At 48.8% G+C, this 42,946-nt stretch carries 36 protein-coding genes; 10 read left to right on the top strand and 26 right to left on the bottom strand.

From position 1 onward, the window contains the following. From EPO18_RS10665 to EPO18_RS10655, 3 genes are all read right to left on the bottom strand, one after another. The coding region (locus EPO18_RS10665; protein ID WP_292433350.1) for a TonB-dependent receptor plug domain-containing protein at window positions 1–964 on the bottom strand (964 nt) is incomplete at its 3' end. 579 nt (window positions 965–1,543) lie between these two features. Further along, complete coding sequence (locus EPO18_RS10660) at window positions 1,544–3,304, bottom strand: flagellar hook-length control protein FliK (RefSeq protein ID WP_292433349.1); 1,761 nt, start codon at window positions 3,302–3,304, stop codon at window positions 1,544–1,546. 16 nt (window positions 3,305–3,320) lie between these two features. Continuing rightward, window positions 3,321–4,202, bottom strand: a complete 882-nt coding sequence (locus EPO18_RS10655) for an HDOD domain-containing protein (RefSeq protein ID WP_292433348.1) — start codon at window positions 4,200–4,202, stop codon at window positions 3,321–3,323. Between the two features lie 184 nt (window positions 4,203–4,386). Here EPO18_RS10655 and prmB point away from each other — a divergent pair, with 184 nt between their 5' ends. From prmB to lpxK, 6 genes are all read left to right on the top strand, one after another. Further along, window positions 4,387–5,316 carry a 50S ribosomal protein L3 N(5)-glutamine methyltransferase gene (gene prmB, locus EPO18_RS10650; RefSeq protein ID WP_292433347.1) on the top strand — a complete coding sequence of 310 codons (930 nt, stop codon included), beginning with the start codon at window positions 4,387–4,389 and terminating at the stop codon, window positions 5,314–5,316. Window positions 5,317–5,318: 2 nt separating this feature from the next. Continuing rightward, window positions 5,319–6,407 (top strand): chorismate synthase, encoded by a 1,089-nt coding sequence (aroC, locus tag EPO18_RS10645; protein ID WP_292433346.1) that lies wholly within the window; start codon window positions 5,319–5,321, stop codon window positions 6,405–6,407. Between the two features lie 120 nt (window positions 6,408–6,527). After that, a complete protein-coding gene (locus tag EPO18_RS10640) occupies window positions 6,528–7,706 on the top strand; it encodes an MFS transporter (protein WP_292433345.1) in 1,179 nt (392 codons plus the stop codon). Window positions 7,707–7,771: 65 nt separating this feature from the next. Beyond that, entirely contained in the window at window positions 7,772–8,386 is a 615-nt protein-coding gene (locus EPO18_RS10635) for a MotA/TolQ/ExbB proton channel family protein (RefSeq protein ID WP_292433344.1), read from the top strand. Continuing rightward, window positions 8,386–8,817 carry an ExbD/TolR family protein gene (locus EPO18_RS10630; protein WP_292433343.1) on the top strand — a complete coding sequence of 144 codons (432 nt, stop codon included), beginning with the start codon at window positions 8,386–8,388 and terminating at the stop codon, window positions 8,815–8,817. Before EPO18_RS10635 ends, EPO18_RS10630 begins: the two co-directional genes overlap by 1 nt. A gap of 3 nt (window positions 8,818–8,820) precedes the next feature. After that, window positions 8,821–9,810 carry a tetraacyldisaccharide 4'-kinase gene (lpxK, locus tag EPO18_RS10625; RefSeq protein WP_292433342.1) on the top strand — a complete coding sequence of 330 codons (990 nt, stop codon included), beginning with the start codon at window positions 8,821–8,823 and terminating at the stop codon, window positions 9,808–9,810. Between the two features lie 189 nt (window positions 9,811–9,999). On the opposite strand, the gene EPO18_RS10620 is transcribed toward lpxK, so the two are convergent. From EPO18_RS10620 to EPO18_RS10555, 14 genes are all read right to left on the bottom strand, one after another. Beyond that, a complete protein-coding gene (locus EPO18_RS10620) occupies window positions 10,000–10,365 on the bottom strand; it encodes a response regulator (protein WP_292433341.1) in 366 nt (121 codons plus the stop codon). Window positions 10,366–10,389: 24 nt separating this feature from the next. Further along, entirely contained in the window at window positions 10,390–11,376 is a 987-nt protein-coding gene (locus EPO18_RS10615; RefSeq protein ID WP_292433340.1) for a chemotaxis protein CheX, read from the bottom strand. A gap of 24 nt (window positions 11,377–11,400) precedes the next feature. Next, on the bottom strand, window positions 11,401–11,952 hold the full coding sequence (locus EPO18_RS10610; protein WP_292433339.1) for a hypothetical protein: 552 nt from the start codon (window positions 11,950–11,952) through the stop codon (window positions 11,401–11,403). Further along, window positions 11,945–12,901 carry a methyl-accepting chemotaxis protein gene (locus tag EPO18_RS10605; RefSeq protein WP_292433338.1) on the bottom strand — a complete coding sequence of 319 codons (957 nt, stop codon included), beginning with the start codon at window positions 12,899–12,901 and terminating at the stop codon, window positions 11,945–11,947. The genes EPO18_RS10610 and EPO18_RS10605 overlap by 8 nt, the downstream gene beginning before the upstream one ends. A 247-nt stretch (window positions 12,902–13,148) precedes the next feature. Next, window positions 13,149–15,848: an Hpt domain-containing protein gene (locus tag EPO18_RS10600; protein WP_292433337.1), complete on the bottom strand. Its 2,700-nt coding sequence runs from the start codon at window positions 15,846–15,848 to the stop codon at window positions 13,149–13,151. 511 nt (window positions 15,849–16,359) lie between these two features. Further along, entirely contained in the window at window positions 16,360–16,788 is a 429-nt protein-coding gene (locus EPO18_RS10595; protein ID WP_292433336.1) for a DUF2721 domain-containing protein, read from the bottom strand. Beyond that, window positions 16,789–17,964 (bottom strand): NnrS family protein, encoded by a 1,176-nt coding sequence (locus EPO18_RS10590; protein WP_292433335.1) that lies wholly within the window; start codon window positions 17,962–17,964, stop codon window positions 16,789–16,791. Between the two features lie 46 nt (window positions 17,965–18,010). After that, window positions 18,011–18,697: a hypothetical protein gene (locus EPO18_RS10585; RefSeq protein ID WP_292433334.1), complete on the bottom strand. Its 687-nt coding sequence runs from the start codon at window positions 18,695–18,697 to the stop codon at window positions 18,011–18,013. 39 nt (window positions 18,698–18,736) lie between these two features. Beyond that, window positions 18,737–18,907 carry a rubredoxin gene (locus EPO18_RS10580; RefSeq protein ID WP_292433333.1) on the bottom strand — a complete coding sequence of 57 codons (171 nt, stop codon included), beginning with the start codon at window positions 18,905–18,907 and terminating at the stop codon, window positions 18,737–18,739. Window positions 18,908–18,962: 55 nt separating this feature from the next. After that, window positions 18,963–19,319, bottom strand: coding sequence for a hypothetical protein (locus tag EPO18_RS20805; RefSeq protein WP_472850890.1), 357 nt, complete (start codon window positions 19,317–19,319; stop codon window positions 18,963–18,965). A gap of 413 nt (window positions 19,320–19,732) precedes the next feature. Beyond that, entirely contained in the window at window positions 19,733–21,403 is a 1,671-nt protein-coding gene (locus EPO18_RS10570; protein ID WP_292433332.1) for a ShlB/FhaC/HecB family hemolysin secretion/activation protein, read from the bottom strand. Between the two features lie 269 nt (window positions 21,404–21,672). Next, window positions 21,673–26,262 carry a two-partner secretion domain-containing protein gene (locus tag EPO18_RS10565; protein ID WP_292433331.1) on the bottom strand — a complete coding sequence of 1,530 codons (4,590 nt, stop codon included), beginning with the start codon at window positions 26,260–26,262 and terminating at the stop codon, window positions 21,673–21,675. A 419-nt stretch (window positions 26,263–26,681) separates the two neighbouring features. Beyond that, window positions 26,682–27,626 (bottom strand): 30S ribosomal protein S6--L-glutamate ligase, encoded by a 945-nt coding sequence (gene rimK / locus EPO18_RS10560; RefSeq protein ID WP_292433330.1) that lies wholly within the window; start codon window positions 27,624–27,626, stop codon window positions 26,682–26,684. Window positions 27,627–27,828: 202 nt separating this feature from the next. Beyond that, a complete protein-coding gene (locus EPO18_RS10555) occupies window positions 27,829–28,482 on the bottom strand; it encodes a TetR/AcrR family transcriptional regulator (RefSeq protein ID WP_292433329.1) in 654 nt (217 codons plus the stop codon). 105 nt (window positions 28,483–28,587) lie between these two features. On the opposite strand from EPO18_RS10555, the gene EPO18_RS10550 reads away from it, so the two are divergent. The 3 genes from EPO18_RS10550 to EPO18_RS10540 all read left to right on the top strand — a co-directional run bounded on the left by EPO18_RS10550 (window position 28,588) and on the right by EPO18_RS10540 (window position 34,875). Further along, window positions 28,588–29,847, top strand: a complete 1,260-nt coding sequence (locus tag EPO18_RS10550) for an efflux RND transporter periplasmic adaptor subunit (RefSeq protein WP_472850889.1) — start codon at window positions 28,588–28,590, stop codon at window positions 29,845–29,847. 197 nt (window positions 29,848–30,044) lie between these two features. Continuing rightward, window positions 30,045–33,233 carry an efflux RND transporter permease subunit gene (locus tag EPO18_RS10545; protein ID WP_292433328.1) on the top strand — a complete coding sequence of 1,063 codons (3,189 nt, stop codon included), beginning with the start codon at window positions 30,045–30,047 and terminating at the stop codon, window positions 33,231–33,233. A 169-nt stretch (window positions 33,234–33,402) separates the two neighbouring features. Beyond that, a complete protein-coding gene (locus EPO18_RS10540; RefSeq protein ID WP_472850891.1) occupies window positions 33,403–34,875 on the top strand; it encodes an efflux transporter outer membrane subunit in 1,473 nt (490 codons plus the stop codon). Window positions 34,876–34,909: 34 nt separating this feature from the next. Here the strand turns inward: EPO18_RS10540 and EPO18_RS10535 are convergent, their stop codons facing one another. The 9 genes from EPO18_RS10535 to nifE form a co-directional block, all read right to left on the bottom strand. Next, window positions 34,910–35,860 (bottom strand): DUF364 domain-containing protein, encoded by a 951-nt coding sequence (locus EPO18_RS10535; RefSeq protein WP_292433326.1) that lies wholly within the window; start codon window positions 35,858–35,860, stop codon window positions 34,910–34,912. Between the two features lie 5 nt (window positions 35,861–35,865). Beyond that, window positions 35,866–36,240: a hypothetical protein gene (locus EPO18_RS10530; RefSeq protein ID WP_292433325.1), complete on the bottom strand. Its 375-nt coding sequence runs from the start codon at window positions 36,238–36,240 to the stop codon at window positions 35,866–35,868. A gap of 14 nt (window positions 36,241–36,254) precedes the next feature. Further along, a complete protein-coding gene (locus tag EPO18_RS10525) occupies window positions 36,255–36,578 on the bottom strand; it encodes a (2Fe-2S) ferredoxin domain-containing protein (RefSeq protein ID WP_292433324.1) in 324 nt (107 codons plus the stop codon). Between the two features lie 188 nt (window positions 36,579–36,766). Further along, window positions 36,767–37,084: a ferredoxin III, nif-specific gene (gene fdxB, locus EPO18_RS10520; protein WP_292433323.1), complete on the bottom strand. Its 318-nt coding sequence runs from the start codon at window positions 37,082–37,084 to the stop codon at window positions 36,767–36,769. A gap of 14 nt (window positions 37,085–37,098) precedes the next feature. Continuing rightward, window positions 37,099–37,311, bottom strand: coding sequence for a CCE_0567 family metalloprotein (locus tag EPO18_RS10515; RefSeq protein ID WP_292433322.1), 213 nt, complete (start codon window positions 37,309–37,311; stop codon window positions 37,099–37,101). A 10-nt stretch (window positions 37,312–37,321) separates the two neighbouring features. Continuing rightward, window positions 37,322–37,795 (bottom strand): NifX-associated nitrogen fixation protein, encoded by a 474-nt coding sequence (locus EPO18_RS10510; RefSeq protein WP_292433321.1) that lies wholly within the window; start codon window positions 37,793–37,795, stop codon window positions 37,322–37,324. A 175-nt stretch (window positions 37,796–37,970) separates the two neighbouring features. Beyond that, window positions 37,971–38,402 (bottom strand): nitrogen fixation protein NifX, encoded by a 432-nt coding sequence (gene nifX / locus EPO18_RS10505; protein ID WP_292433320.1) that lies wholly within the window; start codon window positions 38,400–38,402, stop codon window positions 37,971–37,973. Between the two features lie 44 nt (window positions 38,403–38,446). Further along, a complete protein-coding gene (gene nifN / locus EPO18_RS10500) occupies window positions 38,447–39,844 on the bottom strand; it encodes a nitrogenase iron-molybdenum cofactor biosynthesis protein NifN (protein ID WP_292433319.1) in 1,398 nt (465 codons plus the stop codon). After that, a complete protein-coding gene (gene nifE / locus EPO18_RS10495) occupies window positions 39,837–41,273 on the bottom strand; it encodes a nitrogenase iron-molybdenum cofactor biosynthesis protein NifE (protein WP_292433318.1) in 1,437 nt (478 codons plus the stop codon). The genes nifN and nifE overlap by 8 nt, the downstream gene beginning before the upstream one ends. Before the next feature lie 285 nt (window positions 41,274–41,558). Here nifE and EPO18_RS10490 point away from each other — a divergent pair. Continuing rightward, window positions 41,559–42,946, top strand: a 1,388-nt coding sequence (locus EPO18_RS10490; protein ID WP_292433317.1) for a Fic family protein, incomplete at its 3' end; no start/stop codon positions are given.

Genomic DNA, 42,946 nt, shown 5'->3' with positions numbered 1-42,946 from the left:
GTTTATTATTAACATACCGGTACTGGAGACCCCAGGCTATTTCCTGGTTAGACAGCCAAGCAAAGTGACGCTGGAAATCCAAATCGGCAATATTGACTTCCTGGTTGCCTAAAACACTGTCTTCTCTGCTCGTGTGATCATAGTAGGCTTGTAAGGCCCAGTTTTTATGGCCGTATTCTTGATCAGTCCAACGCGCTAATATATTTTCACCACTTAGCCTGACATTATCATTAATAAAACGTGTGAAAGTTGGTGAGCTTAACTCAGGTACATTACCAGACTGCCCCATTTTACCGTCATAGGCACCACCGGTAATCAATAAACTCTGGTTTTCCGTAAGGTTTGAGTCGATATGGATGCCACCGCTATTCATGGATGAATCATCGTGGGCAGGTTGTTGGTTAAAGATACCCCCGTCATCCCTTTTGTAATGTTTGCCGTATATTCGGTAATGCGTTTTTTCTCCCAATGCACCGCCATATCGTAGAGAACCGAAACCATTCTCCTCAGTTCCGTATCCTGCGGTTGTTTCGATGCCTTGAGTTTCTTTAGCCGAATAGGTAATAACATTTATCACTCCATTTACCGCATTCGAACCCCATAAAGCAGTACCTGAGCCTCTGACAACTTCGATACGTTTCACGTTTTCCAGCAGGATATCCTGTGCATCCCAATAAACCCCGGAAAACAGTGGCGAATAAACAGAACGGCCATCGATCAACACTAATAATTTATTTGAAAAACGTTCATTAAATCCGTGAATACTGATAGCCCATTGATTTGCACTGATACGCGCAACATGCACACCGGGCGCTAAACGTAGTGCTTCAGGCAGGGATGTCACTCCAGAGCGGGTAATATCTTCTTGAGTAATAACATAAGTTGAAGCAGATTCGTTGAATTGTTTTTTCTTTTGTTTTGACGAGGTCTCTATTGTTAAATCCATTACCTCCTCTAAAGACATTGCTTTAATCTCATCAAGGGCTATATCTGCTAGGCATGTCGTTGAAATAAGACAAGAAAGGGAGAAACACACGATTTGCAAGTAATATTTCATAACATAAAATATTTATTTCTACGACAGAATAAAATTTCAAACAGCAAAACTAGTTGAGAAATCAAACTCATATTAAACAGTAATGCTGTTAATATGTAAATCAACGCCACTCGCTTTCCAGCTATCAACACAAATCTTTTCAAGCAAGAAGTTATAAGATATTGATATGGACGGAAACAATTTTATTACCTGTAAAGTTTTCAAATTTGATTTTCCTGATTCTCAGGTAAGTCTTGCATGATAATTAATATCTATATTAAGTCAGCGTCTGAGATAGTCGCAAAAAAACCGCTAAAGCATAGGTATTTAGATAATAAAGACTGCTAGTAAATTCTGAGGCTTTTTTTCTGGCAAAACTGCCAACTTTTCCATGGTTTTTGACAGTTCTGGCGCTGAAACCTGGGTTCATCCCCACGGGTGTGGGGATGAACCTTAGCTATGATAGCAGTTAGGCTGTCTACTGTTTGGTAGCCCAACTTAATAAGCCTATGCTTTATCATCAAACAATTTTTTTCCGGTCAATTGATGTGGATGCACTGGTTGCGTTTTTTGAGCTTCAACGCGAGCATCTATGTGTCCTGTTTTTAAACCCGATTCTTCAAGTTGCTTTTTCAAATAATCAAGGTTGTGTTTAATGAGTTCAGTCGTTTGAATGTTTTGGCTTTTGAAAAAGGTGTTGATAACATCGTTCCGGTAGGAAACTATGCAATGAATAGTACCTAGTCCCGGAGGTGTAATGGTGATATTAACCGACCAGTCGCCGTTATCGGATTGTCGTTTGTTTTCCTTGTCCCGCTGCACTTCAATTCTGATCGATTCAGCCTGTTGTCTGTCTACGAAAGGAATGTCGATAATCCATAACTGCTTTAGGTTGTCCTCTTTAGGTAGGGACATCAATTGATCCAGAACTAGCTTGGCTACGGTGTTTTCAGTTTTATGTTGCAGGTTCTTGAGCAGGTCAAGATCGATTGGAAGGGAGTGCTGCTCGCTTTGATGAGTGATTTCTTGCTTTAAAGCTTGAATAAATTTAAGTAAATTGGCTTTAAAATCCCCGGTAATGAGTTCGACATCGCCAAAAGCGCCTGCTTTGGGTATGTTCCCTTCTGCATTCATAGCGGTGTCTGTTGAGGGTGAAAATACTAGGGACTCATAAATAGGCTTCGAATTAGTCCCCGAGCCATTAAGCAATGGCTCTTTTTGCGTCAGGTTCTGTAATATTTCAGCGGCAATACGTTGCAATGATTGAGGCACGCTTTCATTTTTTATTAGTTGCGGTAGTTCTTTAATTAATTCAGCTTGAGCCATTGCAGGCAGCTTGGCTTCAAAAAACAACCCTGAATTCGCAATTGCCAGCTTAAGTCCTTGGCTGGTGATCAACTGTTCTTTTGGCGGCAGGTTTTGGACTATTTTTACGGCAATATCTTTTAGAGCTTGGGGAACGCTTCTATTTTTCAATAGTTCCGGCAAATCTTTTATTAACTGATTTAAGAAAATGGGTGAAGCTTCATGTCTCGGTAGAAATTGTTTTATAAATTCGGCTATTTTTGCTTCAGGAATGATATTAGCAGTAGGAATAATCTTAAATTCCGGTGTAGCTCCTGTTTTTAAGATTTCCAGATTTAGATTTTGCCCAACTTTTAAATCAGAAGACGCGTTAGTTAGTTGAGTTCGGTCAATAGTAATCGGTACGGTTTGCTTGTTGCCTGATTGCGCTGTTGGTGGAGTATCGGTCAAAACCAGTAACTGGATTTTATCGTTGATGATGCCGGTTATTTTTACGTTTAATAGCAGTTTTACGGGCGATGAAGCATATTCATCAACTGTTGGTCGCATCGGTTCCTTACCGTTTGCGATACTTTCGCCATCCCTGGCGGTCGATCGCGCCGGTTCCCTACCGGCTGCGATACTTCCACCATCCCTGGCGGTCGAAATTAGTTTTAAGCGTAATTCAACGTCTTGGCTTTTTAGTTTGAGTAATGGATCGAGAACTGTAAATTCGATGACAGGGGCGACTTGAGTAACCTGGATTTTTAGCTCCTGTCCAATATTTAGCTTAATAGGCTGACTGCTTTGCACAGTAATATTTTTATCGCCTAACGATAAAGTAATAGCGTTTTTCGCTGCTTGTATATCGGCATTGATTATTTTTGCGTCAAGCTGTTGCCCAACTTTCAGGTTTAAACTGTTCTCTATCAGTCTGTTAGGGGTTAACAGGGTTTGAGTGTTTATTAGCGAGTTAATATCCATTTAGCAGTGCATTGCTTCAAGCCAACATTTGTCGAATATGCTCGATTTCATCTTTGGCGGCATCAAGTATATTAATGCTGTCGTCTGCATCCAACTGAACTGCCAGTTTTTTATAAGCGGGCAGGTCGTTTATTTTAGGTATTTTTTTTATATCAATTTTGCCGATAAAACTGTGCAACTGCGAAATCATCACGATATCTGCATAACTCGATGGCTTATTGTCATTACGAAACCAATTTTCGGCATTGCTCACCACGTCTTCAAAATCTTCCGGGAAATCCCATCGACGTATAATCTGCACACCAATATCGGCGCGTAATTCCCTCACTGTTTCTACCAGGTCTTTAGGGTTGGCAATAATATCGGGATGATTATCGGCATAAGTCAAAATAGGCACGATACCGATATCGTGAATCAGTCCGGCCAACATTGCCCGGTCCGGGTCAAAGCCTGGAATTTTATGAGCTAAGACGGCGCTGATCGATGCAATATAACTACTATGCGTCCATAATTCCGCCATTTTTTTACGAATAACCGGCGATTTGGCGTTGAATACCGACTTTAGTGCAAACGAGGTAATAATGTCCTGAGCTGCTTTCAAACCCAGTCGGGTTAATGCCTCGGGACAGCTTTCAATTTTTTTTCGGCCTACATATAAAGGGCTGTTGGCAATTTGTATCAGTCGAGCCGTAATTGACGGATCAATTTGCACTACACGCGCTATTGAAGAGATGTTGGATTTTTCATCATTAATGGCGCGACGAATCTTAAAAGATACATCCGGGATAGTGGGCAACACCAGGTCATCGGATTGCATATGCCGATAGCAATCCATTAGTAGGTTGTTTTTAGCCAAACTTGCAGGGGTATTGCTAAAGTTGTTATTGGTGTGGCTCATATTGGGCTTTTATGAATTTACCTGTTGTTAATGAGAAGTTACCCAAATCCGTGCTATATCTGCATTCTGTTTTTCTATATGCCGAACAATCACGTTTATTTAATATTCAAACAAGCCCGTAAAGTTTAGTTTAAAATCTACCTCTTCGTCGAACCGGATTGCATCTATCTTACCTTGCTCAGCAATGAAAACAACACCCTCCGAAGTTTTAACAACTTTATCAACCATTCGCGATTATATCCGTTGGGCCGCCAGCCGCTTTACCGAGGCCGAACTGTGTTTCGGCCATGGTTCTGCAACTGCGCTGGATGAAGCGGCGGCTTTGGTTTTACATACCGTTCGCCAGCCTTATAACTTGGCCGATGCGTATCTACAGAGCGTTTTAACGCTGACTGAGCGCCAGGCTGTAATCGATATGATCGACAGACGCATTAACGAACGCATACCGGTCGCCTATCTGACGCATGAAGCCATTTTTGCAGGCCTGTCGTTTTATGTTGACGAGCGGGTGCTGGTACCGAGATCGCCTATTGCCGAATTAATCGAACAGCGTTTTGCGCCTTGGGTTGATGAAGAGCAGGTCGAACGCATTCTGGATTTGTGTACCGGCAGCGCCTGCATCGCCATAGCCTGTGCCTATGCGTTTCCGGACGCCGATATCGATGCGGTGGATTTATCGGCCGATGCGCTAGCCGTGGCGGAGATGAATGTTGCGAAACATCAGTTGGACGATGCGCTGACACTTTACCAATCGGATTTGTTTAAAGAGTTGCCGGAATTCCGCTATGACATCATCGTCAGCAATCCGCCTTATGTATGTCTTGAAGAATGGGAGCAATTACCCGCAGAATTTCGCGCCGAGCCTGACATGGGTTTTAAAGGCGGACACACGGGACTGGATATTGTGTTGCGCATCCTGGTCGATGCCGACCGGTATCTGGCAGAGCAGGGGATTTTGATTGTGGAAGTGGGCAGTAGTGCGGAAACATTGCAGAGCGCTTTTCCCGATGTGCCTTTTTACTGGCTGGATTTTGAGCGCGGCGGCGATGGCGTATTCTTGCTGACGGCTGAACAGATCAGTCAATATAACGAATTATTTTTAGCGGCTTTATAGATATGTCTGGAAACTCAATAGGAAAATTATTTACCGTTACCTCGTTCGGCGAAAGCCACGGCCCTGCGATAGGCTGCATTGTTGACGGTTGCCCTCCGGGCATGGCCTTGACCGAAGCCGATTTGCAGGAAGACCTGGATCGCAGGAAGCCCGGCACCTCGCGGCACACTACTCAACGGCGTGAAGCCGATGAGGTCAAAATCCTGTCCGGCGTGTTTGAAGGCAAAACCACCGGCACACCGATTGGACTATTAATCGAAAATACCGATCAACGCTCCAAGGATTATTCCAATATCGCCGATACTTTCAGGCCCGGCCATGCCGACTATACCTATCAGCACAAATACGGCACTAGGGATTATCGCGGAGGAGGGCGCTCATCGGCTCGTGAAACGGCGATGCGTGTTGCGGCAGGCGGCATCGCCAAAAAATACATCAAGGAACAAGCCGGAATAGAAATACGCGGTTATTTATCGCAGCTGGGGCCGATAAAAATCGAGACAGTCGATTGGGCGATTATCGACAGCAATCCTTTTTTCTGTCCGGATGCCGATAAAGTTGCTGAAATGGAAGCGTATATGGATGCGTTGCGCAAAGAAGGCGAGTCCATCGGCGCCAGGATTGAAGTGGTCGCAACCAATGTGCCGCCGGGTTTAGGCGAGCCTATTTTTGATCGTCTTGATGCCGATCTGGCCCATGCCTTGATGAGCATTAATGCGGTAAAAGGCGTGGAAATAGGTGACGGTTTTGATTGTATCAACAGCAAAGGCACACAGTTTCGCGATGAAATCACTCCCGATGGCTTTTTAAGCAATCATGCAGGCGGTATTTTGGGCGGCATTTCCAGCGGCCAGAATATTACAGCCAGTATCGCCTTAAAACCGACCTCAAGCCTACGGCTGCCGGGTAGAAGCATCAATCTGCAAGGCGAGGCTATTGAAGTGGTCACCGAAGGCCGTCATGACCCCTGCGTGGGCATCCGTGCAACGCCGATTGCCGAGGCGATGATGGCTATAGTGCTTATGGATCATTTGTTGCGGCATCGGGCGCAAAACATTAACGTGCAATCGGGATTGCCTGTTTTAAGATAAGTCCGGCTTTGAACTTCCGGAAATTTGGACTCCAGAACTCAAAGGAAACAGACACACCCAACCGTTACGCAAAACCTTCCAGGTTTTTAAAACCTGGAAGGTTTCACTTACACCGTTTAGATGAATAATCCAACTTCAATCCCTTACTGGCGGCTGTCCGGTTTTTACTTTTTTTATTTCGCAACATTAGGTACTTTTCTCCCTTATTGGAGCCTTTATTTAAAAGACAGCGGTTTTAACCCTGTCCAAATCGGCGAACTATTTGCGCTGTTGGGCGGCACAAGGATTGTTGCTCCGATGCTATGCGGCTGGATTGCAGATTATACCGGAAGACATTTGCGGATTATCCGCATAACCTCTTTTTTGACCGCTTTGCTGTTTGCCGCTTTTTTATATGCAAAAGGCTATTTTTGGTTTGCCTGGATAACGATCGCTTTCGGCATGTTTTGGAATTCCACCTTGCCGCAATTTGAAGCTGTGACCTTGTATCATTTAAAAGATCAAGCGCATCGTTACAGCCGGATAAGATTGTGGGGGTCTATAGGTTTTATCGTTGCGGTTTTGGGCGTAGGCCAACTGTTGGATTACCAGCCCCACGTCATAATCCCGATAGCGGTCACCCTGTCGATGACGCTGATATGGCTGGTCAGTTTAATGACACCGGCAATTCAGGCCCCGCAGCAAGAAACAGCTACTGTCGATATTATGCAAATTATGAAAAGCGCTGAACTATGGGCTTTCCTGATTGTTTATTTGCTGCTCCAGCTTGCCCATTCGCCTTACTATGTGTTTTATTCGATTTATCTTAAGCATTATCAATACAGCGCAAGCTTGACTGGATTCTTGTGGGCGTTGGCTGTCTTTGCCGAAATTGTTTTATTCATCTACATGCGCCGGGTGTTGAAGCGTTTTTCCCTGCGGGCGATTTTATTGGCTAGTATACTGCTGTCGGTTGTGCGTTGGTTGGTAATCGGTTGGGGTGTCGATTATTTTTGGCTTCTGCTGTTTGCCCAGTTATTACATGCCGCGACATTTGGCGGGGCGCATGTCGCAGCGATTCACTTGGTTCATTTGTATTTCGGGGCTCGACATCAGGGTAAAGGCCAAGCACTATACGCCAGCCTGACTTTTGGTTTGGGCGGAATGATAGGTAGCTACTATAGCGGCCAATATTGGGAGTCACTCGGAGCTGAGTTCGTCTATTCAATGGCGGCAGTTTTTTGTAGTATTGCTTTTATGATTGCCTATATCTGGGTTGGGCGTAAAAATTCTCAAAACAGAGCTGTCTCTAGTCCCTAATGTGGGTATAGGTTAAAATAGCACCGGGTTACGTTAACCTGATTTGTAATTTTTTGGGAAATAATGTGTTTGAAATTATAAAAAGCGGTGGTTGGATGATGCTGCCGATCGTACTGTGTTCCATTACTGCCATGGGCATTATTGCGGAACGTTTTTGGTCCTTACGTAGAAAAAGGATTTTGCCGCCAGAGCTTGTTGCGCAGGTATGGCGATTATCCCGTGAAAAAAAGCTGGATGATATTACCTTACGGCATTTGAAAAGCAGCTCGCCGCTCGGTTGTATTTTGGCTGCCGGCCTTACCAATAGCCATCACGGCAGAAAATTCATGAAAGAATGTATTGAAGAAGCCGGTCGCAGGGTCGTGCATGATCTGGAACGTTTCCTCAATACCTTGGGTACCATTGCCGCCGTCAGCCCGTTGCTGGGACTATTGGGTACCGTATTCGGCATGATTGATATTTTTGCCTCGCTTTTGCAGCACGGCGCCGGTAACCCGGCGGTCTTGGCGGGCGGTATTTCGGTGGCATTGATTACTACAGCAGCAGGTTTGACAGTCGCCATCCCCAGCCTGATTTTCCACCGCTATTTTGAAAGGCTGGTCGACGAATATGTGGTCACCATGGAAGAGGAAGCGCTAAAGCTGGTCGATATTTTGCACGATGACCGGAAAGCCTCCTGATGAAGTTCCAACGTAAGAAAAGAGAAAATGTCGATATTGCGTTGATCTCAATGATCGACGTACTTTTTGTTCTGTTGCTATTCTTCATGGTTTCTACAAGCTTTACTCAGCATACGGAAGTCAATATCAAGCTTCCCGAAGCGGAAGGAGCAGCGGCTGATGAACACCCTAAAACAGTTTCCTTGGTGATTGATGCAGACGGTGTCTACTCACTTGTAGGCGATGACGGCTTGCCTCATCAATTAATCAACCAAAACAGGGCCGGTTTAAAACAGGAATTGAGCAAATTGGCAGAACAGGCCAGGGACATTCCTTTTGTGATCAATGCCGATGACAAAACACCTAACAAAGCGGTAATGACTGCGCTGGATATTGCCGGTCAAGTGGGATTCAGTCACATCACTTTTGCAACCTTGCATCCAACTGACTAAGCCATGAAAAAAACTTTATCCCGATGGCTGGTGGACATCTGGTACAAAGATCCTTTTATCGGCGTGTTCTTGATGCCGTTAGGTTTTTTATTCAGCGATTTCGTTAAATTCAGGAAATTCTTGTACCGCATCGGTGTGTTGAAAAGATTTACCTTGCCGGTTCCGGTTATCGTGATAGGCAATATTACGGTTGGCGGTACAGGCAAAACGCCGTTGATTATATGGTTGGCCAAGCTGCTTAAAAGCGAAGGCTTTAAGCCCGGCATAATCAGTAGAGGCTACGGTGGACAAGCCGAATCATGGCCGCAATGGGTTGATGCAAACAGCAATGCGGAAACCGTCGGCGATGAAGCAATGTTGATAGCCAAACAAACCGGCTGTGCTATGGCCGTAAGTCCTCAGCGCGCAGAGGCCGCCCAACTACTGCTTGAAAAATCGGACTGTAACGTCATTTTATCCGACGACGGTCTGCAACATTACGCGTTGAATAGGGATATTGAGATTGCCGTGATCGACGGGGAAAGACGTTTCGGCAACGGTTATTGCCTACCGGCAGGGCCGCTTCGCGAACCGAGAGAAAGATTGCAAAGCGTCGATTTTATCGTCGTGAACGGAGAAAAATCGGAAGATAACGAGTTTTCGATGCAAATCACCGGAAATATCGCGGTCAATTTGGTCACCGAAGAGCAAAAGCCATTACAGGAGTTTATTGCAACCGGCTGTCATGCCTTGGCTGGCATAGGCAACCCCGACCGTTTTTTTAAACTGCTTGAGTCAGCCGGTTTGACCTGTAAAACGCACAGTTTTCCGGATCATTATAAATTTCAGCGGAGCGACATCTCGTTCCCTGATTTCTGGCCGGTATTAATGACCGAGAAAGATGCGGTAAAGTGCATGACGTTTGCAGGCGAACAGCATTGGTATATTCCGGTACAAGCCGTTCCTGAAGTTGGCTTTGCCGAGCAATTATTGGAGCAGCTGCGAAAGAAATAAAATTTAAGTTTGGTTGTCTGTGAAACACAACATATTAAGTAATAATGACAGACTGACATCCTGCTGTCGGCAGGAATCACAGACTGCCGTACCCGCGCATATCGATCGAGTACGGCGTATCAAAATATGTATGGATGCTTTATACGTCAAGTGGAATGCTTAACACTCTGCATGACGATCTCGCATAATTTATGCTGACAGCTTCCTAAACGTCTCAAGGACGCTCTCACCCTTAAATGGCTTAACGATCCAACCTTTGACCCCAGCTGCTTTTCCTCGCTCTTTCATACTCGGATTGCTCTCTGTCGTTAGCATAATCACATTTACTGCGTTGTTTCCCAACTCACTACGAATTTTTTCAACCATAGTTAACCCATCCATATTGGGCATATTCACGTCGCTCACTATAAGTTTGATACCAGGATCAGCTTTAAGTTTGTTAAGACCATCCTTTCCATCAACTGCAGTAATTACTTCCAAGCCATTTTTTGTCAAGAACCCTCCCACCTCATCTCTGACAGTGTTTGAATCATCAACGAGTAAAATTTTCGCCATAAATTAACGCTCCACAAATAGTTATTAAAATAATTCCAATTCACCCGAATCAACAAAATCATCAACAGATGCATAAATTTCTTTGAAATCCTCAGGCGACCAATATAGATTGAATGCAAACCATTGATAAACTGGAATAAAGTGGCTATTGTTCTCATCCGTTAGTATATATTTGAAACAGAGATGGGGATTTTCAGAACCAAACGAAATGTATTTATGTTGATGATTGATGACAATAGGCACTTCTGACGCAAAACCGGGACCTGGATCGTCAGCTGCAATAAAATGTGTCTTGAAAGCTCCCCAAAGAAGATTAGTTAGTTCAGCCAAAATATTATTTACTGTCCTGAATGCCGCAGGGCCTTCGTTCATCGTTAATTCATTGTACCCAAGCACATCAAGGATGCCGCCTTCTTCCGTTTGCAACATCATATACCCCCGGCACCAGCTGCTTTCCAGCGGAATCAGGCTGCATACCTCACCGAAGATTATCCGGTCCCTGACAATATAAGGCGTTTCAGTAATCACTTTGATATGCTTAAAACGATTCTCTAAAGTGCTTAGATTTTCCAAAGTGCTTACTGTAAGCTCAGAAATTCCTCTGACCAATGCATTGGGATAAACGAGGCTAAAAATATATTCATCGATAACTTTCCGAAGCGGTGACATGTTATCAATCGTATAAGTGGCGCAAAACAGTTTCCGTTGTTTTTCCGGCAGATCATCAAAATTGGATGTTGATGTTTTGCGCAGTACGATAGGTAATTCGGGTCTTGCTCTATGTATTTGTTGCGCTAAATCCAGCGTATCAGCCTGCGACTCACAATAATTGTCCGACAACAAAATCGCGCCCAAGTCAACGTAAGCGCTCAAAATGGCCATGATATTGGTAGAAGTGACCTTCAAACCGATAAGCCCGTTTTGATCGCAAAATTGCTTAATTTGTATAAAACATTCCGGAGAGTTATCCAAAACCAAAACCTTACTTACTAATTGCATTTCATCACTCATGCTTAAATCCTATAGTGTCCGCTGTTAAAAAAGTTCTAGTTCTCCGGTACTGTCTTCATCTGCACTGGTATTCACTGTAAAATCCACAATGTCATAGTCACAAATGCATAAAGTAGCGTGTAGCACTAACGAGTGATTAATAGTGATTTTGTAATGTTTGACATACCCAGGGTTAAGAGCTGAGACGAAGGGTACGCACTGTCTTAATAAAATATAGGGCGTTGACATCCCCAAGAAAAGATAGCTTTTGTGCAGCTCTCTGTTCATCACACCGCAACAAATATTACAAACCTCTTGAAAAGCGTCGAGAAACGCGCTGTTGTCTTCTACCTCAAGGTTAGAATTTCTTAAGAAATAATTTTTTGTGGCATCATCATCGCTATCAAAATGAAAAAGTGTCAAGAATCGAAAAAAAGCCGATGAAATCGTCAGAACAACGAATTCATTTTCATTAACTTCTTCCAAGTCATCAACGGGTTCTATTTCACAGTTATCGTCGGCAGAGGATGAAATATTTCCCAGCACCGCTTTTTTAAAAATGTGATCAAAGCCACTTTGCGCCTGCTCACTAATCATTTTCGATGGTCTCAGTTATTTTTATACTATTCATCAGATTCTTACAGGCCACATCAATACCAACCAAAGCCGATGTAATCATCTTTCCTCCTGCCTGTATGTCCTGGAATGTCGCTGTAGTTATCCAGTCATTCTTATATAGATTCTTGCCATAATCCTTAGAAAGTTTTTCCGAATCTGTGGCAAGTTTACGGACTTCAGCGGCCACTACGGCAAATCCGCGACCACTTTCGCCCGCTCGGGCCGCTTCGATCGCAGCGTTAAACGATAAGATGACAATATCTTGAACGATCATGGAAAACTTGGCGTTTTGCAAATGCATTTCCGTATTTTGAATCATCAATGAATTCATGTCGGTATGCCAACGTTCGAAGACTTCGGCAAATTTAGCAACTTGACTTATCTCATTTGCCAGATAATTCATTTTTTCAAGTAAATCTCGCTTCTCATCCTTTCCTTGCTCTTCCAAGCGGCTAAGCTCCGTGCCATGTTTTTGCTGAAGCTGGTCAATCTGGTCAAAAAGCTCGGCTTTTTCTTGTGCCAGGAACTTCGATTGCTCAAATTGGCGATTCAATTCCTCACTTTTTAGTTCCAACGCCTGCTCGTAAGAACTCAGTTTGTTTTTGATCTCTTTTTCCAAAAGACCAAGCTTCAATTCATGATTTTGCTGAAGTTGGCTCACTTGGGCAGATAGTTTATGTTTTTCTTGCTCCATGAGCTTGAACTGCTCTAATTGGTAGTTCATGTCTGCAATTTTTAATTGCAGTTCTTGTTCATATCGATTTACTTTTTCTTCGGCTGTAACGAGTTGCTCTGTCAAACTTGCAGCAGCAGTCTGCTGTGTAACTGTCACATCTATAAGCGTTTTTTTACTGATACGCCGCAAAGCTATACTCAGGCCGGACGCGAATAAAAAACCCAATGCAGCAGTTAGAATTGTATTTTCCATAGTGATCTACTTATTGATCTCAGAAGTAAACAGACAGTCTATTTGGTTCGAAAATTCTTCAAAGACTGCGCTGATAAAGCGTAAATTTTCGCGCTGTCAGGATTGTTCAAAACGATGTGCTTAAACGAATTCTTGAGCGCTTCGAAAAATTAATTATTGAACACGATTTGTCGATGGCAGGCGACGGTTTGTACTGAATGATGTCGTCATTGGGAATAAAACAGCCAATCGCATGCTCGTCCATTGTTCATGTTGCCGCCATTAGCTGTTCTTCGATGCTCACCGCGTAATTTGCAGGAAAATAGACAGCCGTTTCAAATGCTCGATGGTCAAAACCTTCCTTGTTGTCCAGGAAATTAATTTTGACATGCCCGCCTTCTTTTCTGGCGAAGCCAATAACTGCATCCATGCCAACACCACGCCCTGAGATGTCGGTAAGTTTGTCAGCTGTTGAAAACCCTGGAAGGAAAATCAGCGCAGCGATTCTCTCATCGTTCAGATTTTCATTTTCCTGCATCAAGCCATTGGCCAATGCTTTTTGACGGATTTTGTTCAGGGCAAGACCGCAGCCGTCGTCTTTTATGGATATTTTGAGCTGGTCGTCTTCTATTTCCATGGCTACAGCAATACGCCCTTGCGCTGGCTTGCCATTGGCCAAACGATCGGCAGGCATTTCCAATCCATGGTCGACGCAATTTCTGAACAGATGCGTAAAAATGTCTTTGATCACGCCAACGCCTTGGCTTTTCAGCTGTAGATCCCCGTTGTTTATTGAAACTTCGGGTTCCTGCTTACCCAAGCTTTGCGCCAACGCCGGCAACGATTCAACAATCGAAGCGAACACGGTATCAAGGGGTTCCGTTCCAAGTAGCCTTAGCGTTCTTCGCACAACTCTTTTGGCTTCGATCAAATCGTGAATGTTGGAATGATTGATCTTTTCCAGTAAATTGATTGCTTCCTGAATTTTCTCATGCTCAACCATAAGGTATTTCTCGACGTCGCCTCTGCGGCCGGGGCCTTTGCGGCCAAGACTGACTTCATTGGTGTTGGCGTAATGATCAACCAAGTGACGTAATTTCGTCAGATCATCCAGCAAGCGAGTTTGATCCCATTCAACAGTAGAATTGGGTTGGCGCATTTCAGCATAAATCGATTCAATGCTATGAACCAGATCGGTTAAATTCTTCAAGCCAAAAGTCCTGGCATTTCCTTTGATGGTGTGCATATTTCTAAACATAGCGTTAATTGCATCCAAACCGCCGTTCGGATTATCACGAATTATGTTTTCAATTTCTGCCTTGTAGTTTTTAGTTGAAGTGATGAACTGGTGAAATTTTTCCTGGCTGACGGCCAAAATCTCCCCGATAATTTCTAGTTGACGTTTTTGCTCGGCAGATTCAGCGCTCAATTCGCGCAACTCAGTCACATCTCGTAAACACAGTAGTATTTGCTCCACCACATCAATCTCATTAACCACCGGCGCCCAATTCAAATCAAGGGCTTTCTTCAAGCCGCCCGGCATTTCTTTCTCGATTTCAGTAACAAGCAAATGCTGGTTGAACTCGAAATTCATGGCGTCCTCTCCCACACAAGCGCCAGCAACGGCTGCAATTTGCGAAATTGCGTCCGAACCTAAGTTAGAGTCTGCAAAAATTAAATTGATTAAGTCATTTCCAGCGATCTGATCGGTCTCCAGTATTTTTTCCAAATGAGCCGAATATTCCGGGTTGATCTTGTTTAGAGCATCAAAACTTAGCAAACCTTGCGGCATATTTTGCAGCATTGTTTGAATGTCATTGATCTTCTGTTTGAGAAGCTTCGATGACTCTTGCAGTTGCTCAACCATCGAATTGAAGGATTGCGCCATACTACCGATTTCATCATTATGCAAAGCCTCAGCTCGCAGAGATAAATCTTGGGTATGCGCAATGTTTGACATGGTCGACTCCAGGCCCGACACCCTGCGCAAAATACGCGCTCCACCGAAAATACAGAACAATACCGCTGAAATTATCAATAATAAACATACACCTATAATAATGAGTGTTAAGCGCTCATAGTGTAGGTAATCACTGGTGAGTTCAGCTTCCAGCGTTAGCAACCGCTGCTGTAGATTGCTGAGTTGCTGATTGACCTTTGCCTGACCTGTGACTTTATCCTGAGCGATTCTCAAGGCTAACTCCATATCCTTACTATAGTGTTGCAGCAATGACGGAATTTCGCTGATCGGTTCAATCGCTTTGTCTTCGGACTGTTTTGTTTCCGCTTCACCGAAACTCAAAACATCACTGGCTGCTGATTCTTGTTTCATAACGCCGAGCAAAGGCAAGTTCTTTAATTCGCCAGCCAAAGCAATCAGCTCTTGTAAGGGGCGGTTAATATTATCCGGCGACATTTGTTTGCGAGAGGTAAAAAAACTTTGCCGTGCTCTTGCTAGGTTTATTAGTGCAGCCTGAGAGTCACCCACTAACTTCAAATAAAGCTGTTTCTTCGATTGAGAAGCGCCTTGCGCTTCTTTAACATATAACAATAGTTTTTGCAGATGCTGTGACAACTGTTTCTCATTATTTATCAGCAGCACTTGCGGGTCAGCCAGCTTACCTGCGGCGGTAAGCTCCGCCAAAGTCGTTTGTTGCAACTCATCGATAAGTCCAACAAAAGGTGCTTGTAATGAAGCTGATAGGTTGGTATGTCCTTCAACTTCAGTTTTGATTTGATTGGCAGCTCGTTCAACTTCACCGAGTACGGTAGCTTCGCCTGTGAGTAAATAGCTGAAAATCGGCTGACTGATCTGGGTAAAGATTTTATCTTTTTGCTGGCCAAAAAATTCGACCGATGCAAAAGCTTGGTTTAATTGATTTAACGACCAACTGACAGCAACCGCGAAACCAATAATAATAATGGCAAGTGTCAAACTGACTAACTTCGATATTTGTTTAATTGTCATATTAGGTTATAGAAGGATTTACAGTAATTTCAATCTAAGTAAATAATTGCTATCGAAGTATAGGGTGGACTTGTTACGGGAATATTAAAATGCAAAAAATGGTCTGAAGCTGAGGCTGAGACTGAGGTATCCAAGAAAATGATTTTATAAAACAACAAACTATTTGATATTTTATGCAACCAATATATGCAACATAACCGGAAAGTCGTCATACTGGCAGGGACGCCGGTATCCAGTCACAAGGGTGTGAAACTTTAGAATTGTAAGCAATGCAGATATTGTATTAACGCTATGGATGGCGTGTAGTAGAGCACCAACAGTAGGCGCTTTAGGTGACGTAGGAGCAAATATCTGTCCTTGCAGTCGTGGATTCGCTACGCGCTCTAACGAGTCCGGCATAAATCTGTTTAGAACAGATTTGCATTAACCCGAAAGGCTTCAGGCAGGATAGTCTGAAGCGAATTCTTGGCGATATATGTTTATAGGTGTTACAGCCTAACTTAAAAAAACTTTATTTCACTCTTTCAATATGAATCATAGTCGCTCTTAAAGAAGCCAACACATCGATAAACAAGCAAACCATTGAGCTGAAAATAAACAACACGCTGAACACGACAAATATAATCAAAACTTCAGCGCTGATTTGATCGGTAAATCGCGAAGAGATTGAGCCCAGCATAAATACACCGCTGCTGATCGCGCTGCACAACAGCAAGCCGAAACTCCATTTGAGCACGTGGCACCGGTACACCATCGCATTGAGCTCTTTTTCCAGCTTTTCCGGTTTTGGGCTGGCTTTCATCTCAGTGTAGATGTCTCTGAGCCGGCTGATTGCATGGGTATAACGGGCATTCAAGGTCAGTACAAAAATGCCGATACTGGAAAATAAAACCAGGGAACTGGTTACCAGTTCAACAATGCCATCCAGCCTCGACAGCATTTAACCTTCCTGACCGTCAATTCTGGCACTGGTTAATATCGGCGCATAAACAAACACAAACAGGGAAAACGCCGCCAACCAGCTTAGTGTCGATACATAGATCAAGTTTTCGTACCAACCTGGCATCGCTATCGGCAGTAAAACCCGAAACAATGCGGCGACATTAATTAAAACAAATGCGATAGCAATTGTGTTGGAAGCTTTAAGAGCACGGCCGGTATGGCCTAATGAAACCCTGGACATCATGCCTAGGGTCAGTACGCCGATTCCTCCCAATGTAAAGGCATGCAGCGCTAACGACGGCAATATCACGGAATAGGCCGATAATACGGTCAGCATAAATCCTAGAATTATCCAGCCGTAACCGGCATAAAGTACCCATAGTAACGGCACATATAAGATGCGTTTTACATACCAGCCGGATAGTCTGGCGATATTGACAGCAACCGCAGCAATCGCGGCCAAAGCTAGCAATGTTCCGGAAACGCCGAAAAGTTGCAGGGCAAACACGATAACGGCTGAGGCTACCGACAAATTATCCAGCAACGGATTCCTGATGATTAACGTCCCCGGTATTCCCCGTTCGGTGAAAAAAGGAAATACGCGTCCGGCAATGATCAAAATCAAAACGATAATAGTCGCTACGGTCAGCTGGATTCCAGCTGCAGCGGTGTTTTCCTGTAAGCCAAGCATTTCAACATGAATTAAACCATTGCCCAGGGCCAATAGCAGTAATAGTCCTATAAAAAACATATTCCTGTACTGCTTTACCTGAATGATAGGTTTGCTGACTTGATAAGCCAATGCCGGCAAAAATGAAAAATCCACCAGTGCAATCAACGCGTCAGGTAACTCTTCGGCATAAAACGGCAGGATGCGCCCATAGAGCCATAACAGACACAGGTATGCCAGCGGGTCGCCGGTCACAGTCGGTTTGCCGGTCCAGTTTTTAACAGCCGTTAACAAAAATCCTGAAATGACGGCTACCGCATAACCGAACAGCATTTCATGCGCATGCCAGTAGTTATTGGGAAAGTAATGCTCAGATGTTAACGTGCCGTTGAACAGGGCATTCCAAAAGACAATCAGGATTAGCGCCGCCAATCCGGCCAAGGCGAAAAAGGCTCTAAATCCCAGGGCAAAAAGTGGATAATCAAAAATAGGTTGCGATTTCATTGTGATGTTTCCAGCAGTCAGCGTTCGATAATGTCGGCGATTATACTCATTTCTCTATTAAAAGAGCCTTTTGTGTTTCCGTGATAATTTGTTTTATTTTACTCAGAACCTGCTGTTGCTGCTCTGGAGGCAGTTTGCCAAACTCTTGTTCGAATTGGCTTAAGCTATAAGCAGATTCTCCTGCTGCGCTACCGGATAAGTTAAGCCCACAATCGGTAACAACGTGTTTAATGGGTTCAGAGGCATTTTCTAGCGGCATTGCGGCGGACAGAACCTCGCGTATCATGGTATTGACGCGGATAAAAATGGATTGCCCGGTCAATATGTCATCGACGATGCGTTTGGCGTATTCCTCTGTATAGCCTTTGCGCTTTGAGTCTTTAAAGGTTTTCATTTGGAGCGTAACGGCGGGTTTTTTGTCGATTTGATATTCAAAATCAAAAGCGCTGTCTTGCGAGGCGATTAAGTCGTCGGCATCGATAATCACTTGCAAGACATTGTCCTTACAGGCGATTTCCAGTCTGATGTTGTCATAAAGACCTCGAGGCGGCAGAGGCGATAAGGCAAAGCTATAGGTTCGATTGGTTAACCGGTCGCTTTCTTGATGATAACTCCAACTATTGTCAGCGAATACGTTAAACGGACAAGAAAACAGCAGCGCCAAAATGAGTTTTTGAGCAGTTTTGCCGGATAGAGCGATGTATGGAGTAATTGTCGGAAATTTACGTTTCATTTTTGACGTCCCCACTTTCAAAAGCGCTAAACAGTCGGATTATTCAAGCAATTTGAAAAAACTTTTTGGCGCTCCGCATATCGGGCAATTCCAGCTGTCGGGAATATCTTCCCAGCGGGTTCCGGGAGCAATGCCGCTATCGGGGTCTCCTTTGGCTTCATCATAAATATGTTCACATTCCAAACAGTGGTATTTTTTATAATCTGACATGATTTGCCTTCCTAATATATAAAGTTTACGTGTGTTAAAAAAATTGGGCGCGCGGTCAACCTTTACCGCGAGTACGGGTTCTTGTGTTGGTACCGACAGCGGATTTGTCTTTGGAGATTTCCAATGGCTCAATGCGTTTTTCAATAAATTGAATGATTAAATCGGCAATATCCTTGCTGCTGGCAACTTCGATGCCTTTTCTGGCAAGTAGTTGCGTTGACCTTAATTTGTCTCTTGACCGTGATATTGCTACCAACTTGTTCAAAGAAAAAACCTTCATCATTTCAAATTGTCTTAAAACCGCAGCCCCGTAAAAAGTGACCGAAGCGACGATTCTAGGAATAACGGCATCGAATTCTGTTAAATCTTCACCCCGGTAATGGATGGAGGGATTATGCGAAGTGATATTCATATAGCAACGCAACACATCCAAAACCCGTATCGTATAGCCCCCGCTTCCGCGGCTTTAACTAGCCGAGAGGTCGAATACAGTTTGGGATTGTGGGACAAGATAGCAGTTTTCATACAAACTTAAGTTCTCGATCTAATACATTTAAGATAAGAACATATTTTGACACGAAATAAGAAAGGATGCTTTAGAAATAGGGAACTGAGGGTGAGCGGAATAGGGTATATCCAATGGTGCTTATTAGGGAAAACGGGCATGGGCTAAAGAGACAGACACAATGCTAGTGTTTCAGGCTTAAGAAGGGAGTGCAGGCTTCGCCTGCCATTGCGATAGTGTTAAGCTTCGTCAAGCTTGTAAGCCGGTTATTCGATCAACCACTATGGGGTTGATTAAAACGGCAACCACTTAACCCCAACTCAAAACCTCATGCCCATTTCCAGCCAAGCCCGCACGTCGTCGGTCTTGCCGACCAGTTCCGGCACCGGGCCGACCGGGGTGGCGACGAAAGCCCGTGCATTCAATTGGCTGGCGCCAACCCAGTGGAGCTTGGGGCCTAGCCAGTTAAGTCCGGCACCGGCGCCGCTGAGCGTGGCCCGGTTGGTGCCCCCGGTCCAGGGATTCTGGTTGATGGTTACCTGCGCGCTGTCGATGAAGCCGACCACCTGGAATTGCCCGAACGGGCCTGAACTGAGATCGTGCCGAAGTTCGGCAGTGCCGATATAGCCGCTGTCGCCGGAAACCGCGCCCATGTCGTAGCCGCGCACGGTGTACGGGCCGCCGACAATCATTTTCTTCGACGAGTCCAGGTTATCCTGCGCCCATTGCCCGGCGAAGGCCAGATACAAGCCGTCCTTCTGGCTCAGGCTTTGCAGCCGCGACAAATTTGCGTTCCATTTCGAGAATAGGCCTTGAGTTTTTGCGGTCGCTCTATCGGCAAATTGCGCCTCATCGTTGTCGAAGGCAACATGCCCGCCAGTCCAACCAAAAATCCAGGTATTGATGCCGCCGGACAGCAGGCTGTCCCTGGCATCGCCGGACACGCTGATTGTGCCGTTATCGAGATGGCGGTAGGTCTTGATGTCGCTGGCGTCAACACGGTCGCGCAGCTCCATCCGGTCGTACCCGATCTGTCCGTATAGGTTGAAATCCCGGCTGCGCACCAGCGGATGCAGGCCCCAAACACTGCCGACCTGGGCGGTGCCGCGCGCCTCCAGCGCCGACAGCGATCCGCTCAGCGTGTAGTCGAGCGCCGAATAAGCCGCGCCCAAGCGGGTGCCAAGGCCGTTGACCAGTGATTCGTAGGCCAGCCGCCCGTAGTTCATGTCGCTGCCGGACGTCAAGCCGCTTAAGCTCAGTACATCGCCGTGGTGCAGCGGGTTGATCCAGTTCACTATGCCGCCGGCCCTTGGCCTTCCGGTATAGCGGTTACCATAGTCGTCGAGGACCAGATTGCCGGTAACCGCCGGGGCGGCGCTGGCGTCCACGACCAGGTCGGAGGTGCCGACGGCCGCGCCCGGCTTCAAGGTCGAGGTGGCGGTAACGCCAGGGATGTCGGACAACAGCAACAGGGCATGATCAAGCCCGGACTGGCCGATGGTCAGCCCACTGTGCAACGTGGCCAAGGCGTCGTTCAGCAGCGCATCGTCAACGCCGCTACGGTTGTCGAGCTGGATTTGGCCGTACTTCGCTTCCATGACCTCGATGCGCACAATGCCGGACTGGATGGTCTGAGCCGGGATGTAGGCCCGAGCCAGCGGATAGCCGTGGTCGTAGTAATAGGCGGTGATGCGGTCGGCCAGCTCGCCCAGTTGCGGCAGGGTGATGCTTTGGCCTTCGGTGTCCGCGACCAGCGTGTGCAGGGTTTGAACATCGATCATGGCGTTGCCGGTGATTTGGATGGACTTGACTGCAAACGGTGCGCTCTCAGGCAGCTTACCGGCGCTGGAGCCTTGGATGGTCAGGCCGGTGCCGGTAGGCGACGGCGGGGGCGGCGTGACCGGCTTGATCTGTTGCAGCATCGAGCCGGAATTGGGTGCGACGGGCTCGGCCTGTACCGCCAGCGGAGCCAGCGCGAGCAGGGACGCCAACAATGGGTTCAGGACGTGCTCACTACCACGGGCAGGCTGTGGGGGCGACTTCAGTCGCTCTGCCAAGATAGTCGATGGGTGGCTGAAGCCGCTTCCGCTACTCAGGAGCCGGCTCCCGACTGAAGCACGGGGGAATAAGGATGATTGCTTGGTTTGAGGTCGGGTATCAAATGTCATGGTATTGTTTTAGTGTCCGGTATTCGCGCTAACATCGGGCAGAGTCAGCGGTGTCCCGCTTGGCCTGATGATGTTTTTTGTTCAGGTTGCCTTTAATTATTGTCCGGTAGCTTCACGCCGTCATCCACGATATTGATGATCATGTCACTGCCACCGATGGTTATCGTGTTATTTTGCGTTAATCCGCTATTGGACTTAGGCGAGGATGAGCTCTCTTCAAAGTTCTGGCCGGAACCTTGCGTCTCTTTATTCAAAAAAGAAGACTTGTAGAGGATGGCTGGCTGACTGTTTGTTGTGGTCGATGTAAGATTCGCCGTCAGCAGGGCTGTCACATTAGTCACCGATTCAGGCGGTTTGTTGGGTTCGTGCGTCGGCTCGGGAGCCGGTGCAGGCGACGTTGATGTTGATGTTGATGTTGATGTTGATAGAGATGTGACTACCGGCATAGAATAAAGAAAACTACTGCTGCTGCCAGAAGGCGTTGTGGTGTCATAGGTGGCGCTGTACTGGGTAAAGTTTGCTGTCAAGCCGCCTAGCGTGTTATTGGCAGGGTTCGCGGACCATACCAGCCAACGGCCGTTCGGAGTAGAGAGGGCATTCGCGCCGGCGTTGTTGGTGAAACTGAGACCGGATAATTGCAGGGCATCGCCGGTGGCGGTGGAGGTGATGCCGGCATTCAACGTCATCGCGTTGCCTGCAACCAGATTCAAGCGCCCCGCGACGTTGATTGCGCTATTGACCGAAATATTATTACTCGCTTGCAGCGTCACGGTGCTGCCGGTAACCGCCGCGCCGGCAATGGCGGTTGGGCTGAGGCTGGTGTTGCCAATAGAATTGTTGACCATCGTTGCCAGATTGGAAGGATCAGCGACAAGCCAGACTGCGCCGGCATTGAAAGCAGCGCCATTGTCCCAAAGAATACTCCTCACCAGATAATTGCCGTTGCTGAGCGCGGTAATGCCGCCATAGCCCACCCGATCATTGGCACTGCTGCCGACCAGCGAGTTGGCGCTGGACACTACGCCGGTGGTGCCGGTGAGGCCATTGCCCCAGGTCACTGCGCCGGCGTTCATGATTGCGCCGTTGGACCAGTTGTAACTACTTACCACGTAGTTGCCGTTGCTGAGCGCGGTATTGCCGTGGTACATCGGCGTGTTAACATCATTGCCCACTTGATCACCGGCCGTAGTGCCGACCAGCGAGTTGGCGCTGGATACCGCACCGGTGGTGCCGCCGGCGCCATTGCCCCAAGTCACCGCACCGGCATCAATGACCGCGCCGTTGTCCCAGTTGTAACTATTTACCACATAATTGCCGTTGCTCAGCGCGGTAATGCCGCCAAGGCCTACCTGATCACTGGCCGTAGTGCCGACCAGCGAGTTGGCGCTGGATACTGCGCCGGTGGTGCCGCCGGCGCCATTGCCCCAAGTCACCGCACCGGCGTCAATGACCGCGCCGTTGTCCCAGTTGGAGCTACTCACCATATAATTGCCGTTGCTCAGCTCGGTAATGCCGCCAATGTCGCCCACCTGATCATTGGCCGTAGTGCCGACCAGCGAGTTGGCGCTGGATACTGCGCCGGTGGTGCCGCCGGCGCCATTGCCCCAGGTCACCGCGCCGGCATCAGTGGCCGCGCCGTTGTCCCAGTTGTAACTACTCACCACATAGTTGCCGTTGCTCAGCGCGGTAATGCCCCAATAGCCCACCTGATCCTGGGCCGTGCTGCCGACCAGCGAGTTGGCGCTGGATACAGCGCCGGTGGTGCCGCCGGCACCATTACCCCAAGTTACCGCACCGGCTTCAGTGGTTGCGCCGTTGTCCCAGTTGTAACTACTCACCACATAGTTGCCGTTGCTGAGCGCGGTAATGCCGCCAAGGCCCACCCGATCCTGGGCCGTGCTGCCAACCAGTGAGTTGGCGCTGGATACCGCGCCGGTGGTGCCGCCGGCACCATTACCCCAAGTTACCGCACCGGCATCTGTGGCTGCGCCGTTGTCCCAGCTGGAGCTGCTTACCACGTAGTTGCCGTTGCTCAGCGCGGTAATGCCAAGGCCCACCTGATCACCGGCCGTAGTGCCGACCAGAGAGTTGGCGCTGGATACCGCACCGGTGGTGCCGGTGAGGCCATTGCCCCAGGTCGCCGCGCCGGCATCAGTGACCGCGCCGTTGTCCCATCTGGAGCTGCTTACCACGTAGTTGCCGTTACTGAGCGCGGTAATGCCTGCAAAGCCCACAGGATCACCGGCCGTAGTGCCAACCAACGAGTTGGCGCTGGATACCGCACCGGTGGTGCCGGTGAGGCCATTGCCCCAGGTCACCGCGCCGGCATCAGTGACCGCGCCGTTGTCCCATCTGGAGCTGCTTACCACGTAGTTGCCGTTACTCAGCGCGATAATGGGGCGAAAGCCATCGCCCACCTGATCATTGGCCGTAGTACCGACCAGCGAGTTGGCGCTGGATATTGCGCCGGTGGTGCCGCCGGCGCCATTGCCCCAGGTCACCGCGCCGGCATTAGTGACCGCGCCGTTGTCCCAGCTGGAGCTATGAACCACGTAGTTACCGTTGTTGAGCGCGGTAATGCCGTCAAGACTCACCAAATCATTGGCCGTGCTGCCGACCAGCGAGTTGGCGCTGGATACCGCGCCGGTAGTGCCGGTGAGGCCGTTACCCCAGGTCACCGCGCCGGCATCAGTGGCCGCGCCGTTGCTCCAGTAGGTGCTGCTTACCACATAATTGCCGTTACTGAGCGAGGTAATGCCATGGCCCACCTGATCATTGGCCGTAGTACCGACCAGTGAGTTGGCGCTGGATACCACGCCGGTGGTGCCGATAAGGCCGTTGCCCCAGGTCGCCGCGCCGACGTTCATAATTGCGCCGTTGGACCAGTGGTAGCTTCTCACCACGTAGTTGCCGTTGCTGAGCGCGGTAATACCGCCATTGCCCACCAAATCACCGGACGCACTTCCGACCAGCGTCGAAATCAGTGCACCGGTGCTACCATTATATAAATACACCGCACCAGCATCTGTTCCGCCAAAGCTGTCGTTCTGCGATGCCACCACGATATTGCCGGAGCTAAGACTCATCACACCGCCGTTACCATGCTTCTCATTGGCGGCCGGGTTGGGGTTGGCCAGATCAAGATAGAACAGGCTGGGAGCGCTGGCGGTGATATTCAGGTTAGTCGGGTCGAACAGCACGTTACCATTCATGCCAGCATTGGCCTGTCCGCCGTAATTAAGTGTCTGCTTGCCGGAGACTTCGATAAAACCTTCGGGGCCGGTTTTGGCGCTACCAAAGAAATCGGTGACGTCGTCGGCCCAGACGACCACTTTGCCCTGACGTCCTTGGGCGCTGAGCGTCGTGAAAGAATTAACGCTGGTGTGGTCGGCATTCGCTATATCTGGGTTGGCGCCGTGAGCGTCGCCGCCTACCAGCACGGCGCCGCCTTGATTCCGGCCGTCGGCGCTGAGTTTGGCGGCGGCAAGGGTCAGTTGCGGTGCGGTGGCGGTAACGTGGCCTCCGCTGTCGCCATTGGCGGATACTTTGCCGGATAAAAAGGCGGAGCTGCCGCCGGTGAGCGCGATATTGCCGCCCGTGCCGCCGCCGTTCGCGGTGATCTCGCCGGCATCGGTCTGGATCAGCGCGCCGCCGGCATTGAGTTTGATCTCGCCGCCGTTGCCGCTATTGCCGTCGGCATGGATCGCGCCGCCTTGCAACAGGCTGCGGCCGCTAATCTCGACAGTGCCGCCGCTGTTGCCTGAAGCGTTCAGGGAGCCGGTATTGACGACCATATCGCCGCCCAGAATAATCACGCCGCCATGATTCTCGACGGTGCGCGCTTCGATGACGCCGGTGTTATTGACGACACTGGCTAGCAGGGCGCTTCGGGCACCTGCGGACATGATAACCTGCCCACCTTCGGCCTGGATCAGTTGGCTATTTTCAGCCAAGCTGTTCAGTACGCTTTGGTCGATTTGCATCTTCACCAGGTTATTGCCATTAAAGGTCAGCGTCGCGGCGCTGCCGGCGCCCAATGCTACGGTGCCGAGCTGAGCGGTGATCGTGCCCTGATTGCTGACAGTGTTGCCAAGCAGCGCGACTGAGCCGCCATTGGCCGCAGTGATGGTACCTTTATTGATGACGCTGCCGGTGCCGGAACCTGAGAAAGTCCTTTCGTTGCTGTTCAGGGCGGAGTCGCTCATATCCAACGTGGAGGCGACCAGGCCGCCGACGTTGACCTGCGCGCCCTGACCGAACAGGATGCCGTTCGGGTTGATCAGGTAGACTTGGCCGTTGGCGTTCAGGTGGCCGAGAATTTGCGTGCCGTTGGTATCGGCAATGCGGTTGACCGCGATGGCGCTAGTCGAAGGCTGCTGGAAGTTGACCGTTTCCTGCGGGGCGATGTTGAAGCTCTGCCAGTTGACAGACAGGTTCTGGCTGGCCTGGTTAATGGTGGTGGTAGTGCCCGACTGTTCGATGCTGCCGGAACCCGAAACGACTTGCCCGCCGATCGGTTCGGCCTGGGCGACGGCGGCGGTCAGCGACAAAGCTGCCGCGAACAATTTGCGGCTGGAGCCTTTGGTTCGTCCCCGCGAGGTTTCCGCTACAGGAATCCAAATTTTATGGACGTGGCTCCAGACAAGCCGATAGACGCGATTCATGGATGCATGGCGTTTCATACTGAGTTCCTTGTTTATTAATGCAGCCTTTTATATAGATAGAAGTACTTAGTTATATTGGTGAAACTACATACTGCACTGACTATACCAGACTCAGAACAATGTTAAATAGCTAAAATTAGCCAATATGGCTATTTTCCTCACGAATTCAGGGGAGGAGAATCTTCAATAAAGCGAAGTTTAACGTGCAAATACGCTAACGAGGGCTGCTGCTAGAGTTAATAATAATCGCCCGCGATATTGTTTGATTAAAACGAGTTTTGGTGCTTCGACTCGGTAAGCCTGCTAAACCAACTGGTTAGTTGCAAAACTGGATAATCACTTACTGTCTAGGAGTCTGTCGGACTTTTTTTAAAAACGGACATGGTTTTTGCCTTCTATTAAGATAAATCGATGTGTATTGAGGGCTGATTGTACGATTAGCCTTTACCGCGAGTACGGGTTCTTGTGTTGGTACCGACAGCGGATTTGTCTTTGGAGATTTCCAATGTCTCAAAGCGTTTTTCAATAAATTGAATGATTAAATCCGCAATATCCTTGCCGCTGGCTACTTCGATACCTTGCAAACCGGGAGATGAATTAACTTCCATAATAACCGGGCCATGATTAGAACGCAGCATGTCTACGCCGCATACATTCAGGCCCATGATTTTTGCGGCTCGCACAGCGGTAGACCGTTCTTCGGGGGTTAGTCGTACTAAAGCCGCGGACCCGCCACGGTGTAAGTTCGAACGAAACTCCCCAGGCACTGCTTGCCGTTTCATCGCGGCGACGACTTTGTCGCCTACTACAAAACAGCGAATATCGCTGCCACTGGCTTCCTTGATATATTCCTGTACCATGATATTGGCTTTAAGTCCCATGAACGCCTGAATAACGCTTTCCGCGGCGTTATGAGTTTCGGCCAAGACCACGCCGATACCTTGCGTGCCTTCCAGCAATTTAATCACCAGCGGGGCGCCGCCTACTTGAGCAATCAAGTCTTCGATATCGTCAGGATTATTGGCAAAGCCGGTTACCGGCAAACCTATGCCTTTCCTGGCTAGCAGTTGCGTTGACCTTAACTTGTCGCGTGATCTCGATATAGCTACCGACTCGTTCAAAGGAAAAACATTCATCATTTCAAATTGTCTTAATACCGCAGTCCCGTAAAAAGTGACTGAAGCACCAATCCGAGGAATAACGGCGTCAAATCCGGTTAAGTCTTCACCCCGATAATGAATAGATGGATTGTGGGAAGTAATATTCATATAACAGCGCAATACATCCAGCACCCGTACTTTGTGGCCCCGTGCTTCTGCGGCTTTGACCAGCCGAGTGGTCGAATACAGTTTGGGGTTGCGGGACAGAATAGCTATTTTCATAAAGACTTAAAATTCTCGATTCAATATATGAGTGTAAACTTATATTTTGACACGAAATAAGGCTGGATGCTTTATAAATGGGGAGCCAGCAAGGTGTGTACTTTTAAAAGCACTTTAAAAACAGGAAAGTAACTATCTGAGTTGTAGTTTTAGGAGATATTGGCTTAACTGTCGATGCGCCTAAGCAGACGCGGAAGATTGGTCATGAATGTTCATTACTAATGTTCCGCCTGTTTTTCAGGCTACCGTAAAGGAACAAGTCAACGGCTTGACGTACCCAAATATCGATTTCCGCTTCATCCGGCGTTGGTTCCAAACCGAGCTGTAGTTTTAATATTCGCTCACTGCGCAATCCGCTCAAGAATTGTTCAGCGAGAAAATGCGTATCTATTTCGGCAAAATAGCCTGCTTGCTGCTGCCGTGCGAAAAACTGTGCCAGATAATCAAGAGTACGCTGAGGCCCTTGTTCATAAAATTGCGTGGCTAGATCGGGAAAGCGTGGCGATTCGCCAATCAGTATGGCGCGTATACGCACCACGTCCGGCCGTGTGATGCGGTACAGAAACTGTTTAGCAAAAGAGATCAGCGCTTCCTCTGGAGAACTCTCCAAAACGTGTTCTTCTGTCAGACTGGTCACGAACTGATCGCTGCAACGCCTTATCACAGCGCCGAATAACCCAACCTTACCGCCGAACTGGCTATAAATGGTTCGCATTGACACGCGCGCATCCCGAGCGATAGTTTCCAGGCTGAGGTTGCCGTAGCCGTTTTCAAGGAAAAGGTTGAAAGCAGTGTCCAGTAATCGATCACGACTTTGAAGTTCCTCTCCTTTGCGAGGTCGTCCGCATTTAATCATAGCGTAGTACTCACGAAATTAATTTGACGCAAACAATAGCATACTTTAAATTAAATGGTAATATATCTTACCGTTTTTGCCATTAAAGTTCAGGATGTAAAAAGGATGAAAAAAGAAACACATAGGTTGGCTGTCATCCATCGCTTAAGGTTACAGGGGAGGGCGTTATCTACTGTATGGCACGAAAGCTTTTCTTTGAGTGCAAGGTTATCCAACGGTCTGCTGGCCGTTTTCACTTTGATGGTAATAGCCGGTTGCGGAAACCATGACAAGTCGGGCTCTCAGCCGGGCCATGGCCAATTGCCCACTGTCAAAATTGCACAGCCGCTGTCGCAACAAGTGACTGAATGGGACGAATACACCGGACGCATCGAGGCAGTCAACTCGGTAGACGTGCGCGCCCGGGTGAGCGGTTACCTGGAGAAAGTGAACTTCAAGGCTGGAGACAAGGTACATAAAGGCGATCTTTTATTCCAGATCGACCCGAAACCATTCGCCGCCCAACTGAACTACGCCGAAGCCGAATTGGAGCGGGCTAAATCTCGGCACGAGCTGGCAAAAAACGACTTATCCCGAGCCGAGCGCTTATTTCGCGCCAAAGCCATTTCCGAAGAGGAACATGACTCTCGCAGCAAGGGACTACGGGAAGCAGTTGCGGCAGTTCAGTCTGCACAAGCCAATGTCAATACGGCTCGGTTGAATTTGGAGTATACCCAAATACGCTCCCCTATAGACGGCCGTATCGGTCGTGAACTGATCACTGCCGGTAATGTGGTCAACGGTGGCGGAGGCGATGCAACTTTATTGACTTTTATCGTCTCCACCGACCCGGTCTATATTTACGTGGATGCGGACGAGCGTTCGGTACTGAAATATCGGCGTCAGGCACAGAAAGATGGGCGCGGCAGTCTAGGTGATGAACAAACGCCAGTGGAATTGGCTGTGGCTGATGAGGTTAGTTTTCCTCACCAGGGCCATCTCGACTATATATCGCCGCGTGAAGATGCGGCTACGGGGACTCTGACATTGCGGGGGGTGTTTGCTAACCCGGACGAATTGTTAAGTCCCGGCTTTTTTGCCCGTATGCGGGTTCGCGGTAGTGCGCCGTACCCAGCCATCTTGATTCCCGATCGAGCTATCGGTACGGATCAAGCGCAACGGTTTGTATGGGTGGTGAATCAGGAAAATCAGGTGGAATACCGCAAGGTGGAGCTTGGCGCTCATATCGGTCAGTCTCGTGTAATCACTCAAGGGCTTAAACCTGAAGACTGGATAGTTATCGAAGGCATACAAAAGCTCAGACCGGGCATTAAGGTGAGTCCTGAACGCAGCACAGTGGCTAACGGACGCGATGGAAAGATATGAACTATGGTAATGCTGACTTCATTAGAACACGGATTTAGACGGGTATAAACGGATCTGATTTTCTTTTTATTCGTGAATGTTTTCCCTTACAAAATTATTTATATCTTGATGAAAAAGAAATTCATTTTATCTGAGCTTATCAGTCAAATCCGTGCCATCAGTGCTCTATTTTTCCAACGGTTAACTTAGAACAAATCATGAACCGATTCACTCGCTTTTTTATCGACCGCCCGATTTTTGCGTCGGTATTATCCATCGTCATTGTCATCGTCGGCGGGCTGGCGCTGATTGGCCTGCCTATTGCCCAATATCCCGAGATCGCTCCCCCTACCGTGCAAGTGAGTGCGGCCTACCCCGGCGCCAACGCCCAAGTAGTGGCCGAAACCGTAGCGACGCCTATCGAGCAGGAAGTGAACGGTGTCGAGGATATGCTGTACATGACTTCTCAGTCCACCAATAGCGGCAACATGGCGCTGACCATTACGTTCAAACCGGGCACTAATCTGGACAAGGCTCAGGTACTGGTGCAAAACCGGGTGGCTTTGGCCGAGCCCAAGCTGCCACAGGAAGTGGGCCGGCAAGGCATCAGCGTCAAAAAACGCAGCCCGGACTTGAGTTTGGTTGTTAACCTAATCTCCCCGGACAAGCGCTATGACAGCGTTTATTTGAGCAATTACGCGCTGCTGCAACTTAAAGATACCCTGGCGCGGCTGCCCGGCGTCGGAGATATCGCGATTTTCGGCGCCCGCGACTATAGCATGCGCCTCTGGCTGAACCCTGAGAAAATTGCCGCTCTCAATCTGACCGCTAGCGATGTGATTAACGCAATCCGCGAACAAAATGTGCAAGTCGCCGCAGGCGCAGTCGGCCAGCAGCCCAGCAAGGAAAATACCGATTTTCAATACACTGTCACTACCATGGGACGGCTGATGGAGGCTGATCAGTTCTCCGAAATCGTTATTAAGAAAGGTGATGATGGACAAGTGACCCGTCTAAAGGACGTGGCTCGTATCGAACTAGGCGCCAAGGATTATAACTCGGGTCTGTTCCTGGATGGCGAACCCAGCGTGGGCCTTGCCATTTTCCAGCTGCCCGGCTCCAACGCTCTGGAAACCAGAAAAGCAGTGTTGGAGACTATGGAGAAGCTTAAGCCGCGCTTCCCCGAAGGTCTTGACTACACGCTTGTTTATGACACTATCGTGTTTGTGCAGCAGTCCATCGACGCGGTGGCGAAAACCCTGTTCGAAGCCATCCTGCTGGTGGTGCTGGTGGTTGTAATATTCTTGCAGAACTGGCGCGCCACTATCATTCCGCTGCTTGCCGTACCGGTTTCTTTGATCGGCACCTTCGCGATAATGTCGGCGCTGGGCTTGTCGCTTAACACCTTATCCTTATTCGGCTTGGTGCTGGCTATCGGTATTGTCGTAGATGACGCCATCGTGGTGGTAGAGAATGTGGAACGCCACATGGCCTTAGGCTTGACGGCCCGCGAGGCCACCCGGAAGGCTATGGGTGAAGTCGTCGGCCCCATCATTGCTACAGCGTTGGTTCTGGTCGCTGTGTTCGTGCCCACCGCCTTTATTACCGGTGTCTCGGGCGCTTTCTATAAGCAATTTGCATTGACCATCGCGGTTTCCACAGCAATATCGGCGTTCAATTCATTGACCCTGAGCCCAGCCCTGTGTGCGTTACTGCTGGATCGGGCGCATGGCGACAAGGACTGGCTCACACGGCTGTTCGATCGCCTGTTCGGCTGGTTCTTCACCGGCTTCAACCGCTTCTTCGATTTGTTCAGTGAAGGCTATTCCCGGCTGGTCGGCAGACTGATCCGTATGACGGCGGTGGTGCTGGTGCTTTATGTAGGGCTCAATGGGCTCAATTTGCTGGCTTTCGAAAAAGTACCGACAGGCTTCATCCCTCAGCAAGACCAAGGATACCTTATTTTGTACGCGCAGTTGCCCGACGCAGCCTCGTTGGCCCGCACCCAGGACGTGGTTCAGCAGGCCACCCGCATTATTATGAAAACGGAAGGGGTCAAGCATGTAATTGCCTATGCCGGCTTTTCGTTTTTGGCCGGCTCCAACCAATCCAATGTCGCGACGATGTTTGCCAGACTGGATGACTTCGATCGGCGCGCCGGTCATCCAGAGCTTCATGCCGACGCTGTGGTCAAAAAACTTACGCAGAATCTTGCCCAAATTGAGGGGGCTTACATTGCCGCATTTCCGCCGCCTCCGATTCGGGGCATGAGCGTAGTGGGCGGTTTTAAACTGCAAATCCAGGATCGTTCCAATGCCGGTATTGACGCGCTACAGAATATCACCAACGATCTGGTCGCCAAGGGCAGCCAGCAACCGGGTCTGGCCGGGCTGTTTACGACTTTCCGTGCAGGAGTGCCGCAACTTTTTCTGGACGTGGATCGTACTCGAGCCAAATCTATGGATGTGCCTTTAAAGGAAGTGTTCGACACGTTGCAGATTTATCTTGGATCTCTTTATGTAAACGATTTCAATAGTTTTGGCAGAACTTATCAGGTAGTGGCACAAGCCGATTCGGAGTTTCGCATGAAACCGTCCGATATCGCCGAGCTAAAGACGCGCAATCTTCAAGGCGGAATGGTGCCTCTCGGGTCTCTTATGTCGGTTAAGGAAATCACCGGGCCCGATAAAATCACCCGCTACAACATGTATCCGGCGGCGGAAATTAACGGCAGCACCTTGCCCGGAATCAGTTCCGGCCAAGCGATTATCACGATGAACAAACTAATGGACGCAGAACTGCCGCCGGGATTCGGCTTTGAATGGACCGAACTCAGCCTGCAACAAGTGTTAGCAGGAAACACTGCTCTGCTTGTTTTTCCGTTAAGCGTGATTTTTGTGTTTTTGGCCTTGGCTGCCCAGTATGAAAGCTGGTCGTTGCCGTTTGCGGTGATCCTGATTGTGCCGATGTGTATTCTGTCTTCGTTGGCAGGCGTATGGCTATGCGACATGGACAACAACATTTTTACCCAGATCGGGTTCATCGTACTGGTGGGTTTAGCCAGCAAGAACGCGATTCTTATCGTGGAGTTCGCCAAACGGCGTCAAGAGGGCGGACTTAACCGTTTCGATGCGGCGATGGAAGCGGCACGAATTCGGCTGAGACCCATTTTGATGACTTCATTCGCTTTTATTATGGGCGTGTTTCCGCTGGTGATTTCTCAAGGAGCGGGATCGGAATCACGGCGATTACTTGGCACTGCTGTGTTCAGCGGCATGTTGGGTGTGACTGTGTTTGGTCTGCTGTTAACGCCGGTGTTTTATGTAATCGCTCAGGCTTTGGCGCAACGTTGGCAATCTTCGAGGCAAAAATTGCCCGGGCATGCATCTTCAGGACACGACTTATGAAAAAGCTATTTCATCTAAGCGATAGAAATAATTCATATTGCATTATGTTTAGACAAAGCAGTCAACGCATTGCGCCTGGAGTGCAAGCTCTGCTTGTACTTGCAGGCGGAGCCTGCACTCCGGCAGTCAACAGCTCCCATATTTAACGACGATATAGTCTATGAAAAAAATGCATTCCGCAGAACTTTACCTCCGTAATACCATTGGTCGCGGCCGGATTCTACTTTACGCCTTTTTACTCAGCGCCTGTGCAGTAGGTCCCGATTACAAGACCCCGACTATGGATGCCGGACAAGCCTTCGCCAATGCGAACTACCCGGAATTTTCCGCCCAGGCTGTAGACGTAGCGTGGTGGAAACTGTTTGAAGACAAGGATTTAACCGGACTTGTCGATCAAACAGTGCGGCGCAACCGAGATCTGGAAGCTGCCCGAGCTAATCTTCGTGAAGCACGGGCGTTGTATATGGAAGCGGGACTGAATTTGGCGCCTATCGTCAGTTCTCATGCCAATTATACAGATCAAAAACGAAGCGCGGCCGCCCTGAATAACAGGTCCTTTGCGCCGCGCGATCTTAAACTCTACAACATCGGGTTCGATGCTTTTTGGGAAGTCGATTTCTTCGGCCGAGTACGGCGCAACGTCGAAGCAAGCAGCGACGAAGTTGATGTGCAGGAAGCAAGTCTTCGGGATCTTGGTGTTAGCCTGATCGCTGAAGTGGCCAGAAATTATTTCGAACTGCGAGGGCTGCAAAATCAGTTGGCAACGGCGAAAAAAAACGCAATGAACCAGACTCAAACATTGGAAATAACCCTTGTCAGGCTTGAAAACGGCCGTGGAACCGAACTTGATTCTTCAAGGGCAAAAGCTCAGCTCGATTCCACTCGGGCGCTCATTCCGCCTTTGGAGAGCGCAATTCAGCAGACTATACATCGGCTCAGTGTACTCACAGGGCAACTCCCAGGCGCTCTGACAGAGAAATTGTCGCAGCCTGCGCCGCTGCCGAAAATACCCAAGACTATCAAAATCGGGCGGCCTGCGGAACTACTGCGCCGCCGTCCTGATATTCGTATCGCCGAACGGACTCTGGCAGCGTCTACCGCCCGTATAGGCGTCTCCACCGCCGATCTATTTCCGCGCGTAACATTTGTCGGCACTATCGCTCTTGAGGCCAGTACTTTGTCCGGAATCGGCGCGGCGGGTTCCGATACCTATTCCGCCGGCCCTAGGATCAGTTGGGCGGCTCTGGATTTAGGCCGCGTGTACGCACGAATCAAAGCCGCAGACGCTCGTGCCGAGGCTGACTTGGCGCAGTACGAGCAGACCGTGCTGAATGCTTTGGAAGAAACCGAAAACACGCTGGTAAATTACAATCGGGAACGAAGCCGCAGAGAGTTGCTGACCTCAGCTGCCAAGGCCAGCGAAAGAGCCCATGAATTGGCTCATATTCGATTTGCGGAAGGCATCGCCGACTTTCTGACCGTACTGGATGCCGAATTGCGCTTATTGCAAGACCAGGAACGTCTGGCCCAAAGTGAAACCGCTACGGCAACGGCGCTGGCCGCGCTTTACAAGGCTTTAGGAGGCGGTTGGGAGTCGAACACTGATTTGGGGGAAACAGACGCTGTTCGGCATGAAGACTGAACGTGGCGAAGTAATGACAGAATGATTCTATCGCTTATTTCGAATGCATATCCCACAGCCGCTTATAACTGCTATCCATGCGCGAAAGCTTGGTCGTGACTTGATTGAGCCGGTAAAATTCGGGAAACCGGCCTTTCTTGCCGTTGCTGTACCATTGTTCCATCGCCAAGTTTAATTGTTGCCTATCTGTATAGTCCTGAGCTATTTGTTTCTTCAGCCACATCATACTGTTACCGGGCGTTAAATCGACGATTCGGTAACGCACTGCTTCATCAAAAATGCGCACTCCACCGCCTTCCGCCACAGTTTGGCGCAGTTTTACCGGATCGATAACTTCAACCCCGGCCAAATAATCAATGCCAAACTCGTGCAGTTCGGGAAGCCACGGTACGGTCGGCCCCATCAATACGGTAGTGGCATGTTGAGCAAGCTCGGCCAAGCGCGGGAAGGTTTTATTGGTAATCGAACTGGCCGTTAAAAATACCCAGTCGGCGTCCGGCAATAAAAATTCGCAGGCAGGATCTGGATAATCGCCCGGCGAGGGCTGCCGTTCGATGATACTGAGATTGAATTGTTCGGCATAGCGTTCAATGCCCGGATAACGGCCGATGACAACGACTTTTTTACTTTGCAATTGGGGCAGGAAATAGTCGAAAACAGCCAGATTGGCGCTGTCGGGAGTCGGTAACAGGGTTATTCCTGACGGCAGTTCGTAGCGGTTTAAACTGCAATTAATCGCCGCCATCGCAACTGTCGATTTGTAAGGCTCCCAATCGGTAATCCATCCGGCCAATTCGGCCAATGTCTTACCGGTTAAGGTACCCGGCCACGATAGGGTGCGGGTCGGAATGCCGGGGCTCATCGCCAAGCCGGTATGCTGCGCTTTACAAACCGTCCAAACCAGGCCGATGTTTAGTTCGGTGACTTGGGTATCGCTACCGGCATAATCCAACAACAGTTCATAAATTCGCGACGGATTTTCCATGCTGGCTATTCAGGCATATTCAGCAACTTGGGCTCGGATTTAATCTGTTCGGCTTTGCCCCAGGCAGTGACGCCCTCGACAAAGCGACGGGTTTTGGTCGGATGCGGCTTGACGACATCGTATTCTGCGTAAAAAGTGCCGTCACTATTAAACTGAAGTCGGCCGATACGCTGTCTTTTAGCTTCATCGTACCAATAGCAGGCTAAGTTTTGCTCTCCGGAATAAGGGTCTTTGATCAGTACAAAGTCAGCATCATCGTAGCGTGGATAGTGTCGAATATCTGCTTCAGTGAAGCCCAGTTCATTGATTTCTTCGGTCAGCCGATGACAAATAGACGTACCCAGATCGCGGTTGGATTTGATGTGCTCAGACAAAGCCATAAAAATTCCTCAGGCTACCAAATTTCGGCCGGAATCATCAGCTCGGCAACCGGCTCGCCGCCGAGCAGGTGTTGCTCGATGATGGTAAGGACATCGTCTTTTTTCAGCTTGCCGTACATTACTCCTTCAGGATAAACCAGGACACTAGGGCCCATCATGCAAGGTCCCATGCAGCCGGTGTTGGTCAGGGCGATTTTTTCAAACAGGTTGCGGGTTTGTATTTCATTCATGAATTCGTTCATGATGTCGGCGCAACCGCTGCTGGCGCAGGAGCCGCGAGGATGTCCTTGCGGACGGTTTTGGGTACATACGAATACGTGTTTTTCAGGTCTGGGCATAATCGTGATCCTTTTAAAAATTGTTTATCGTCCACACGCTCCGGCGCGGGAACTATTAAAATGGAACGCAGATGACGCAGATGAATATGATAGACACAGATTAAATCTTATTTAATCATAATTATCAGCGTCGCCTAGAGGCGCCTACTTTTGGCATCTGCGTTCTATTACGTTTGCTGAATGAGTAATTAAGCCGCTTGTTTATTTTCATGAGTAAAACAGTTTTTCGGGCATACTTTGGAGCAAGCTTCGCAACCGATGCAATCGAGTTTGTTTTTGATGCTCATGACCATACTGTTGTCATCGTCGTCTTCAAAATCGCCGTAATCGTCATCAAAATCCTCGGGATCAAGCACGTCGGCTTTTTCCACTAAATCGAAAACATCGCGCGGGCAGACTTTAAAGCAACGGCCGCAACCGATGCAGGTTTTTTGATTGATGTCGGTAACGTAAGCGGGCGTCCACTCCGTGCCGCCAAAGGTAACGCCGGTTACAAAATCAGACATGGTTATTCTCCTGCTTAGGCCGCATCGCTTTGAGCGGCAATTAGTTTTTGATTGGCTTCATCCCAGACTTTGCAGGCGTCATAAGTGGCTTGCGCAATACACATCAGTTCGCCGTAAGCGTCAGGAAGGCGGTCTTCGATCAGGTCATGCAGCTCCATTGCCTGTTCGCTGGCCATACGCTTGGTCTTTTTGACTTCTTTTTCCAGTTTTCTTAATTCTTCAGACATGCACACCTCCTTAGTCGGTTGCAGCTGCATTGTATTTTTCGATTAAGCCCATCGCTTTTTCGATGGTTTTATCAGTTTTTTCGCACAGGTCTTCGAGGCTTGAAAAGCCGAAACGATGGGTGTCGCGTAGGATTTTGTCGACTACAACCAGCTTGCCGACCATGATCAGCGCGCGGCCGAAACCTTCATGGCTAAGATGAACCATTGGCGCCGCCATCAGGCCGGTTTTTTTCTCAATCAGTGTCGCTAATGAGTTGTAATAGGCTTTTAAGCGGGCAATGGTGATTTCATCGGGGTCGCCGATCACAGGAATATTCTTTTTGCGCTCTTTGGTTAACACGATAGGGTCGATGATTTTTGCTTCCGACCAGCCTTCGTAGGTGTCGTAAGTATCAATTGCGCGCAGTTGTTTGATCATGTCTTTGACGATGTCGGAACTCAGATTGGCGTCGTCTTCTTGTATGACTAATGCAGCAGTGGCCATGTTTATTTCTCCGTTAAGTAATAAATTTATTCTCGTTGCGGTGTAGGACGCGCCGCGTCCCGTGTTTGTGCAATGTACATTTCTATACGCTGATTGTGACTCGCGGCGCAGCGCGCCTTGACTGCATTCTCACGCAGCGCGTGGGAACGAGGTAAGCGGGACAGGCGAGTAAATATCATTCATCCCAACCTTCATCCTCCATTTGATTAAAGCGCTCAGGATCGGGACTTTTGTGTTGATTAATCGCTTTTGCCAGCCAATTGGACGGTCCGGCTTTCATTTCATTTTGCAGGTCAACGATCAGGTCTTTAATTTTGCCGCCTTCATGGACCTTGACCGGCTGTATGTTTTTGGCGATCAGCTGGTTAATCGCCGAACCGCCAACGGCTTGGCAATACACCGCCGCGCAGCCGTTCAGCAATTCAATCTTGACTGACAATTTATCTTCGTTGCCGTCCTGCTGGAGTTCGCCAAACTCGGCGGCTTCGAGCAATTGCGCATCGTCCATATTCACCGCATAAATCGCGAAAGACTTGGCCGAGCCGAAATGTTGGTTGACCGTTTCCATATCGGTCGTGGCAAACGCTATTTTTAATGCGGTTTCCATAAACTTCCTCTCATCAGTGCTTTGCACTATGTGCATGCGTCTTGTTAATGACATGACAACGGGTAGTCGGTAAGTTCGCTGGCCGGTTTTTGGCCGTATATCGAACGGTAGACCGGGATTTCTTCATGCGAATAATTGATGACCAAGTTGGCAAGATCAAACAGCGTTTGCCGTGAGCCGCGATAGCCGATCCAGGTTTTTTGGTAGCCGCCGATGATGTCGTATAACGGAAATCCGGCTCTTAAAATGGGCGTGCCCAAGCGTTCGGCGGTATCAACCGCATGGGAATTGCCGATCACTAACTGCACTTTGTTGGCTTTGCCTATCAGCTCCATATCTTCAAGATCGCCGATTTTGATGCTGGCGACAGGGATTCGCGCCAGCAGCGGCACGTTGCAGGAGGTGACCGCAGCAACCACTTCCGCGCCCATTTCCTGAACCTGATCGACAAACGCATTCAGTAAATCCGCATCGGCCGCAATCGCAATGCGCAATTGGCCAAGCATAAAATGCGTGTCCAGCATTGCATCCTGTAGCTGTGAACGTTGCCGTTCGATACGTTCAGGCACGTCATGACCGCTGATTTCAGCCAATGCGGAAATCAGCGCATCGTTGGCTTTTAAGCCGTAAAGATGATCAATAGAGTAAGTCGGCACGCCGGTTTTTTGTTCCAGCAATTCCGCCGCCTTGGCTAGCGATGGGCCGATAACGACCGTCGCCTGCGCATCACCTAATGTAGCCATTTCAGATAGTGGGGTGCCGCCGATAGTGACCGGACTGAAATCCTCGTCCGTCAAACACCCGTCCAAGGAATCGGAAATATCCGGCACGAACACAGGCCTGAGCTGGAATTGCTCGAAAATATCCCGAAGCGCTTCGATGTCGCCGGGCGTCAGCATGTAATTGACCAGGACATTAACCTGGCGTTTTCTTTTTCCAGGATAAGTTCCGGCTTCCTTGGCATCCGGCACTAAGGCGCGAATGATTTCAGTGAGAGTCGCTGCAAAACCCGTTTCGACGCTGCCGGTAAAATCCGGAGTATTGACCGCGACAACCGCAACATCGGCAAATTCCGGGTTGGCTTCCCTGAACTCCCTGACATTCCGGTGCACATCGGCACCTTGAGTTTCAGCTAGGCCGGTAGTCAAAATAGTAATCAGGGCAGGGCGGGATTTTTCGGCAATGGTAAGAATGCCCTCGCGCACATTTTCGTCCGCACCCATCACCGAACTGCCTTGATCCATCGCGGTGCTTTGCAAAGGAATAGGTTCCCTGAAATGACGCACAAAAAACACTTTGGCAAATGCGGTGCAGCCTTGGGAGCCATGCAACATCGGCATAGCTCGATTAAATCCCAGCGTTGCCAGCGAGCCGCCTATCGGTTGGCTGGCTTTCAGCGGATTGACCGATAGCGCTTTGTTTCTTTTTAGGATGTCAGCCATTGCACACCCCTTCCATAGCATTTCCCCCCTTTAGCAAAGGGGGGCAGGGGGGATTTCTCCACGGCGCAGGCGCTCTAACTGCCTCCCATACCGGGCTTTCAATCGTTAACGCCAATTGGCGCACCAGCTCCAGCATGCCTTGGTAGCCTTCATAGCCGAATTCGCGTTCCTGGTTAATATCCAAAAACGGAACCTTGGCTTTTAACGCGGTGTACATGTTGCGGCCGCCGGCAATCAGGATGTCGGCCTTGTAATCATGGACGATTTTCAGCAACGCTCTTGGGCTGCCATCGTCGATCATCACAGTATCTTCGCCCATCAATTCGCGGATTCTGGCTTTGTCCTCTTCGGTGGATTTCTTCGTGCCGGTCGCAACGACCACCATGCCCAAATCCTGCAACGCGGAAATCACCGACCAGCTTTTAACGCCGCCGGTAAACAGCAACACCCGTTTGCCTTTCAGGCGCGTTTTCCACGGTTCCAGTTCTTTCCTGATCCGGGTTTCTTCGCGCAGGATCAATGCTTCGGTACGTTCGGTTAAATCGGGATCGTTAAGCACTCTGGCGAAATCGCGTAACGATTGGCTGGTGTCGGTAATGCCGTAGTAACTGCCTTCAAACCAGGGTGTGCCGTATTTTTGCTGTAACTTGCGGGCGACATTAACCATCGCTTTGGAGCAAACCATCATATTGACTTCGGCTTTGTGCATGGTTTGCACTTCGCGGAACCGGGCATCCCCGGACAAAGTACACAAGATGCGTAAACCCAGTTCATCGAACAGCGGTAACACATGCCAGAATTCACCGGCGATGTTGTATTCGCCGATCAGGTTAACGTCATGGATGATGATTTCCGCTCGTTGCACCGTTAACGGTAACGGGTCGGGATCGCGAGTGCCGATCACATGATTGACCATTGCATCGCCGGCAATGCGGTTACCCAGATTCTTGGTGCCGTAAAATCCGGCGCTATCAATCGACACCACCGGAACGCCCCAGCGTTCTTCGGCGGATTTACAGACCGCGTTAATATCGTCGCCGACCAAAGCTGGAACGCAGGTGTTATAAATAAACACGGCGGGCGGATGATAGGTATCGATTGCCTGTTTGATCGCATGGAACAAGCGTTTTTCCGAGCGTCCCATCACAATGTCCTGCTCGGTCAAATCGGTGGTCATACCGATGCGGTACAAATCCGCGCCGGAAGAGCGCGTGCCCCGGTTGTCCCAAGAACTGCCCGCGCAAGCGATAGGCCCGTGGACGATATGCGCGACATCGGCAATCGGCAGCAGGGCGATTTGAGCGCCATCAAAAGCGCAACCGCCCGCCGAAGCGCCGGGTTTGGGTTTGGCGCAACCGGACTTTTCCTTCTTATTATGCTCACAGGCAGGTTCGTCCAGTAGTTGAGCAATGTCTTTAGTTGATTTCATCGGCTTTGACCAAATGGCTTTGTTTATATTGGTCTTAGCAATCGTTGTGCCATTTTGTATAACTTTGAAATTATTGAGTTTTGTTGGGGATTTGTTTGTAGGAAAGCTTACAAAAGTTGATGGATGGATATGACAAGCAGCTTCATTGGAGCAATATTGACGGTGAAGAAAGCTTAATAAGCAAGTTACACTCACAGCATGGTACTAATTATTTAAAAATTAGTACCATGCTGTGAGCAGGATGCTATACTAATTTTTCATTAATTAGTAATTAAGGCGTCTACCATGAAATTGCCTCTTTCTCCGCCTGATTTCGGGACTCTTTATGACAATGCTTATATCAATAAATTCACTGGGTTTTTCGACTCAAATTTAGGGCCTACTGACTCGGAAGGTCGTTATTTGCATTGGGATAAATTACGCCATCTACAGCCGCCGGAAGGTTGGACGCCGGAAGATTATTGGCTGGTTTTAAAATTTGCGCGGAGAACGCTCTATAGAAAATTGCCTTTTATCAGTAAATTCGGTGAACAATTTCAGTTTTGCATGACTAATGGCATCCATAGGGATTTGCTGTGGATAGACCAAAATGCCGCCGGTCGTATCGGCATGGACAAGCCGGTCACTAATCCGCATACCCGCGATACTTATCTTGTCGGATCGCTGATTGAAGAAGCCATCAATTCCAGCCAACTGGAAGGTGCGTCAACGACCCGAAATGTAGCGAAAGAAATGCTCAGGCAGGGTAGAAAGCCTAAAGACCATAGCGAACAGATGATTTTTAATAACTATCAAGCAATGCAATTCATTCGGGAATATAAACAGGAAAAATTGACCCCAGCCATGATTTTGCAGTTGCATCAATTGTTAACAGAGGCAACGCTGGACGATGCAAACAAAGCGGGAAAATACCGGGATGCAGGTGACGACATTCATGTGGTCGATGCCACAGCAGCGGTTTTGCTGCACACGCCGCCGGAAGCATTGGAGCTGCCAGAAAGAGTAGAACGCCTATGCCAGTTTGCTAATGACCTGGACGGTAAAGAGTTTATCCACCCGGTAATCAGGGCGATTATCCTGCATTTTATGATCGGCTACGATCATCCGTTTGTCGACGGCAATGGCCGGACGGCGCGGGCGCTATTTTACTGGTCGATGGCGAACCAGCAATATTGGCTGATGGAATTTATTTCCATTTCCCGAATCATTAAACAAGCCCCGGCACAATACGGTAGAGCCTACCTGTATACCGAAACCGATGACAACGACCTGACCTATTTCATCGTCCATCAACTGGAGGTGATCAAGAAAGCAATCAATGCGTTGCATGAACATCTTGCAAAGAAGGCAGAGGAACTATATACCATCGAAAAACGCCTGGACGGCTCTGTGCTGCAAGGACAATTAAATCCCCGTCAGTTGGCTATTCTGCGCCATGCGCTGGATCATCCCAATACCATTTATAGCATTCGGGAGCATCAGGCAGCTCATAAAATTAGTTATCAAACGGCCCGGACGGATTTGCTAAACTTGGCCGATCAATTCAAAATCCTCAGCAAACGTAAATACGGCAATTCGTTTGTTTTTGTTGCGCCGCCCGATCTTGGTCAAAAGTTGGATGATGTTGAGAAAATTTACCAAAATGCCGCGAATACTTCGTTGAATACGTTGTT

Source organism: Methylobacter sp. (assembly GCF_004322395.1).
GTDB lineage: Bacteria > Pseudomonadota > Gammaproteobacteria > Methylococcales > Methylomonadaceae > Methylobacter_A.
This window is presented reverse-complemented; position numbering and strand designations above follow the sequence as displayed.

Excerpts from the sequence above, each read along its gene's own strand:
- EPO18_RS10660 (WP_292433349.1), bottom strand. The coding sequence starts at position 3,304 with ATGGATATTAACTCGCTAATAAACACTCAAACCCTGTTAACCCCTAAC.
- EPO18_RS10655 (WP_292433348.1), bottom strand. The coding sequence starts at position 4,202 with ATGAGCCACACCAATAACAACTTTAGCAATACCCCTGCAAGTTTGGCT.
- prmB (WP_292433347.1), top strand. The coding sequence starts at position 4,387 with ATGAAAACAACACCCTCCGAAGTTTTAACAACTTTATCAACCATTCGC.
- aroC (WP_292433346.1), top strand. The coding sequence starts at position 5,319 with ATGTCTGGAAACTCAATAGGAAAATTATTTACCGTTACCTCGTTCGGC.
- EPO18_RS10640 (WP_292433345.1), top strand. The coding sequence starts at position 6,528 with ATGAATAATCCAACTTCAATCCCTTACTGGCGGCTGTCCGGTTTTTAC.
- EPO18_RS10630 (WP_292433343.1), top strand. The coding sequence starts at position 8,386 with ATGAAGTTCCAACGTAAGAAAAGAGAAAATGTCGATATTGCGTTGATC.
- lpxK (WP_292433342.1), top strand. The coding sequence starts at position 8,821 with ATGAAAAAAACTTTATCCCGATGGCTGGTGGACATCTGGTACAAAGAT.
- EPO18_RS10620 (WP_292433341.1), bottom strand. The coding sequence starts at position 10,365 with ATGGCGAAAATTTTACTCGTTGATGATTCAAACACTGTCAGAGATGAG.
- EPO18_RS10615 (WP_292433340.1), bottom strand. The coding sequence starts at position 11,376 with ATGAGTGATGAAATGCAATTAGTAAGTAAGGTTTTGGTTTTGGATAAC.
- EPO18_RS10610 (WP_292433339.1), bottom strand. The coding sequence starts at position 11,952 with ATGATTAGTGAGCAGGCGCAAAGTGGCTTTGATCACATTTTTAAAAAA.
- EPO18_RS10605 (WP_292433338.1), bottom strand. The coding sequence starts at position 12,901 with ATGGAAAATACAATTCTAACTGCTGCATTGGGTTTTTTATTCGCGTCC.
- EPO18_RS10600 (WP_292433337.1), bottom strand. The coding sequence starts at position 15,848 with ATGACAATTAAACAAATATCGAAGTTAGTCAGTTTGACACTTGCCATT.
- EPO18_RS10595 (WP_292433336.1), bottom strand. The coding sequence starts at position 16,788 with ATGCTGTCGAGGCTGGATGGCATTGTTGAACTGGTAACCAGTTCCCTG.
- EPO18_RS10590 (WP_292433335.1), bottom strand. The coding sequence starts at position 17,964 with ATGAAATCGCAACCTATTTTTGATTATCCACTTTTTGCCCTGGGATTT.
- EPO18_RS10585 (WP_292433334.1), bottom strand. The coding sequence starts at position 18,697 with ATGAAACGTAAATTTCCGACAATTACTCCATACATCGCTCTATCCGGC.
- EPO18_RS10580 (WP_292433333.1), bottom strand. The coding sequence starts at position 18,907 with ATGTCAGATTATAAAAAATACCACTGTTTGGAATGTGAACATATTTAT.
- EPO18_RS20805 (WP_472850890.1), bottom strand. The coding sequence starts at position 19,319 with ATGAATATCACTTCGCATAATCCCTCCATCCATTACCGGGGTGAAGAT.
- EPO18_RS10565 (WP_292433331.1), bottom strand. The coding sequence starts at position 26,262 with ATGAAACGCCATGCATCCATGAATCGCGTCTATCGGCTTGTCTGGAGC.
- rimK (WP_292433330.1), bottom strand. The coding sequence starts at position 27,626 with ATGAAAATAGCTATTCTGTCCCGCAACCCCAAACTGTATTCGACCACT.
- EPO18_RS10555 (WP_292433329.1), bottom strand. The coding sequence starts at position 28,482 with ATGATTAAATGCGGACGACCTCGCAAAGGAGAGGAACTTCAAAGTCGT.
- EPO18_RS10550 (WP_472850889.1), top strand. The coding sequence starts at position 28,588 with ATGAAAAAAGAAACACATAGGTTGGCTGTCATCCATCGCTTAAGGTTA.
- EPO18_RS10545 (WP_292433328.1), top strand. The coding sequence starts at position 30,045 with ATGAACCGATTCACTCGCTTTTTTATCGACCGCCCGATTTTTGCGTCG.
- EPO18_RS10540 (WP_472850891.1), top strand. The coding sequence starts at position 33,403 with ATGCATTCCGCAGAACTTTACCTCCGTAATACCATTGGTCGCGGCCGG.
- EPO18_RS10535 (WP_292433326.1), bottom strand. The coding sequence starts at position 35,860 with ATGGAAAATCCGTCGCGAATTTATGAACTGTTGTTGGATTATGCCGGT.
- EPO18_RS10530 (WP_292433325.1), bottom strand. The coding sequence starts at position 36,240 with ATGGCTTTGTCTGAGCACATCAAATCCAACCGCGATCTGGGTACGTCT.
- EPO18_RS10525 (WP_292433324.1), bottom strand. The coding sequence starts at position 36,578 with ATGCCCAGACCTGAAAAACACGTATTCGTATGTACCCAAAACCGTCCG.
- fdxB (WP_292433323.1), bottom strand. The coding sequence starts at position 37,084 with ATGTCTGATTTTGTAACCGGCGTTACCTTTGGCGGCACGGAGTGGACG.
- EPO18_RS10515 (WP_292433322.1), bottom strand. The coding sequence starts at position 37,311 with ATGTCTGAAGAATTAAGAAAACTGGAAAAAGAAGTCAAAAAGACCAAG.
- EPO18_RS10510 (WP_292433321.1), bottom strand. The coding sequence starts at position 37,795 with ATGGCCACTGCTGCATTAGTCATACAAGAAGACGACGCCAATCTGAGT.
- nifX (WP_292433320.1), bottom strand. The coding sequence starts at position 38,402 with ATGGAAACCGCATTAAAAATAGCGTTTGCCACGACCGATATGGAAACG.
- nifN (WP_292433319.1), bottom strand. The coding sequence starts at position 39,844 with ATGGCTGACATCCTAAAAAGAAACAAAGCGCTATCGGTCAATCCGCTG.
- nifE (WP_292433318.1), bottom strand. The coding sequence starts at position 41,273 with ATGAAATCAACTAAAGACATTGCTCAACTACTGGACGAACCTGCCTGT.